The organism is Collinsella intestinalis (genome assembly GCF_902501455.1).
Lineage (GTDB): Bacteria > Actinomycetota > Coriobacteriia > Coriobacteriales > Coriobacteriaceae > Collinsella > Collinsella intestinalis.
The window spans coordinates 288358-345478 of sequence record NZ_CABWIC010000011.1; the positions used below are offsets into that span (position 1 = coordinate 288358).

Below are 57121 nucleotides of genomic sequence, written 5' to 3' on the forward strand. Positions count from 1 at the left end.
CATCCCGAACGGCACCACCCGTGGCCTCGCCGCTCACACCGTTGTGGTTTCCAACGAGGAGGCCGAGAACTTCGACCTCGCCATCGATACCGAGACCGCTGAGCCCGGCTCCCTCGGCATGACCGCTGAGGACGGCACCGCCCTCAAGGCTGCTGACGCCGACGGCAACGCTGTCGACTGCGGTATCGTCGACCTGGGCAACGGCATGAGCTCCGTCACCTACGCTGAGGTTACCGAGACCCCAGTTTCCTTCTCCGTTGCTTCTACGCTCGACACCGTTATGCCTAAGCTCGTTCCTCTGGCGCTCGTCATGCTGCTTTACTTCCTGTTCGCCAAGAAGAACTTCACCCCCATCAAGGGTATCGTTCTGATGCTGGTCATCGGCATCCTTGGCGCCCTGCCGCTCAACGAGTGGCTCGGCCTCACCTGGTGGACTGGTCTCTGGTAATTCCAGCCGACTGATGAGGTGACATCTCCCCCAGATGCGCCTGTAAACCCGGCGTGGGCTTTGCTCTCACGCCGGGTTTTTTTCTAATCATTCCCATCGATTGCAATCGTCTCGTTGAGCGCATTGCGTTCGAATTGACGATTCCCCTTTTGTATCGGAGGCGGTTCTCATGGTGGCAACGGCTCGCAAACAGCCTTTGTATGACCAGCTCGTGGATATTCTTGCCGACAAAATCGAGCATGAGTATCACGCTGGCGACATGATCTCCTCCGAGCGTGAGCTCTCCGAGCGCTATGGTCTGTCCCGCACGACGGTCCGTCTCGCCCTTCAGGAGCTCGAGCGCCTTGGCCTGATCGTTCGCCAGCACGGGCGTGGCACATTCGTGGCCGATCGCTCCGCCCAGACCACTAACCTCATGCAGTCTTACAGTTTTACCGAGCAGATGCGCGAGTTGGGCCGCGATCCGATGACCACCATCCTCGAATTCTGCGATGTCGAGGCTGATAAGAACCTTGCCGAGCATATGGGCGTCCGCCTTGGCGAGAAGCTCTTCAAGCTCAAGCGCCTTCGCTCCGCCGACGGCATGCCGATGATGGTCGAGCGTTCCTACCTTCCCGTTCGCAAGTTCCTGTCCCTCAAGCGCCCCCAGCTTGAGTGCAAGCCGCTCTATGACGTGATTGAGAAGGACTACCACGAAAAGATAAGCGTTGCGGAGGAGGAGTTCTTCGCGAGCATCGCCCGTCCTGCCGATGCCTACCTCTTGGGCATCTCCGAGGGCTCTCCCGTGCTCGATCTGGTTCGAACCACCTATAACAGCTCGAACGAGATCGTCGAGTATACGTTGTCGGTCGCCCGTGCCGACCAGTTCAAGTACAGAGTCCAGCACCGTCGCAGCGAGTAGTTCATGCGTGGGCAGTTGAGGGGATTGCGGGGGAGTGAGAACCGACTCTTTCCCCGGCAGGGTCCTCAACTGCTCAGGCAGGTAATCGTCAATTGTGTCCAACACGTGAAGTCGAGAACTACTGGTTATAACCAGATAACCAACTTATAATGAAAGCCCTTGTAAAACCACAAGTTAAAAAGGAGTGGTATTAATGTTCGAGATGACGACTGACCAGCTCAACGAGATTGGTGGTTTCAACACCACCACTGAGATCAAGCAGCAGCCCGAGCTGTGGCTTGACACCCTGAACATCTACAAGGAGAACCTCGAGGCCATCGAGTCCTTCCTGGCCGAGGCTCGCGCCATGGGCGAGGGTCGCCTCTCCGTCGTGTTCACCGGTGCCGGCACCTCCGACTACGTCGGCGACACCTGCGCTCCCTACCTGCGTCACGCTGGCGACACCAAGCTGTATGACTTCAAGCCCATCGCGACCACCGACATCGTGTCCGCTCCTCGCGATTTCCTGAACCCCGACGAGCCCACCGTGGTTGTCTCCTTTGCCCGTTCCGGCAACAGCCCTGAGTCTCTGGCCGCCGTTCAGGTTGCCAAGACCTTCGTGAAGAACGTCAAGTTCATCAACATCACCTGCGCTCCCGAGGGCAAGCTCGCCGTCGAGTCCGAGGGCGACGCCGATCAGCTCACGCTGCTCATCCCGCGCGCCAATGACAAGGGCTTCGCCATGACCGGCTCCTACAGCTGCATGACCCTGCTCTCCACCCTCATCTTCGACACCGCTTCCCTCGAGCAGAAGACCGCTTGGGTCGAGGCTGCCGCTAAGCTGGGCGAGGACGTCGTCGCTCGCGAGTCCGAGATCGCCGAGTTCCTCTCCGGTGACTTCAACCGCGTGACCTACCTGGGTTCCGGCTCCTTCGTGGGCCTGGCTCAGGAGGCTCAGCTCAAGATCCTCGAGCTTGCTCACGGCCTCGTTGCCACCTCTTGGGACTCCTGCATGGGTTACCGCCACGGGCCGAAGTCCTTCGTCGACGACAAGACCATCGTGTTCGTGTACATGAACAACGACGAGTACACCCGTCAGTACGACCTCGACATCCTGAACGAGATCAACGGCGACCAGATCGCCGCCAAGACCATCGCCATCCAGCAGGACGGCGCCATCAAGTTTGACGGCACCTCCTTCACCTTCGCCGGCGAGGCTCTGCCTGAGGGCTACCTGGCCCTGCCGTTCGTCATGGTCGCGCAGGTCATCTCCCTGCTCAACTCCGTGCGTGTGGGCAACACCCCGGACACCCCGTCCCCGTCCGGCACCGTGAACCGCGTCGTCAAGGGCGTGACCATCCACCCCTTCGAGGCCTAATAGCTCTCGGAATTTCGAATTGAAGGCGCCCGCCCGGTCTGCAAGGACGGGCGGGCGCTTTTCTTGCTGCTCGTTCGTTGCTTTCTGGGTACAAGCCCAGTGCGTGCATCAATATCGTGTTAGGAGAACACATGAGCACTTATGCAATCAAGGCCGATGCCTTCTATCTGCCCACTCGCGTTGCCCGTGGCGGCTACCTCATGGTCGAGGATGGCGTTTTCGGCGAGTATGTGACCGAGGCCCCCGACTGCGAGATTCGCGACTACTCCGGTCACGAGATCGCTCCTGGCTACGTCGACACCCATATCCACGGTTTCGATAACCACGACATCATGGACTGCGAGTCCGAGAGCGTCGCCATCGTGTCCCGTGGCATCCTGCGCAACGGCGTGACCAGCTACCTGCCCACCACGCTCACCGCGAGCACCGAGCAGCTTGAGAAGGCCTGCGCTTCCGTTGCCGAGTACGTTGAGGCCGGCGACGAGACGCCGCACGCCCGTATTCAGGGCATCTTCCTCGAGGGCCCCTTCTTCACCGAGAAGTACAAGGGCGCCCAGAACCCGGCTTACCTCTCCGCCCCCACCATGGAGAAGCTGAACGCCTGGCAGACCGCCGCGCATGGCCTCGTCAAGAAAATCGCCGTCGCCCCTGAGTACGATGGTGCCGTCGAGTTCACCGCCGAGGCCGTCAAGTCCGGCGTCGTCGTGGCCCTCGGTCACTCCGCCGCCACCTGCGAGCAGGCTCAGGCCTGCCTGGACGCGGGCGCCAAGGTCTTCGTCCACACTTATAACGGCATGAGCGGCCTGCATCACCGCGAGCCCGGCATGGTGGGCGCCGCCCTTTCCAGCCAGGATAAGTCCTTCTCCGAGCTCATCTGCGACGGCCATCACGTCAACCCCATCTCCGCGGGTATCGTGATGCACGCCAAGGGCCATGAGCATGTCGCGCTCATCACCGACTGCATGTGCGCCGGTGGCATGCCCGATGGCGACTACTTCCTGGGCGAGCTGCCCGTTGTCGTTGCCGGCGGCACCGCCCGCCTGAAGGACGGCGGCTCTCTGGCCGGCTCCATCCTCAACATGAAGGACGCCGTCAAGAACGTCTACGAGTGGGGCATCGCCACGAAGGCCGAGGCCGTCTACATGGCCACCCAGGCTCCCGCCGAGGCCAACGACATCGCCGACGAGTGCGGTTCCATCCGCCCCGGCCGCAATGCCGACTTCGTGGTCCTCACCGGCGACCTGACCCTCGTCGAGACGTATCTTGGCGGTGAGAGCGTCTACAAGGCGTAAACTACACGTGAGGACACCCTAGACGCGTATGTCTTGAGAAGCGCCACCTCGTTTTGGGGTGGCGCCTTTCGTATGGGTGGGTCCGGTCGATCGATCAGGAGGTCAAGGTACATGGATATGAAAACCGTCGGCATGGTCATGGTGGCTGCGGCATTCGTGTTCACGGTCTACATTGAGGTAAAAAAGCGGACGACCGTCGGAAAACTCGAGACCTACCTCGCCAAGGGCGATTTTGAAAGCTATCTCAAGCTGGTCGACCGCCCGCTTACGAGCATCCTGTATCCAAAGTACAACGTGCTTTTCCTGCGTTTAAACGCGACGATGGCGTTGAGTGACGCTGAGCAGACTGAGCGGACCATCGAGCAGATGGCCAAGCTCAAGATGAGCGATGAGCAACGTCTCGCACTGGCGGTGAAGGCGTTCAACTTCTATGTGGACGTCGAGGACAAACGCAAGGCCAAGGAGGCGCTCAAGTACATCGAGAAGCACGGCGGTAAAGAGGCGGCCGGTGTGAACAGGCGCACGTACGATATCTTCCTCAAGAAATCGAGCGCCTATATTTCAGAGATGGAGCATGCGCTTGAGAAGGCGACTCCGTCCGACGAGGTCATGCTTTGCCAGTTGCTTGCCGTGCAATATGAGAACAAGGGCGATCACGAGAAGGCGGCTGCATACCGTGAGCGCGTCGAGCGCGTCATGGATGCGACGCTTGGCAAGAACGCGGGCGCGCCCGAATAGCGCTTGCGCGGTCGCTCGATGGGCGCCGGGCCTTTAGATTGCTTGCGCCAGCGCTGCCCCAAATCGCCATGATGCACGTTCCGATCAGCGAGAATCAAGCGCCGGAGTGGTGCGGAGCGGTAGAATGGGGAGGCGTGGTGAAAGCCATTTACCGCCGCTCTGCAGGCGGACGAGGGTCTGTGCCGGTGGATACCGGTAGAAACCAATGCGCCCCCTGCGGCAGCGGTGCTGGCAGGGGGCGCGTGCGTTTAATGATGGTTGTTTGAGACTAACGGATGCCGCGTTGCCTACAAACGGCGGGTCTGGGCGACGCGTTTGAACCAGTACGCGCTGGCCTTGGGCGTGCGTTGCTGGGTTTCAAAGTCAACGTAGAAGAAGCCGTAGCGCTTGTTATAGCCGTTGGTCCAGCTGAACTGGTCCTGCAGGCTCCACATAAAGTAGCCGCCAACGTCGACACCGCATTCGATGGCCTTGAGGATCCAGCGCAGGTGGTCTTCGACGTATGCGATGCGCTCGGAATCGTCCACGGTGCCATCGACAAGCTGGTCCTTGCGACCCATGCCGTTTTCGGTGATAAACAGCTGCTTGTAATTGGGATAGCGCAGCGAAATATCCATCATAAGGTCGAACAGGCCCTTGGGATAGATGATCCAATCCCAGTCCGTGGTGGGAACGCCGGGACGTACGGCGCGCTCGCCCACGCCCGCCACGCGCCAGCGACCGGTGCCCTTGTCGCCTGTGCCGTTGTGATGAAGGTCGGTCTCACCGTCGAACGCCTTGAGAAAACGGCTTTGGTAATAGTTGATGCCCAGGCAGTCGTTGAGCTGCGCGGCGCGGCGCATAATCGAGAGGTCATCGTCCAAAAACTCGACTGAGCCGTTGCTCGCCTGGCAGAGGTGCTCGATGATCTGGAGCGTATCGGGCGCATAGTCGCCGCGGAAGGTGGCGTCGAGCAGCAGGCGGTTTTGCAAAACGTCGTCGTTTTTAGCTGCCTGGATGTCGCCGGGGCAGGCGGGGTCATAGGGGTACTTGTATTCCAGTGCGTGGATGACGCCGATCGTTCCGGGATAGCCGCCCTGCTTGTAAGCCAAGACGGCGCGGGCGTGGGCGAGCATCATGTTGTGCTGGGCCTGCAGACACTCGTGCAGGCAGCCCTTCTTGCCCTGCGGCCAGGTGCCCTCGACGTAGCGGTTGAGCGTGGCCGCTGCGATCTCGTTGAACGTGAACCAGCGGGTCACCTCAGGGTATTCGTCAAAGCAGAAGCGGGCATACGCCTCAAAAGCGTCGATGGTGTCGCGGTTGAGAAAGTCACCGTTGGCGTAGATCGCGGCGGGGGAGTCGAAGTGGTGCAGGGTCACGTATGGCTCGACTCCGTGGGCGCGGCAGCTGGCAAAAAGGTTGTGGTAGAAGGCGACGCCCTCGGGGTTGGACTCGCCCACGCCGCCATTGGGAAAGATGCGGCTCCAGGCGATCGACACGCGGATGCCGTTCATGCCAAAGCGCTCGCACAGCTCGAGGTCGCTATCGTAGCGGTTGTAGAAGTCGCAGGCGGGCTCGGGCGAGAAGCGGCCTTGCTGGGCGAGGTAGTCGTCCCATGCGACCTTGCCCTTTCCATGGGATTGGCAAGCGCCTTCTACCTGGTAGGCGGCGGTGGCGCCACCAAAAACAAAGTTGTCGGGAAAGCGCTGGAAGGTATCGGCGGGGGAGATGTGGTTCATGGCGAATCCAATCTTGCTAGGAGGGGTTGGAAGCGGTCCGGGAGAAGGCGGTAGAGCGTGCTGCCCCCGGACCGCGGAAATGGGGGCTCTGTTCTTGCGCGCCGCTGCACGCGCAGGAATCTAGATGCCCAGTTGCTGGGCTACAAATGCCAGCGATGCCTCGCCGTCGCGGGTGAGGTCGATGTACTGCTTGCCGCGGGTGACGCAGCAAGCGACGCCCATGCGCTCGCCGTCGGCCTTGAGGTCGTCGAAGTAGGACGCTGCCTGGGGCGCCAGGATAACAAGGTCAAAGTCCGGCATGATGTCCAGATGGCTGCCGTAGGCATCTGCTGCGGTCTCAAGGTCGATGCCGTGCTCGCGGGCGGCCTTGGCCAGCGCGTTGGCGAGCAGGCCGGAGGTTCCGCCTCCCTGGCACAGGACAAGAACACGACGGCCGTTGAGCGCTGCATAGGGGTTGCCCGCCACGTCGGTGGTGTTGGACGAGGCGCTGGCGGCTGCGTCATCAGATCCAGCGGAGGTGGCATTACCCGCAGATTCTTCGTCCACAGACTGGCCAGCGGCGCGCTTTTTCTCTGCTGCCATGCTCGCGGCGGCCTGGGCGACGGCACCGGTGGCGACGCTTGCCGTATCCGCCTTGCCCTGGAACGCCGCGTTCATGGCTGCTTGCTTCTGGGCGGCGCGCTGTGCGACCTCAGCCTGATCGGCCTCAGCCTCTTCGGCGCACTTCTCGCGGTCGTATACCTTGAAGAAGGGGAAATAGATGAGGAAATCGACAATCAGCAGGGCGGGGATGAGCAGGAACGCAAGGGGCTGAAGTCCCAGACCCATGGCGATGCCCACGGGCGCGGGGGTGGTCCAGGGAAGGCTGAACATGAAGCCGTTCATACCCAAGACGTCGATGAAGAACTTGGTGATCCAGATATTGGCAATGGGTGCGAAGATGAAGGGGATGAAGAAGATGGGGTTCAAGACCATGGGGGCGCCGAAGAGGAACGGCTCGTTGACGCCAAAGCAAACCGGCACGGCTGAGGCACGGCCCACGGCGCGCATCTCTTTGGACTTGGCGAGGAAGGCGAACATGAAGCAGATCACCAACGTGGCGCCGGTGCCGCCCATGGCGACGACGAAATCCTGAAGCGGTTTGGTGAGGACGGCGGTTGCGTGCTCGCCGGCCTGGTACATGGCCATGTTGAGCTCGAGGTTGGAGATGAGGGCGGCGGAGATTGCGGGCTCGACGATGGAGGGGCCGTGGACGCCCACAAACCAGAAGAGCGACATGGCGCCGTAGATGATGGCGAGGCCAACATAGCCGTCTGCCGCGGAGAAGAGCGGCTGGAACACCTGGATAACGCCTTGGGCGAAGCAGAAGCCAAAGATGTTGCGGAATGCAAAGTCAAAGCCCCAGAAGAAGACCAGGCAGACGCCAAAGGGGATGATGTCCTTGAAGGTCTGGGAGATATTGGGCGGCACCTGTTCGGGCATCTTGATGGTGATGTTGCGTTTGATAAAGAACTTGTAGATGATGCCGGTGGCGAACGCGCAGATAAAAGCGGTTAGCAGGCCCTTGGATCCCATGTAGCCGTTGGCGAGGCCGGAGATGGAGACGCCGTTATCCGTGAAGCTGATGGCGTCGCTGGAGAGCAGCAGAAAACCGATGAGCGATGCAATCATGACCGAGATGAAGTTGATCTGGTTGTTCTTGGGCAGGTCGCGATTCTGCGCATCGCAGAAGTGCTTGGCCGTGGTGGCCGCTGCGCAGATGCCGACGATGCCCATGGAGTAGTTGTAGGCCTTCATGAGAACGTCGTTGATCTCTGCCGGCCAGTAGAAGCCCCAGACATTGGGGACGGCGCTGACCAAAAGAAAGATGCTGGAGACGATGATGATGGGCATGACGGAGATGAAGCCGTCGCGAATTGCCTTGAGGTACTTGTTGCGAGCGATGGCGTTGAAGAAAGGCTTGCCTTTCTCGATGAGCGCTATGAGCTTTTCCATGGACCCTCCGTTTGCATGGGTTTGCTTTTGCAGCCACTAAACGTGCTGGTAGAGATGGCTGCCAGGGTGAGCTTGCGCTGCTTACGAGTATGTTCTGCCCGGATGTTACTCGTTATGAGCACGTGCCCATTTCTACAATGAGCACGTTAACATGAGTTGATGGCGGTGCAAGGGGCGTTGGGGGTAAAGGGATGCGAGCGGTCGATTATTGGCGGCAAGCGGCGGGATAGATGCAGGCAGAGGTGCGCGGAGAAGGTGATAGCCTTCGTCCAATGCGCACGTGCTCTTCAGCTTGCACTCAGTTGATGCTACATTTACCAGAACAGCAGTTTGAACAGCAATTCGAGCATCAATCTGAGAGCATGCGCAATGCGAGGGGAGCCGTTGGATGGAGCGGGATAACAAGATGGCGGCGGCAGATTCCGCAGTCCACAAGCCTGGTAGGGCGGTGTCCATGGCAGACGTCGCCAAGCTTGCCGGCGTTTCCCGACAGACGGTGTCGCGCGTGGTCAACGGGCAGGCGTGCGTGGTCGAGGAGACTCGAAGGCGCGTTATGGATGCCATGGACCAGCTTGGCTTTTACCCCAGCTTTGCCGGCAGGTCGCTGCGCGGCGGCAAGTACGGCTGCATCGGCCTGTGCATGTTCGATATCACCCATACGGGTAACGTCGCTACGCTGGAGGGGCTTATGTCCGCCGCCCGCGAGTACGGTTACGCCGTCACCTTGATCGAGTTTGATGAGAGCGAGTCCGTGCGCCTGCGGGACACCGTGCGTCGCCTGGCGGAGCTCCCCGTGGACGGCATGGTGTTCAACACCAACAGGACCATCGAGGATTTTGACGAGTTCGAGCCGCTCAACGGCCTGCCCACCATCATCATCTCCATGAAGGAACACCCGCGTTGCACCACTATCGACTCCGATCAATACGGGTGTTCGCAGCTTGTGGTCGACCACCTTCGCTCGCGCGGCCATACGCAGATCAGGCACCTGGCCGGTCCCAAAGACTCGATCACGGCGGATTTCAGGACGCGCGGTTGGCGAGACTCGCTGGAGCGCGCGGGGCTCGAAGTCGTTGAGCCCCTACACGGGGATTGGACTGCGGACAGTGGCTACGAGCTTGGCGAGAAGCTCGTCCAAGACGCTGAGATGACAGCCCTCTACGCGGCCAACGATCAAATGGCCATGGGTGCCATCATGGCGCTGCGCGCCCATGGCAGGCGTGTGCCGGAAGACGTGAGCGTTATAGGCGTGGACGATTCCATGCAGGGCATGGTGCCCCACAATGACCTGACCACTGTGCGCTTCGACATGCGCGAGCGTGGCCGAAAGACGTTCGACTACTTCTTCTCCCAGCTATCGAGAGAATCTAAGGTCGAGGCGGTGCGTCTGCCGGGCGAGCTGGTCGAGCGCGGCACCGTGGCTGATCGCATATAGATGAAGAGGGGGTCGCTCGGAAAGCGGCCCCCTCATTAGTTGGGTTGTCTCAAAAGCTTGATGGCGCCTTGCGCTAGGCGAGCCTGGCTTCAAGTTGGGCGATGCGCTGGTAGGCATCGATGGTGAACTTGGTCTGCTTCTCAAGCAGCATGGTGGTCATCAGGGTGTCCTGGGCATGAGCCATGATAAAGGTGACGTCCATTTCGCTGCCTCCAGCTTCCTGGGAGAGAAGCCTGGTCTGGACGTCGTGGGCGTCGATGAGAGCTTGCTTTGCAGATTCGTGAAGGGCTCGCGCCCCATCGATGTCGCCTTGGCTTGCCTTTTCGCATGCGGCGATTAGGTCGGTCTGGGCGTCGCCAGCGTAGGCGACAATCTCAAAGCCGATCATCGAGATCTCTTCTTTTGATGCCATGGTTCCTCCCATTGTATGGGCACGTGCTCATTTTGATGGGCAAACGTGCAAGCTGTTGGAATATCCGGGCAGGTCGAACAATACCATCTCAACAAAATCAAACAAGATGACACGTGATATTTACAGCGTGAGTGGCATAAAAACTGCCGTAAACGGTCTTGTACGGCAGTTTACGTGGGAAATCGTTTATATTTTTACAAAGTTTGAAAAAGTTCTTGCATGTTGAAAAATGTTTAACTATGTTGGAACCTGTGAAAGGAGGACGTGGTGATCAAAGCTGAACGACAAGATAGGCTCATGCGCCTTATCGAGAGCCAGGGCACCGTTTCCGTCAAGGAGATCGTGGACGCCCTTGGTGTGTCGGACATGACTGTTCGCCGCGATTTGGAGGAACTGGCGGGCGCCGGCGAGGTGATTCGCGTCCACGGGGGAGCCCGTAGCGCGTCTTCGCAGCACCGTTCGATGATCCGCCACGAGTACAGCCATATCGAGAAGCGCGCCCGCCATGCGAGCGAGAAGATCGATATAGCGCGTACGGCAGCGGGCCTGGTCGAGGAGGATTCGACTATCTTCTTGGGCACGGGAACCACTATCGAGCAGATGGTTCCGCTATTGCCCTCGTGTAACCTGCGCATCATCACCAACTCGCAGTCCATCTTCACCCTGCTGGAGCCCAACGAGACCTATGAGCTCTGCCTCATCGGCGGAAAGTACCGCAGGCGCACCACCGCGTTTGTGGGCCCCGTGGCGGAGGACGCCATCTCGACTCTGGGCATAGACGTCGCCTTTATAGGCGCCAACGGCATCTGCTTTGACGCGGTCTCCACCTCCAATATGGACGAGGGGCGCATCCAACAGCTCGCGTTCGACCAGGCGGATACCAGGTATCTTGTGGCGGATTCAAGCAAGATCGGCCAGCGGGACTTCTACACGTTCTACAGGCTTTCAAACATCGACGCGCTCATCTGCGAAGGTTCGATTGCGGACGAGAAGCGCCAGCAGGTCGAGGAATTCACCAAGGTGATCTGCTAGCTTCTTTGTGGACGGCGTCGGTGTCTGGGCAAGGTAACCAAGCGCGCATATCGGGTGCGCGCACGTAAAGGAGGACAGCATGAGAGTTGTCATCGGTTCTGACGCGGCAGGCATGCCGCTCAAGGAGCTCATCAAGGAGACGATGATCGAGGACGGCCACGAGGTGGTCGACCTTTCCGTCGAGCCCGCCGCGGACTTTGTCGATTCCGCCTGCGCCGTCGCCGCCGACCTGATGGAGAACGAGGGCTCGCAGGGCCTCTGCTTCGACGCGTACGGCGTGGGTAGCTACATGGCCGCGACCCGCGTCAAGGGCATGGTCGCCGCCAACATCTCCGATGAGCGCAGCGCTTACATGACGCGCGAGCACAACAACTCCCGCATCGTCTGCCTGGGTTCCGCCGTGGTGGGCTCCGAGGTCGCCAAGAAGATCGCCCGCGAGTTCCTCAAGGCCGATTACGCCGCCGGCCGTCACCAGGTGCGCGTCGACATGCTCAACAAGATGGCCTAGGGGGAACGAATCATGACCAAGAAGATCATTGCGCTCGGCTGCGACCACATCGTCACCGACGAGAAGACGTACCTGCACGACCGCCTGGAGGAGGCCGGCTACGAGGTCCTCGACTGCGGCACCTACAGCCACACCCGCACCCACTACCCGATCTACGGCAAGGCCGTTGGCGAGGCCGTGGCCTCCGGCAAGGCCGACCTCGGCGTTGTCCTCTGCGGCACTGGCATCGGCATCACCAACTCCGTCAACAAGGTGCCCGGCGCGCGCTGCGCCCTGGTCCGCGACATGACGAGCGCCCTCTACGCCCGCCGCGAGCTCAACGCCAACGTGGTCGGCTTCGGCGGCAAGATCACCGGCGAGTTCCTCATGGCCGACATCATGCTCGCGTTCCTCGAGGCCGAGTACGAGCCGACCCCCGAGCGCGACGCCCTCGTGGCCAAGATCGACGCCGTGAACAAGGCCGACGCCGAGGCCCAGGCCGACCCGCACTTCTTCGACGAGTTCATCGAGAAGTGGGACCGCGGCGAGTACCACGACTAGCCGATCACCCGAAGAGGGCGGCGCGACCGGGCGTTTCCCGGAAGCCCGTCCCCGGCGAAAGACCCCCGAAAGCCCGCGCCTCCACAGGGGCGCGGGCTTTTCTTTGGTTTCCTTTATTCGAGCCGCGGCGGCCCGCCCGCGCCGCGGCGAAACCCTGATATCGCTTCCGAGCGGTACAATCAAGACACGCTTCATGCACGCATGTAATCCCTTGTTTTCGCATGTCGTAGTGCGGAGAGGAGAAGGCGATGGCCGAATTCGTATTGGACAACGGCACCCTGCGCGTGGGCTTCACCACCGCCGGCGGCTCCTTCACTTCCCTGGTCTCCCAGGGGCGTGAATATCTCTGGCAGGGAGACCCTGCCGTGTGGAGCGGTCAGGCTCCCGTGTGCTTCCCCATCTGCGGCGGTCTGCGTGAGGACGTTGCCCAGACCCGCTCGGGCAAGCAGATCAAGCTGGGCCGTCACGGTTTTGCCCGCAAGCAGGAGTGGGAGCTCGCCGAGCAGGGCGAGGACTCCATCGCGTTCAAGCTCGCGAGCGCCGCGCATCCCGAGCTGCTCGAGCAGTTCCCGTTCCCGTTCACGTTGGTCGCCCGCTATGCGCTTGACGGCGCAAAACTGCAGGTGAGCTACGAGGTTACCAACGAGGGCGACGAGGACATGCCGTTCTTCATCGGCGGCCACCCCGGTTTCGCCTGCCCGCTCGACGAGGGTGAGGGCTACTCCGACTACGAGCTGCGCTTCGATGCCGACGAGGCCGCGACCCTGTGCACCGCCGTCCCGTCCACCGGCCTCATCGACGTGGAGAACAGGAGCGCCAACCCGATGATCGGCCGCACGCTGCCGCTCACCCACGAGCTCTTCGACTTCGCCGAGACGATCTTCGACGTTCTCAACAGCCGTACGGTCGACCTTGTGAAGAAGGGGGAGGAGAAGGGCCTTCGTGTGTCTTTCCCGGACTTCCCCTACCTCATCATCTGGAGCAAGCCCGAGGGCGATTTTGTCGCCATCGAGCCGTGGGGCGGTCTGTCCACCTGCTCCGACGAGGGCGACGTCTTCGAGGAGAAGCGCGGCTGCCTGACCGCGAAGCCCGGCGAGACCGTCGTCCGCACCTTCTCGATCGAGATTCTCTAGCGCCTTCGGTTCTGTCCGGCACGACGATGCGGACGTCGTGCCGCCCGAGGCCTCACCGTGTTGTACCGGACTCAGACATCGGGTCCGAGAATAGGAGGAACCATGATCCTGACCGTCACCATGAATCCCGCCATCGATACGGCGTATCAGCTGGACAAGCTGATCATCGACGACGTGAACCGCGTCGTCCCGAAGAAGACCGCAGGTGGTAAGGGTCTGAACGTGAGCCGCGTCCTGTGCCAGCTGGGCGACGACGTCGTCGCCACGGGCCTGCTCGGCGGCCACATGGGCGCCTACATGGGCTCCCTCATGGACGCCGACGGCATCAACCACGACTTCACGCCCATCGCCGGCGAGACCCGCATCTGCCTGAACATCCTGCACGAGGGCAACCAGACCGAGCTGCTCGAGAGCGGCCCCGAGATTTCCGCCGAGGAGCTCGCCGCCTTCTCCGCCAAGTTCGCCGAGCTCGTCGCCAAGGCCGATTGCGTGACCATCTCCGGTTCCCTGCCCAAGGGCGTCCCCGCGGATTTCTACGCCGGCATGGTCGCCGAGGCCGCCAAGCACAACGTTCCCGTGCTGCTCGACACCTCCGGTGCATCGCTCGACGCCGCCCTCGAGGCCGAGGTCAAGCCCACGCTCGTGAAGCCCAACCTCACCGAGATCAACGCCCTGCTCGGCACCAGCTACACGCCCGAGCAGGTCGCCGACCTGGCCGCCGCACTCAAGGCCGACGAGCGCTTCGCCGGTATTCCGTGGGTCGTCGTGTCCATGGGCGCCGCCGGCTCCTTTGCCTTCCACGGCGATAAGATCTACCGCGCCGTGACTCCGCCGATCCCGGCCGTGAACGCCACCGGCTCCGGTGACTCCACCATCGCCGGCTTCGCGCATGCCATCGCCGCCGGCGCCGACGATGTGACCGTGCTCAAGACGGCCAACACCTGCGGCAAGCTCAACGCCATGGATCCGCAGACCGGCCACCTGGTCATCGAGCGCTGGGACGAGGTCTACAACGCCGTTGAGGTCACCGAGCTCTAGGCGGCTTTCCCGGGTACCCGATCTTGCTGTTCAATCGCTGGGCGCCGCACGCAAGGCGTGTGCCCTCCTCTTTCACGGGAACCTCGGGCGCCTGGAAAACCCGCTACTGTTCAGTGGTGACTATAAGCTGAGGACGCTTGGCGTCGTTCGGCAGTTTGGCGAGGGCATCCGAGAGGGTGCCCTCGTCGTCTTTATCGATGACGATGTGGTCGACCGCGTGGATGGGGGCGAAACAATACGTTCCGCGGGAGGTGAGTTTGCTGGCGTCCATGAGGGCGACGGAATGGCTCGCGGCGCTCATCGCGGCCTGTTTGATCTCCGCCATTTGGGGGAAGTCGGTCACAAAGCCGCGTCCTGCGACGAATGCGCCCGGGCAGATCACCGCGAGGTCGGCGTGAATGGTGGCGATGGCCGCCATGGTGAGCGGCCCAAAGAGGTACCGGTGGCCCTTGCGGAGCTCGCCGCCGAGCATGATGACATCGACCGAGGGGAGGCTCTCGTCGATGTAGTCGGCGATGGTGATGTCGGCGGTGATGACCGTGATCCCCGTGCGCATGTCCAGCATGCGTACGAACTCGAGGGCCGTGGTGCCGGAATCGACGAACACGGTGTCGCCATCGCGCACCAGCTCAAGGGCGGCACGTGCGATGGACTGCTTGGCATCGACATTCACGTTGACACGCTGATCTTGGACCGAAACGGTCAGGGTCTTGTGCAGTGAGACAGCCCCGCCGTGCGTGCGCCTGAGTTTGCCTGCAGCTGCGAGTGCATCAAGGTCGCCGCGGGCCGTGACGGTCGAGACGCCGAAAGCCTGTGCGATGTCGGCGACTTGCACGGACGCGCTGCGCTCGAGCATATCCATGATGGCCGTGCGACGCTCCTCGGCGAACGTGCGGGATGTGGGTGCGGACATGGAAGCCTCCTCGCCAATCGTGTGCAAAATGTGATGAGTTCATTTTGCATTATTTTCTTTTTGAGAAACAAAAAGAGTTTGTTTCTCTTTCGTTTTATCACGAACGCAAATATGACGAAATGCGCGAGGATGGGCGAATCTTTCGTTTCTCTTCTGATGGGCGTGTGCGGACGCGCTGGCCATGCGTGAATAGCGCAGCACGTGAACTGCCGCTTTTGTACAATGGATGCAGCAATTACGTCGGTATCGGTGCCGGCGGTATGGCAGGTGCCCACGGGTGTACCGGGGCCGAGAAGGGAGCGATCGCTCATGCTCGTAACCACCAAGGAGATGCTGCTCGACGCGCAGAAGAACCACTACGCCGTCGGCGCCTTCAACGTCGAGAACCTCGAGTTCGTCATGGCCGTCCTGGCCGCCGCGGAGGAGACCAAGTCCCCCGTCATCATGCAGACCACCTCTGGCACCATCAAGAAGACCGGCCTCGATTATTTCTACGGCATGGTCAAGGCCGCCGCTGAGCGCGCTTCCGTGCCCGTGGCCCTGCACCTCGATCATGGCGACGGCTATGATCGCTGCATGAAGGCCCTTCGCACTGGCTACACCTCCGTCATGATCGACGGCTCCCACGAGTCCTTCGAGGACAACATCGCCCTGACCAAGTCCGTTGCCGACGCCGGCGCCTGCATGGGCGTGCCGGTCGAGGCTGAGCTCGGCAAGGTTGGCGGCAAGGAGGACGACGTCGAGGTCGAGGGCGAGTCCCCCTACACCGACCCGGTCGAGGCCAAGGAGTTCGTCGAGCGCACCGGCTGCACCTCTCTCGCCATCGGCGTGGGCACCGCCCACGGCGTGTACACCGAGGAGCCCCACATCGACCAGGACGTCGTGAAGGCCATCCGTGCCGCCGTCGACGTGCCGCTGGTCCTGCACGGCACCTCCGGTGTGCCGGACGAGCAGGTCGCCGAGGCCGTCAAGAACGGCATCTGCAAGGTGAACTACGCCACCGAGCTGCGTCAGGCCTACACCAAGGGCTACATGGCCTACATGGCTGAGAACCCCAACAACTTCGACCCCAAGAACCCGGGTCAGGCTGGTATGGCCGAGATCATCAAGATCGTCAAGATCCGTATGGAGAACCTCGGCTCCTGCGGTCGCGCCTAATTCGCGCTAACAACTTGCTCCCATCGGAAGGGCCGGCGTGGTTTCCATGCCGGCCCTTCTGTATGGGCGCGCCTTACCGGTCGCGTATGACGGTCGGACGCGGGGGCGACGCCTGGGATAAGATAGACGAAAACGATTTGAGAGGGGATGGCCATGAGCGGAGACGTGAGGGTTAGGCTGGCACGTATCGAGGATGCCGAGGAGCTGGCTGCCATATACGAACCGTACGTACGTGAGACGGCGATCACCTTCGAGTACGTCCCGCCCACGCCCGCGGAGTTTGCCGAGCGCATGCGCAAGACCATGGAGTTCTTCCCCTATCTGGTTGCCGAGCTCGACGGGCGCCTGGTTGGGTACGCCTACGCGGGAACCTTCAAGGGCAGGCCCGCCTACGATTGGGCGGTCGAGACCTCGATTTACGTGGCGCAGGGTCATGCGGGCGAGGGGATCGGCCGCGCGCTGCACGATGCCCTGGAGCGGGCGCTCGCCGCGCAGGGCGTTCTCAACATGTACGCCTGCATCGCCGTCCCGGATGGTGAGGATGACGAAACGCTTACCCGCAACAGCCAGCATTTCCACGAGCATATGGGATACCGCTTGGTGGGGGAGTTTTACCAATGCGGGTTCAAGGGCGGCCGTTGGTACAACATGATTTGGATGGAAAAGATACTCGGTGAGCACCGTACGGACCAACCTCCGGTGACGCCATTTCCCGAGACCTCCGTCACATGCGTGGAGCGCTGAGCCAAGGTCTGCTTCTCGCCGCAGGGCGCCAGCGCGAACGATGGCCCGTCGTTTTCGCAAATATCGAGCCAGCGCTTTAGCGTGGTGCGTTGAGCTGCAGGTAAAGCGTATGGTAATGTTTATCAAGTCGGGGGGCCGACGCTAGAACTATGTGATGCCGAGTGGCGCCTATGAGGTGCGGACACCACGCTCGGGTGCGCGGGGAAGCCGGGATGACCAGCATCGATCGCGAGCGTGGGGATGACATCACCACCGTCAAAACCATAGAGGACGTGCGTGCGATGAAGCGCGCGCATAAGGGTGGCACCTGGAAATACGCCTGTGCCTGCAGGTCCGGCGTGCGTTATGAGGGAGAAAGCGAGGCGTGGGCTCAATTGAAGACCGTGATTGGGGAACAGGTGGCAAAGACCACCGCCGGTATCGAAGAAAACGATCCGTTCGCAAGCAAGGACGCCGTACCCGTCCCGCCTGAGGACCGCGCTCCGGGGAAGCTTCGAGGCGCCGGCGCCCGCTCGCCGCTGTTTTGGAAGTTCATGCTCGTCGCGATGGCGCTCATCTGGGGCTACTCCTTCCTGACCATGAAGACCGTGCTGGATACGGTCCCCACGTTCATGTTGCTCGCCTGTCGCTTTCTGCTGTCGGCGGTCATCATGTTCATCATCTTCCGCAAGCGCATCAAGGCGCACTTCAACCGCGAGTACCTTGGGTTCGGCGTGCTCATGGGTTGCGTTATCTGGTCGGCCTATGCCGCGCAGACGCTCGGCCTGGTCGACACCACCCCGGGCAAGAACGCGTTCCTCACCGGAACCTACTGCATCCTGGTGCCCTTCATCGCGCTCATTCTGTTCAAGGAGCGCGTCACCAAGTGGCATATCGCCTCTGCGCTGCTGTGCCTGGTGGGCGTGGGCTTCGTCGCGCTCGACAACTTCAGCATTCAGATGGGCGATCTCATGACGCTCGTGGGCGCCGTGTTCTTCGCCGTGGACATGGCGGTTGTGGGCCATATCGGCCGCACGCGCGACGTCAGCGTCCTGACCTCGTGGATGTTCCTGTTCGTGGGCCTGTTCTCGCTTGCGGCGACCACCGCCTTCGAGCCCCGCGTCCCCGCCGAGCAGTGGACGCCCGAGATTGTCGGCCAGCTCGTGTTCCTCGCCGTGGTGTGCACCACCATCGGCCTGCTGCTGCAGAATCAGGCGCTCTCGCACGTGCCGCCGGCGACTGGCTCGCTGCTGCTCTCGCTCGAGAGCCCCTCGGGCGTGCTGTTCTCCGTCCTCATGGCGGGTGAAGTGCTCACCGGCAAGCTGATCTTCGGTTTTGTGCTGATCTTCCTGTCGATCGTGCTGTCCGAGACGCACTTCAGCTTCCTGCGAAAGTGGTTCCCCAAGAAGTAGATGAGAAAAGGCGCCCGCCTCCGGGCGCCTTTCTTTTGTATTGCGAGAGTCGAAGCGGTCGCGCTCAGTTGTTTTTACAGTCCTCGGACAAACCCCAGCAGCTCATTGACATGCTCGGGGCGGCATGCCCAGCTCGTCACGAAGCGCAGCAGGATGCGGTCGCGACCCGCGGGATCCACAGCGGGCGTTACCTCGGCACCGCATGCCTCGACGATGCGGACGGCGTCGTCGGAGTCAAACCAGAAGAACTGCTGGTTGCCGTTGGTGCGCACGTGCGGCTCGAACCCTGCGTTCTCAAGGCCGCGGGCGAGTATGCAAGCGCATTCGTTCGCACTTGCAGCGTGCACGAAATAGGGGAGCGACCCGTCCTCGCCGCGCGTGAACGCAGCGGTGTACTGCACGCCCATGAGGCGCCCCTTGGCGGTCATGTGTCCGCCGCGTTTGGTGAGGTAGGGGATGCGGTCGATGGCGCGTTGTCCGCGCTTGGAGCGCGGGCTCACCACGAGCGCCTCGCCAAAGAGCATGCCGGCCTTGGTGCCGCCCAGCGTGAACGCGTCGGCGCGTGCGGCCAAGTGCTCGAGGGTGAGGTCGCCGCCGGGCGCGGCGAGTGCGCTGGCCATGCGGGCGCCGTCGACGTACACGGCGAGATCGAGCTTCTCGGCCACATCGCACAGCGCGTCGAATTCGGCGCGTGTATACACGTGACCGAGCTCGGAGGTGTTGGAGAAGTAGAGCATGGCCGGGCGCGTGCAGTGGCAGCCGCCGGCGATCGAGGCGTGGTACACGCGCTCAACCTCGGCGGGGGTCAGCACGCCCAGGGTGTCGTTCGTGGCGAGGATGCGTCGGCCGCAGGCCTCGATCGCGCCGGTCTCATGCGCGGTGGGGTGCGCATCGGCGGCGAGGATCGGGCCCTCGAAGTCCTCGGTGAAGGCGGAGATGCACACGGCGTTGGCGGCGGTGCCACCGGGAATGAACTGCACGAAGGCATCGGGCTGGCCGCACGCCTCGCGGATGAGCTCGGCGGCGTGCTCGCAGTGCGAATCGGTGCCGTACCCGGGTGCCTGTTCGTCGTTGGTGCTGATGAGCGCCTCGAGCATTTCCGGTGCGGCGCCCTCGGAGTAATCGTTGCGGAACTGGTGCATGTCCTGCCCCTTCATGCGTGCGGGAGTTGAGCGTAAGACGGCGCGCGGGTCGCGGCGAGGTTCGGCGACGCACTTTGCCAAAACGAAGTATAACGCGTGGAAAATGTCGGGGCACATCCTTATCTGCCCCTATAATGGAGAGATTGACGATGTACCGCCCGGCGGATGCCAGGGGATATGCGAAGGAGACGCCACATGCAGGCACAGCGAGCAGAGGGCACCAAGGACCTCATTGGGCGCGATATGCGCGCTTGGCAGAAGATGCAGGAGGTCGCGGCCGAGGTGTTCGGGCCGTTTGGGTTCGAGCCCATCGAGACCCCGGCGATCGAGCAGCTCGACGTGTTCGTGCATGGCATCGGCCAGTCCACCGACGTGGTCCGCAAGGAGATGTTCCGCGTCTTTTCCGGCGCTAATTTCGAGCGCGTCCTCGCGGAGGGCACCGATGCGAAGCTCAAGGCCAAGCAGCGTCTCGCCCTGCGACCCGAGGGAACCGCGGGTGTTGTCCGCGCCGTGGTGGAGAACAACCTGGTCCCGCAGGGCTCCGCTCCGTTCAAGGCGTGGTACGCTGAGGCGATGTTCCGCGGTGAGCGTCCCCAGAAGGGGCGTTTGCGCCAGTTCCACCAGGTGGGCATCGAGTGGCTGGGCGCGCCCGACCCCGCGGCCGACGCCGAGTGCATCATCATGCTCATGCGCTTCTACGAGCGTCTTGGATTCGACCTCTCCCAGCTTCGCCTGCTGATCAACTCCATGGGCGACCCGGCGTGCCGCCCCGCATATCGCGAGGCCGTGCGCCAGTTCATCCTCGATCATGAGGATGAGATGTGCGACGAGTGCCGCGAGCGCGCGGAGCTCAACCCGCTGCGCGCCTTCGACTGCAAGAACCCGCATTGCCACGAGATCATGCAGAGCGCCCCGCTCATGCCTGATTCCCTGTGCGACGAGTGCCGCGAGCACTATGCAAAGGTCAAGCAGTACCTGGACGCGGCGGGTATCGCCTACGTCGAGGACCCCACGCTCGTTCGCGGCCTCGACTACTACACCCGCACCGTCTTCGAGGTCGAGGCCCCGGGCGCGGGCGTTGGCTCCATCGGCGGCGGTGGCCGTTACGACGGTCTGGTTGAGCTCGAGGGCGGCAAGCCCACGCCGGGCGTCGGCTTTGCGGTCGGCTTCGAGCGCGCCGTGCTCGCCCTCGAGGCGTTCGGCAGGGAGATGGATTGCGACGCCGATCGCTGCGTGTTCGTCGCCAACGCCGGTGCCGATCTGAGGGACGAGGTCTTCGCGCTTGCGCTCGAGCTTCGTGGCCGCGGGGTCCGCACCGAGTGCGATTACCAGGGCAAGTCCCTCAAGGCCCAGTTCAAGCTCGCCGATAAGCTCAACGCCTCGCACATCGTGATCATCGGCGGCGACGAGTTGGCTGCCGGCAAGGTCAAGCTGCGCAATATGGCCACGCATGAGGAGAGCCTGATCGAGCGTGCCAGCGCCGCCGAGGTCATCGCGGGGCTGTAGCGCGAAAGTCGAATCGCATGGTTGCGGCGGGGCGAGTGCCCCGCCGTTTTTTGGCGCGAGTACGCCCACCCGTCGGGACATACACGCCGTCTGCCGATTATTTGTTGAAAAGCGGGAGAGGAACTCTATCAGACTAAAGTAGGTGGTAGGTGATGCGTCGCCCGCATATAATAGTGCGGTCGCACGGGGCCCTGGGAGTGGGAGCATCCGTGCCTACATCTAAGGAGGTAGCGTGGCAGAGAATACGTCTGCAGAGCAGCGGCTCGGAGACTTCATCACCGGTGACATGGTCACCGACGTGATGTCCGGTACCCGCCGCATCGACCTGACCGACCTGGCGGCCGCCGTCGAAGTCCTGTCCGATATCGACATCCCCGCCGAGCTCCGCGACAACCTCGCGCTGTTCCTGCGTCTCGAGCGTCGTGTCTTGCGTGAGTATGACGCAAAGGTGCTCGACGTCTTCGACGAGCTCATGATGAACGTGATCCGCGCCAACGCCGGCGACCCCGGCGCCGAGGCCGATGGCGAGGCCGTGGACGCGCAGGGCATGCCCGCGAGCGACACGCCCTCCGCATGCGCCTTCCGCGACGCCGTGGCGCTCATCGACGCCCTGCCCGTGGACCAGGCGCAGGTCATCGTCCGCGCGTTCACCGCGTTCTTCCACCTCGCCAACCTGTCCGAGGAGAACTATCGCGTGGCCCAGCTGCGCGAGCGCGAGCGCAATGTGTCCACCGAGGATGCGGTCGACCCCGCGAATGCCCTCACCGTGGCGTTCCACCAGCTCAACGAGGAGGTCGGCGGCGCCAAGGCCACCGAGCTGCTCTCCCGCCTGGAGTTCCACCCGGTCTTTACCGCGCATCCCACCGAGGCGCGCCGCAAGGCCGTCGAGGGCAAGATTCGCCGCATCGCCCGTCTGCTTGAGGAGCGCCCCTACATGGGCGGCTCCGACCTGGTGGAGAACGAGCGCCATATGCTGCAGGAGATCGACGCTCTCGTGCGCACGAGCCCCATCGCTCTCAAGAAGCCCACGCCCGTCGAGGAAGCCGACACCATCATCGACATCTTCGACAGCACGCTGTTCGACACCATTCCCGTGATCTACCGTCGCTTCGACGACTGGGTCCTGGGCGAGGTCGCGGGTACGGTTCCGCCCGTGTGCCCGGCGTTCTTCCACCCCGGCAGCTGGATCGGTTCCGACCGCGACGGCAACCCCAACGTCACCGCCAAGGTGAGCCGTCAGGTGGCTGCCAAGTACGCCACCCACATGATTTCCAAGCTCGCGGACAAGTGCCGTCGCGTGGGACGCAACCTCACCCTTGAGGCCGCGTATACGCAGCCCTCGGATGAGCTGCTCAACCTGTGGAGCCACCAGGTTGAGATGAGCGAGGTGCTCACCGAGCGCGCCCGCGAGATATCCAACTCCGAGCCGCATCGCGCCGTGATGCTCGTGATGGCCGCCCGCCTGGACGCCACGGTGACGCGCAACGCCGACACCATGTACCGCACCGCCGAGGAGTTCCTCGAGAACCTGCGCGTGGTCCAGCGCTCGCTGGCCGCCGCGGGTGCCCGCCGCGCCGCGTACGGCCCGGTTCAGACCCTCATCTGGCAGGTCGAGACCTTCGGCTTCCATATGGTGGAAATGGAGTTCCGTCAGCACTCCGTGGTCCACAGCCGCGCGCTCGCTGACATCCGCGAGCACGGTATTCACGGCGAGCTCGCCCCCATGACGCGCGAGGTGCTCGACACGTTCCGTGCCATCGGGTCCATCCAGAAGCGCTTTGGCCAGAAGATGGCCCGTCGCTACATCATTTCGTTTACCAAGAGCGCGAGCCACGTGGCCGATGTCTATGAGCTCGCGAACCTGGCGTTCGCGCACGCCGAGGACGTCCCGACCCTCGACGTGATCCCGCTGTTCGAGCAGCTCGAGGACCTCGAGGGCTGCGTCGACGTGCTCGAGGAGATGCTCGCTATCCCCGCGGTGCAAAATCGCCTTGCCGAGTCCGGTCGCCGCATGGAGATCATGCTCGGATATTCCGACTCCTCCAAGGACGCCGGCCCTACTACCGCCACGCTCGCCCTGCACTCCGCCGAGGAGCGCATCGTCGCGTGGGCCGAGAAGCACGATATCGACCTGGTGCTCATGCATGGCCGCGGCGGCGCTGTCGGCCGCGGCGGCGGTCCCGCCAACCGCGCGGTGCTCGCCCAGCCCGCCGGCTCGGTCAACTGCTTCTTCAAGGTCACGGAGCAGGGCGAGGTAATCTTTGCCCGCTATGGCAATCCTGCGCTGGCGCAGCGCCATGTTGAGTCCGTTGCCGCGGCGACCCTGCTCAACTCCGCGCCTTCCGTGGAGCGTACGAACACCGAGATGACCGCGCGCTATGCCGAGATGGCCGCCGCGCTGAACGAGGCCAGCCACGAGCGCTACCTCGACCTGCTGAACACCGAGGAGTTCACGCCGTGGTTCTCGTGTGTGACGCCGCTCACCGAGGTCGGCCTGCTGCCCATCGGCAGCCGTCCGGCCAAGCGAGGCCTGGGCGCCAAGTCCCTCGATGACCTGCGCACGATCCCGTGGGTGTTCTCCTGGAGCCAGGCCCGCATCAACTTGGCTGCGTGGTACGGTCTGGGCACCGCCTGCGAGAAGCTGGGCGACCTGGAGCTCTTGCAGCGCGCCTACCGCGAGTGGCCGCTGTTCAACACGTTCATCGACAACATCGAGATGTCGATCGCCAAGACGGACAGTCGCATCGCCAAGATGTATCTTGCGCTCGGCGATCGCGCCGACCTTGCCGACAAGGTCTTTGACGAGATGATGCTCACGCGTTCCTGGGTGCTGCGCATCGTGGGCGACGCGTGGCCGCTGGAGCACCGTCGCGTGCTCGGTCAGGCCGTGCGCGTGCGCAACCCGTTCGTGGACGCGCTGTCGCTCGCGCAGGTTCGCGCGCTGCGCGAGGTCCGTGCCAACCAGGACGAGCTGTCCGAGGAGGCCAAGGCCGAGTTCATGAGCCTGGTTCTGGAGACCGTCACCGGCGTCTCTGCCGGCCTGCAGAACACCGGGTAAGGTCTGCTGCCTTCGCAGGTGCGCGTTGGCTTCGCGGGTGCGTTGCCCTCACAGGTGCACGTGCTTCACATTGCCTATGGAATTATGCCGTTCAGGGGTCCTGAGCGGCATTTTTTCATAGGCAAAATCCAGGGAGGCAAAGGAAAAGCCGAGTGCTGCATAGGTAAAGCCATGGCGACCAAAGTCGAGGGCCTCTAGCTGTGGGCGAGTTCGTGCCGAGTTCGGGTTGCGAACCTGTTAAGACAACGTGAGCCGAACGCTCTTCCACGCTAAAGTGCCCGGCTTTCCGCTATCCTAGTGAGTTATCGCGCTGCGGGTGCCGAGTTTCGGCGTGCGCGCGATATGCCGAGCCGCGCTGTCTACGCGCCCCGGCAGTCTGTACACCAGTCGCCCGCTTACGGCACGGGGCGGCACAGATCACGAGGAGGGCTTATGGCCGAAACGCCTGCCACCAACCCCGCCAACATGCACTGCATGCACACCCACACTTGCGGCGAGCTTCGCGCCGCCAACATCGGCGAGGAGGTCACCCTCACCGGTTGGGTGAGCCGCCGCCGCGATCATGGCGGCCTGATCTTCTGCGACCTGCGCGACCGCGAGGGCATCACGCAGATCAACTTCGACCCCGAGCACTCCGATGGCGATGCTTTCAAGATCGCCGAAACCATGCGTCCCGAGTGGCCCATCCGCGTTCACGGTGTCGTGCGCGACCGCGGTCACGACGCGGTGAACCCCAGGCTCGCAACCGGCGAGATCGAGGTCCTCGTCGACCACGCCACCGTGCTCAACCGCTCCAAGACCCCGCCGTTCCAGATCGAGGACGGCATCGAGACTGCCGAGGACACGCGCCTGCGCTACCGCTACCTGGACCTCCGCCGTCCGGAGATGGCCGCCCGCCTGCGCCTGCGCTCCGATTTCACCTTTGCCATCCGCTCCGCGCTGCACGACCGCGCCTTTACCGAGGTCGAGACGCCGGCCCTGTTCAAGTCCACGCCCGAAGGCGCGCGCGACTTCGTGGTGCCGAGCCGCCTGCAGCCCGGCAGCTTCTACGCCCTGCCGCAGTCCCCGCAGCTGCTTAAGCAGCTGCTCATGGTCGGCGGCGTCGAGCGCTACTACCAGGTTGCCAAGTGCTTCCGTGATGAGGATCTGCGCGCCGACCGCCAGCCCGAGTTCACCCAGGTCGACATCGAGATGAGCTTTGTCGAGCAGGACGACGTCATGGCTCAGCTCGAGGATGTGCTGTCCGACGCCTTCGCCCGTGTGGGCGTGGAGATGCCCACGCCGCTGCGTCGCCTGTCCTACTGGGACGCCATGGACACCTACGGCTCCGATAAGCCCGACACCCGTTACGGCATGGAGCTCGTCGACCTGACCGACATGTTCGCCAACTCCGCGTTCAAGGTGTTCGCAAGCGCTGCGACTACCGAGGGCCACGTGGTCAAGGCCATCAACGCCAAGGGCGCCGGCGCTTGGCCCCGCGCTCAGATCGACAAGCTCGCCAAGGTCGCCGCAACCTTCGGCGCCAAGGGCCTCGCCTGGATCGCCTTCCGCGAGGACGGCTCCGTGAACAGCCCGATCGTGAAGTTCTTCACCGACGAGGAGATGGCCGAGCTGCGTCGTCGCTGCGACGTCGAGCCCGGTGACCTCGTCATGTTCGCCGCCGGTCCCCGCTTGGAGGCCAACGGCATCCTCGGCGGTATGCGTTCGCACATGGCCGACGCGCTCAACGTTCCGCGCGAGGGCCACGAGTTCCTCTGGGTCGTGAACTTCCCGCTGTTCCATTGGGATGAGGAGGGCCAGCGCTACGAGGCTGAGCACCAGCCCTTCACCCTGCCGCACGTCGACGAGCTGCACCTGCTCGACGAGGATCCGCTCAAGATGGGTTCCTGCACCTACGACTTCGTCATGGACGGCTTTGAGGCCGGCGGTGGCGGCATGCGCATCCACGATGCCGAGCTGCAGCTCAAGATGCTCGAGTTCATGGGCTTTTCCGAGGAGCGCGCCCGCGCCCAGTTCGGCTTCCTCATGGAGGCCCTCGAGTTCGGCGCTCCGCCCATGGGCGGCTTCGCGCTCGGCCTCGACCGCGTGTGCATGCTGCTGGCCGGCACCGACTCCATCCGCGACGTCATGGCGTTCCCCAAGACGAGCAGCGGCTCCGACCTCATGTCCGCCGCGCCGTCCGAGGTGAGCATGGCTCAGCTCAAGGAAGTCGGCCTGCGCCTGGAGTAGCTCGTCTGATGGGTACTCGTTCCCGTCTCGCTCTCATCATCATTGTGATCAGCGCCGTTCGGTCTATCCGGGCGGCGCTTTTCGTGTGCAGACGCTCGCTGTTGGACATGCTTATACACGTCGACCGGGCGCTTACCCCGTCCTGAGATCGGAGCGGTACCTTCAGGTTGGTGAATTGGCCCGCGCCGGTGGCGACTCCCCGCGCGGCCGCCGGCTAAGGGTTCAGCTTGCGCAGCGTGTCATCGACGAGTGCGCCGAGCATTCCCTGCGTGCCGGGTTCGAGGGTGAGGATGTCTGTCTGCCACGATTCCGGCGTGAGCGAGATTCCCAGGCCGTCGCCACCGAGAACTTCGACGCCCAGGATGCCCAAGAGCGCCTCGAGTTGCTTGCGCATGCCCGCTGCGGCGCTCTTGCCCGCGGCGCCGCAGATCACCGCGTGTTTGCCGCGGATTGCGGAAGGGCTCGTCCGGTCGTGCTCATCGGTGGGACGAGAGAGCCAGTCCAGGAGATTCTTCAGTCCACCGGGGATCTGATAGTTGTATTCGGGCGAGCAGAACCAAAGGACGTCGGCTTGCGTTACCGCGTCGCGTGCGCGCTGGACCGCCTCGGGCGTCGGCCATTCGATGTCTTGGTTCATGAGGGGCACATCGTGCCAATCGAGTTCTTCGACCTCAGCGCGATTGCCGATAATGCGCTCGATTTCGCGGGCGAGTTGGCGGTTGAACGATTGCTCGCGAAGCGAGCCGACGATCATGAGGATGCGGGGCATATGCGCTCCTTTCGACGGGGTATTGCATATCATTCCCTTAGGGAGGGTGGCCAGACGTTCATTTGGTTGCCAATGGGAAATCTCTGAAATTATCCAGCGTCGCGCCCGCCTCGCGTCAGCGCGGAGTACAACCACGGATGCTTCCCTCGTATCGGTCCCATCTTGTTCTATACTCACTGTCGTACCAACGGGGAGCTGGCGGAGGCCGGCTGAGAGGAAGCCCGTGGGGAGCACGAGGCGCTTGTCCGGCGGTCTTATCCGTCACAATCGCTTCGGACCGGCCATCGCGCCGCATCGCCCCGCACCGCTTCGACCCGCAACCTGATCCGGGTAATGCCGGCGTAGGGATCGAGCAGCCTTGTTCCAAACCGACGTGGCGCTTGCTTAGAAGCGTTTGCCATGAACGAGCGGACGGGCCCCTACGGAAAACGAGGGGCCCGCTTTTAGTGGCCTCGGAAAGGAAGCTCATGGAAGCAAGCGTCGCAATTCAGGTCCTGCCCCAGCGCGTCGGCGGCAACGACGAGGTCTGCCGCATCGTCGACGAGGCGATCGCCTACATTCAAACCAAATTCCCCGACGCCTATGTAGGGCCGTTTGAGACCACCATCCAGGGCGAGTACGACTTGTGCATGGAGGTCGTGGCGGGCGTGAACCGCATCTGCGTCGAGGCCGGTGCACCCGAGGTGGCAACGTACGTCAAGATTTTCTTCGCCCCTGAGGAGGGCGTCCTCACCACCGAGGAGAAGATCTCCAAGTATCACGAGAACGATGCGTAACATTTCCGCTTCTTCGCGTGTCATGTCGCGACTCGTCGCCCCGCTGACGATCCTTGCGCTGCTGGCGATCTGGCAGCTGGTGTGTTCGGTCGGTCTCGTGCCCCCGTTCATGCTGCCGAGTCCGATTCGCGTGGTGCAGGCGCTCGTAGGGGATTGGCCTCTGCTCATCGGACATGCTGCGACCTCGCTTGCCGAGGCCGGGCTGGGCCTTGCCGCCGGCGTCGCCCTCGGCTTCATCGCGGCGCTCGCCATGGACCGCTTTGACCTGCTTTACCGCGCGTTCTATCCCATCGTCGTGCTTACGCAGACCATCCCGACCGTCGCTATCGCGCCGCTTTTGGTGCTGTGGTTCGGCTACGGGATGCTTCCCAAGGTGGTGCTCATCGTGGTGGCGACGTTCTTTCCCATCACGGTGGGGATGCTCGAGGGCTTGCGTTCCATCGACCCCGACGAGATTGACCTCATGCGCGCCATGGGCGCCACGCGCCTGCAGATTCTGCGTCACGTGAAGCTGCCCGCTGCGATGCCGCAGTTCTTTTCCGGGCTCAAGATCTCTGCCGCTTACGCGATTGTGGGCGCTGTGATCGCGGAATGGCTCGGCGGGTTTTCGGGTCTTGGTGTGTACATGACGCGCGTGCGCAAGGCGTATTCGTTCGACAAGATGTTCGCGGTGATCTTTTTGATCTCGGGCTTGAGCCTCGTGCTCATGTGGGCGGTTGATGCCGTTCGTCGCATCGCCATGCCCTGGGAACGCCGGAGCGACTCCGAGCGATAGCCGTGTCGCATATCCGAGTACCTGCAGGCGGGGCCTGCGGATTGTATGCAGGTTGGACCTGTGGGCTGTCTACAGGCTGCGGCCTGGGGATTTTAAACAAGGTTCGGGGGCGTTGCCCCCAGTTGAAAAAGGAGATATCCATGCATAAGAACACGATGGCCGCCATGATGACTGGTCGCATGCTGTCTCGCCGTTCGCTGTTGAGCGCTGGTGCTGCAGGCGCCGGGCTGATCGGTGCCGCGGCGCTCAGCGGCTGCGGCGGTGCCGAAAAGCCTGCCGGATCCGCCGCATCTGGCGATACCAAGCTGCGCAAGGTCACCTTCGCCCTGGATTGGACTCCCAACACGAACCACACCGGCGTATATGTCGCAGCCGAGCGTGGTTACTATAAGGAGGCCGGTCTCGAGGTCGAAATCGTCCAGGCCCCCGAGAACGGCGCCGACGCCCTGGTCGCCGCCGGTGACGCCGAGTTTGGCGTGACCTTCCAGGACACCATGGCCTCCTACGTTTCCGGCTCCGACTCGATGCCCGTGACCGCTATCGCCGCGATCATCCAGCACAACACCTCCGGCATCATCAGCATGAAGGACAAGGGCATCACGAGCCCCGCCGAGATGGCCGGCCACACCTACGCGACGTGGGAGCTGCCCATCGAGCAGGGTATGATCGAGCATTGCGTCAAGGCAGACGGCGGCGACTTCTCCAAGGTCGAGATGATTCCCTCTACCGTTACCGACGAGGTGACTGCGCTTTCCACCGATCAGGTCGACTCCATCTGGATCTACTGGGCATGGGCGGGCGAGAAGTGCAAGCTCGCGGGCCTCGATACCAACTACTTCGCCTTTGCCGATATCGACCCCGTCTTTGACTTCTACACGCCGGTCATCATCGCTAACAACGGCGTGATCGAGGACGACGCCGAAATGGTCCAGGCCTTTATGGACGCCACTCGTCGCGGGTACGAGGATTGCATCGCCGACCCGAAGGGCGCAGCCGAGATTCTGCTTAAGGCGGCGCCCGAGCTCGAGGAGGAGCTCGTGGTGGCGAGCCAGACCTACCTCGCCGAGCAGTACCAGGCGGATGCCGAGACTTGGGGTGAGATCGACCAGAAGCGTTGGGACGCCTTCTACGAGTGGGTGAGCGACCAGGGCTTTGCCGATCCGATCGAGCCCGGCGCGGGCATGACCGATAAGTTCCAGGGCTAATCGAGGCATTAAGTAACCAGTCAGGGTGTCAGAAAATATAAGTGTACGTTTTGGGGAAGGTTTTGCGGCGTTTTGCGCGTTGTCGGAATTGCGTGGCAGCAAAACCCCAGTTGGCGAAAGACGGTTTGGGTCCATGCCGCGAGAAAGAAGGGGAAACTATCCCCAAAACGTACACTTTGTTCGGGAAGGTGCTCATCGCGATGGCACGGCTTGAGATACAGGGTATTTCACAGGGGTTCGGCGAGGTCGACGTGCTTCGTGACGTGACGCTCGATGTCGAGTCCGGCGAGATCGCCTGTCTGCTCGGTCCCTCCGGGTGCGGCAAGACCACGTTGTTCCATGTGATCTCGGGCCTCGCATCGCCGCGCGCCGGCCGCGTGCTGTTGGATGGCGAGGATATTACCGGTCGCCCCGGCCACTTGTCGTACATGCTGCAAAAAGACCTGCTCTTGCAGCATAAGCGCATCATCGACAACGTGTCGATGCCTCTGGTGCTGCGCGGTGTGCCGGTTGAGGAGGCCCGTTCACGTGCAGCCGAGCTCTTTGGGGTCTTCGGTTTGGAGGGCACCGAGCGCCGCTGGCCAAGTGAGCTTTCGGGTGGCATGCGCCAGCGTGCCGCGTTGCTGCGAAGCTACCTGTTTTCACAGGAGTTCATGCTGCTCGATGAACCGTTCTCGGCACTCGATGCCTTTACCAAGGCGGACATGCACACGTGGTTCCTCGATGTCGTAGAGCGCATGGGCACCACGGCGCTCGTGGTAACCCACGACATCGACGAGGCGCTCACGCTTGCCGACGAAGTGTTCGTCATGCGCGGAAACCCGCAGGCGGGCGAGCCGACGAGCATTGTTGGTTCGGTGCACATCGACTGCCCTCGCTCTGAGCGCAAGGCGTATGCGTTGACCGAGGGATTCCTTGAGAGCAAGCGTCGCCTTCTGTCCCTTCTGGGCTAGGGCGTTGTCCTTTCGGAGCGAGTGAGAGAAAAGCGGCTCCCCATTTAGGTCTCGGAGCAAGCGGGAGGAAGCTCCCATCTGTGCTTTCGGGGCAAGCGCGTGGGAAGCGGCCTCCTATCTGAACCGGGTGGGAGGCCGCTTCTGTATCGTGAAAAATGTAGCGCATGGCAAACTTCTCAGACATAATGTGCCCGCACTGTGCTAGTTTACATAGGTGAACATTTCACAGGAGGTGCTTTGTCATGCAGAAACTTGGTTCGGCTATGCCGCTGTCGCTGTTCCGCGCGGGCGAGACTGTCACGGTCTGCCGAGTGCGCGGCAACGAGGACATGAAACGCCATCTGCAGGAGATCGGCTTTGTCGACGGTGCCGAGGTGCACGTTGTCTCCTCCTCGGCGTCCAACGTCATCGTGCTCGTAAAGGGCGCGCGGTTCGGCTTGGATTCCAAGGTCGCGCAGCACATCATGGCCGCCTAGGCAAAGCTGCGCACCCGCTCGTCGCCCGCTGAGGTGCGGTGTCGGCACACTGGGTTGTGTCGGCATGGTCCGCGCGCGGGTCGGGGCGTGAGGACGCATGGGATGTTCTTTGATCTGCAGAAAGGGGGAAGCATGAAATCGCTGGCAGATGTGAAGGTGGGGGAGAGCGCCACCATCGTCAAACTCCATGGTGAAGGTGCGCTGCGTCGTCACCTCATGGATCTGGGCCTTATCAAGGGCACGCCGTTCAAGGTCGTGAAGGTCGCTCCGCTGGGTGACCCGGTCGAGATCACCGTACGCGGCTATGAGTTGTCCATCCGCAAGGAGGAGGCCGCCATCGTTGAGGTTGCCTAAGGCGCCGCAACGGGCATATTTCTACAGGTAGAGTTAGCCGAATCTAACATATATGAGATGCCAGGTGGCATTTCAATAGCGGCCCGACTCAGCAACGAGCACGTTTCAAAGCCAAGAGAAAAGAAGGATCGCATGGCGAATCCAATACTGCACATCGCGCTTGCCGGTAACCCCAATTGCGGCAAGACCACGCTGTTCAACCTGATCACCGGTGCCAACGGTTATGTGGGCAACTGGCCCGGCGTCACGGTCGAGAAGAAGGAGGCACCCCTGTCGCGCGACAAGGGCGTGCTCATCACGGACCTGCCCGGAATCTATTCGCTGTCTCCCTACAGCCCCGAGGAGCGCGTGAGCCGCGACTACCTCATGGGCGGCGAGCCCGACGTCGTGATCCAGGTGCTCGACGCCACCAATCTGGAGCGCAACCTCTATCTCGCGCTGCAGGTCATCGAGACAGGCCTGCCCGTGGTGGTGGCGCTCAACATGGCTGATCTGGTTGAGAAGAGTGGCGACAAGATCGATATCGCCGCGCTCGAGAAGAGCCTGGGTTGTCCGGTCGTGATGATCTCGGCGCTCAAGAACGAGGGCGTCGATGGGCTCATCGCGGCGGCGCGCAAGGCCACCGGGCGAGTCAAGGGGGGCGCGGCAAAGACCGTCGCCGCCGCAGACGCCGCGGGTCCGCATCATGCGTTCGACCGTTCGATCGAAGATGTGCTCGACCAGGTCGAGGACCTGATTCCGGCTTCCGTCGACCCTGTTCGCCGTCGCTACTTCGCCGTTAAGCTCTTCGAGCGCGATGCCGAGGCGACCGCCGAGCTCAACCTTTCGCGCGAGGCCGCATCTCGCGTGGAGGAGCTCGTCTCCGCGTGCGAGCGCGATTGCGACGACGACGCCGAGTCGATCATCACCGGTGAGCGTTACGGCCTCATCGCGCACATCGTCGACGGTTGCCTGCACCGGGCCCCCGCTCGCATGAGCACCTCCGAGAAGATCGACCGCATCGTGACCAATCGCTGGCTCGGCCTGCCGATCTTCGCCGCCATCATGTTCGCCGTGTACTACCTCGCCATTTCGACCTTCGGCACCGCCATGACCGACTGGGTGAACGACAACCTCTTTGGCGAGGGCTGGGAGTTCTTCGGCAACGCCATGCCGTCCGTCCCCGCGCTTTTTGAGGGCTGGCTCACCGCCGCCGGCGCGTCCGATATGGTCATCTCCCTGGTGTGCGACGGCATCGTCGCCGGCGTGGGTGCCGTCCTCGGGTTCATCCCGCAGATGTTCGTGCTGTTCGTGCTGCTGTCCTTCCTCGAGGACTGCGGCTACATGGCGCGCGTGGCGTTCGTCATGGACCGCGTCTTCCGTCGCTTTGGCCTGTCGGGCAAGTCGTTCATTCCCATGCTCGTATCCACGGGTTGCGGCGTTCCCGGCGTACTCGCCACCAAGACGATTGAGAACGAGAAGGATCGCCGCATGACGGTCATGACCACCACGTTCATTCCCTGTGGCGCCAAGCTCCCGGTCATTGCGCTCGTCATGGGCGCGCTGATCGGCGATGCCGAGGCAAGCTGGATCGCCCCGCTGTTCTACTTCCTCGGTGTGTTCGCGGTCATCGTCTCGGGCATCATGCTCAAGAAGACCCGCCTGTTCGCAGGCCGTCCCACGCCGTTCGTGATGGAGCTTCCCGCTTACCACATGCCGTCTCTGCGCAGCTGGTCGCTGCATGTGTGGGAGCGCGTGGGCGCTTACATCAAGAAGGCGTTCACCATTATCTTCGCCTCGACCATCGTCGTGTGGTTCCTGTCCAGCTTTGGCGTGTTCGAGGGCTCCTTCGGCTACCTTCCGTCTATGGAGGGCACGCCTTCGGAGTTTACCGACTACTCGCTGCTCGCGACTGTCGCCGGTGCCGTGAGCTGGATGTTTGCGCCGTTGGGCTTTGATTCCTGGCAGGCAACGGCGATGTCCGTCACGGGTCTGGTCGCCAAGGAGAACGTCATGTCCACCGCGGCTTCGCTGCTGCATCTGGTGGACGCCACAGAGACCGATCCGAGCCTGTGGGCCGCGTTCGCGGCGCTGTTCCCCAGCGCGGGCGCCATCGCCGCGTTCGGCGCCTTCAACCTGTTGTGCGCGCCGTGCTTTGCGGCCATGGGCACCATTCGAGCCCAGATGAACTCGGGCAAGTGGACGGCCATCGCGCTGGCCTACGAGTGCGGCTTCGCTTGGGTGGTCGGCCTCATGATCAACCAGTTCTACCTGGCCGCCCAGGGCGTGTTCAGCGTGTGGACCATCGTTGCGGCGGCGTTCGCGATCGCGATCGTCTTCCAGCTACTGCGCCCCATGCCGAGCTATGCGTGGGATGATGGGGCAGCAGATTCCGCCGCTCAGCCCGCGATGGGGAGCTAGGCGCGTCGAGCGTCGAGGTCCCGATGTCATTCAGTCGACTTTTGGTAACATCGAATCGAGGTTCGGGAGTAGCGAGGCATTTTACGAGGGGCGCATCTCGTGTTTTGCCGCGCTCGCCGGGGAATATGATCGCGTTGGCGAGAATGAAGTTGCCAAAAGTCGACAATCTGATTCCATGAACTCAACGCGTAAAGGAAATAATACATAATGGGACCCATAGATTTCATAATTCTGAGTATTATTGCAATTGCATTTGTTCTCGTGGTTGTTCGCGTGCGTAAAAAGGGCACGTGCGGTGATTGCGCGAGCGCCGGGTCATGCGGTGGATCATGCGCGAGCTGTGCGACTTCCAAACGCTCGTCGTGCCCGGCCTGCGAGGGCGCCGATTCCATCGCCGACCGCCTTTCCAAGAACATCTCGGTTGGGAGGCGGTGAGCCTCGGGCCCTCTTGCATCGGGAATACCGGTTCGAGCGCGCCATGAACGACGGAGCGTATGCGCTCGGGCCCTCTTGCATCGGGAGTGCCGTTTCTCCGTGTCATAAGCACAACTCTCGAAAGCCCCCGCTCATCGCGGGGGCTTTTTCGCGTCCATGCGCAATTTCGCGCCTGTCCCCGATTGGCGCCTGGGGGCGGGTTGGTGGGGCGTGGTAACCTGAAAACACGTGTCTGCCGTCCAGCAGAAAGGAGGCGCAGCGTCATGATCGCCCGCGCCGACCAATCTCTCAAGTACCTGCGCCTGCTCTCGGAGCATTTTCCCACGCAGCAATCGGTGTTCACCGAGATCATCAACTTGCAGGCAATCCTCAACCTGCCCAAGGGCACCGAGCATTTCATGAGCGACCTGCACGGTGAATACGAGGCGTTCCTGCATATCCTCAACAACTGCTCGGGCGTGGTGCGCGAGCACGTGGACGATATCTTCGGCGACGAGCTCTCCGAGGAGGAAAAGGGCGACCTGTGCACCCTCATCTACTACCCGCATGAGAAGCTCGTGCTCGCGCATCTGCAACACATCGCGACGCCGAGCTGGTACAAGGTCATGCTCGAGCGTCTGCTGGTGGTGGCGCGTTCCCTGTCCAGCCGTTACACGCGCTCCAAGGTCCGCAAGGCCATCCCACGCGATTACGCCTACATCATCGACGAGCTGCTGCACACGCATCCCGATGAGAACAACTACCGCGTGCGCTATCACGAGCGCATCATTGCGTCGATCCTGGAGACCGATGCGGGCGAGGACTTTATCTGCTCGCTGTCCGATCTCATCAAGCGGCTGGTCATCGACCATCTGCATCTGGTGGGCGATATCTTCGACCGCGGCGGCGGGGCGTCCAAGATCATGGACCGCCTGATGGAGTACCACTCGCTGGATATCCAGTGGGGCAATCATGACCTGTTGTGGATGGGCGCGGCTGCCGGTCAGTCTGCGTGCATCATCACGGTTTTGCGCAACAACTTGCGCTACGGCAATTTCGAGATCTTGGAGAACGACTACGGCATCTCCCTGCGCGAGCTTGTGGCGTTTGCCGAGCGCACCTACGAGCCGGTTCCCGATGGCGCGACCGGTTTGGCTGCCAAGCTCACGCCGTTGGCGAAGGCCGTGAACGTCTTGCTGTTCAAGCTCGAGGGGCAGATCATCATGCGCCACGGGAGCTTCGACATGCACGACCGGTTGCTGCTCGAGCGCATCGACGTCGAGGCGGGGACCGTCGAACTGTACGACGGCGCGGTATACGAGCTTGCCACGCGCGATTTCCCTACGCTCGACCCGGAGCATCCCTATGAGCTCACGCCCGAGGAGGCGCGGATCGTCGAGAAGCTCGTGGCGGAGTTCACGAGCGCTGACCACCTGCGTCGCCATATCGAGTTCCTCTACAGCCACGGTTCCATGTACCTGGTGCGCAATCACAACCTGCTGTTCCACGGTTGCGTCCCGCTGAACGAGGACGGCACGTTCTCGAGCATGAACTGCCTGGGCACCTGGCGCAGCGGCCGCGATTACCTCGACTTCTGCGATGAGATCGCGCGTCGTGCCTGGCGTGAGCGCGACGAGGATTCGCTCGACTGGATGTGGTACCTCTGGATCGGCATGAAGTCCCCGGCGAGCGGCCGTTTGGTCAAGACCTTCGAGCGCTCCTACATTGACGACCCGGATTGCTGGGTCGAGCCCATGGACCCCTATTTCGAGCTGACCAAGGACGAGGCGACGTGCGATGCCATCATGGCGGAGTTCGGCGTGTCCGCGGGTTCGGGGCATATCGTGAACGGACACACGCCCGTGCACACCGCCGAGGGCGAACAGCCCATTCGCGCGAACGGGCGCCTGCTCGTGATCGACGGCGGCTTTTGCAGCGCGTATCACCCCAAGACGGGAATCGCTGGCTACACCCTCATCTCGAGCTCGCGCGGGTGCCGTCTCAAGGCGCACCAGGCGTTCGAGAGCGTCGAAGCCGTGCTCACGCGCAATGCCGATATCGTGAGCGAGACCGACCGCTTCGATGTGGCCGAGCGCCGCCGCATGGTGAGCGACACCGATACGGGTGTGCAGATTCGCGAGCAGATCAGCGATTTGCGGGCCCTGCTCGAGGCCTACCGTACCGGCACCCTCGACGAGCGTCCCTAGCGTGCCAATTGGGGACAGGTACAGATTGAGACATTTCGGCCCATGGAGGGCGGGCGGCGCGACTCGTGCTTGACCGCGGTGAATGTCCCAATTTGCACCTGTCCCCAAATGAGGCGTAACCGCGTTGAAACATACGTGTGCGACTATGGGAAGTCGCAGCAACCGTGCTTTGTGAAAGGTCTGGCAATGGATCAGCAGCAGTACATAGACTTTGTCCTGCGCACCGTCGAGGAGCGCGACATCCGCTTCATCCGCCTGTGGTTCACCGATGTGCTCGGCCGCCTCAAGAGCTTCGCCATCAGCCCGGAGGACCTCGAGGTCGCGTTTGAGGAGGGCATCGGCTTCGACGGCTCGGCCATTGAGGGCTTCACCACGCCCGACGAGGCGGACATGCTGGCTTTCCCCGATCCCTCGACCTTTCAGATCCTGCCCTGGCGTCCCACGCGCGACGGCGCGGCCCGCATCTTCTGCGATGCGTGCACCCCTGATCGCCAGCGGTTTGCCGGCGATTCCCGAGAGTGCCTGCGGCGCATGTTCTATCGCGCCGAGAAGCTCGGCTACATCATGAACGTCGGTGCCGAACTGGAGTTTTACTACTTCCCCGACGAGCATACCCCCGAGCCGTTGGACGCCGTGGGTTATTTCGACCTCTCGCCGTCCGACTCCGCTCGCGACCTGCGCCGCTCCACGGTGCTCATGCTCGAGAAGATGAGCATCCCCATCGAGTACACCTTCCACAGCTCCGGACACTCGCAGCACGGTATCTCGATGCGCCATGCCGAAGCCCTCACCATGTCCGATGCGATCATGACGGCCAAGCACGTGATCAGCACATGCGCCTACGAGGCCGGTATCCATGCCAGCTTCATGCCCAAGCCCATCGCCAAGGGCTCGTCCTCGGCGATGTTTTTGCACCAGTCGCTATTCGACCGCGAGGGCAACAACGTGTTCTGGGGCGACGATTCGCAAAACCACCTGTCGTCGATCGCCAAGAGCTACATGGCCGGCATCCTCGCCCATGCGTCCGAGATCAGCGCCATCACCAACCCAACAGTGAACTCCTACAAGCGCCTGGCCGCCGGTGCGGGCAACGGCCCGCGCTTTGCCACGTGGGGCATGCGCAACCGCGCTGCCATGATCCGCGTGCCCATCTACAAGCCCGGCAAGCAGGCAGCGGCCCGCATCGAGCTCCGCAGCCCCGACCCGATGGCAAACCCGTATCTGGTGAATACGGTGACGCTTGCTGCTGGCCTGGACGGTATCAAGCGTGGGCTCGAGTTGCCCGAGGAGGCAACCTCCGAGCTGCTGCGCTTGCCGGAGTCCGAGTTGCGCGCCCGCGGCATCGAGCCCCTGCCGAGCAATCTCGACGAGGCACTTGATGTGTTCGAGAGCTCCGACTTCATGAAGGACGCCCTGGGTGAGCATATCCACTCGTTCTTCCTCAAGAAGAAGCGCGCGGAATGGGAGCGTTTCAACTCGACGGTCACCGAGTGGGAGCTCAGGCACTACCTGGCCAATTCGTAGCCGTCCCGTGCGATTCGAGGCGCACGTCGTTTTGATAAGATGACGTCTACGGAGGTGAGCTCATGGCGGAAAAGACAGTGCTGTTCATGGCCCGCACTACGCGGCTGCATGATTTCATCAGGACGCTCTCGACGTCTCTCGGCGTCGAGGTGCACGTTGCCACGCCCGATTCGCCTGCAGCGGCGCACGACTTCGACCTGTTGGTTCTCGACGCCGACGGCGTTCGCCCCGATCGTGTGGACGCCATGGCCAAGTGGCTCGAGTCGCGCGGTGGAGCGCCCATGCTGCTGGTCGTCGATGAGGAAGATATCGCCGAGATGCGCCTTCCCTCCCGGGTCCGCTCCGATTTCATCTGCTCGGGCGCGGGAGATGCCGAGCTTGAGGTCCGCGCACGCCAGCTTTTGGGCGAGTGCGAGGCCGTTCCGGTCGATGAGGTGCTCACCGTGGATAATCTCACTATCAACCTTGCCACCTACCAGGTGTCGCTCGATGGCGAGCCTGTCGACCTCACACTCATGGAGTATTCGCTGCTGAGCTTTTTGGCCACGCACCCTAATCGCGCGTACAGTCGAGAGGTCCTGCTGCATCGCGTATGGGGTTTCGAGTACTGCGGCGGCACCCGTACCGTGGACGTTCACATCCGCCGTATCCGCAGCAAGGTCGGTCCCCTCATCGCCGCGCATATCACCACCGTCCGCGGCGTTGGCTACCTCTTCAAGGAGTAGCCTCAGCCGGTGTTGCGTCTCAATTGGTGCCAGGTACAAATTGCGCCGCGGTGTCGATTATCGTTCCAAGTGGAGGGGCGGGCGCGAATCATACCAGCGCAAATCGCGGCGTCTCACGCAGCGCTGCGAAGCGATTGCGCCCCAGAACAAGACGCTTGAGAAATCCTTAACGCGACTTACAACTTGATTAAGCTCCGTCGCTCGTGCTGAGCGGAGCTGCGCTTTTGGGGTACAACGTTGGAGAATTAAGACGTTGAAAGGACCGTTCATGAGTGAAGAAAAGACCCCTCAGCGCCCCGAGGGCCTTGGATCGGAGCAACGCCCGTCCTCGCAGCCGCGTCTCGAGGTCGAGCCCACGCCCGTCGAGCCCGCAGGTGCTGCGTCCGGCAATGCAAGCGCCCATACCACGGCGCGCATCCCCGTCGATCCCGGCAACCCCACCGCCGCTGGCTCCACCCGCCAGGTCCCACCGGTGGATTACTCGTATTCCCAGGGTCAGCACTCCGCGGGTCAGAGCGCGCAAGCCCACGCGTCCACGCATACCGAGACTCGCACCGTGGTCAAGACCAAGAGCAAGAAGCTCCCCATCTTCCTGGCGTCCTTCGCCGGCCTGGTGGTCGGTGCGGTGCTGGTCATCGCTCTCGTCATGTCCGGCGCGTTCCGTATCACCGATTCGAACGTCGAGACTGCCGGCACCTCCGGCACCCCGCAGAAGATCGACATCAACCCCGAGGACACCACGCTGTCCGAGGCCGTGGCGGCAAAGGCGCTGCCCTCCGTCGTGTCCATCACCGCCCAGGGCGAGGATGAGAACTCCGGTGGTATCGGCAGTGGCGTGATTTTGGACACAGACGGCAATATCCTCACGAACCATCACGTCGTCCAGGGTGCGACCGCGCTCGTGGTGAACACCGATGACGGCAACAGCTACGAGGCGGAGCTCGTCGGCGCGGACGAGTCCAGCGACCTGGCGGTCATTCGCCTCAAGGATCCCAAGAGCGCCAAGCTCACCCCCATCGAGGTCGGCGATTCCGACGACATCGCGGTGGGCGAGTGGGTCATGGCCATTGGCAGTCCCTTCGGCAACGAGCAGTCCGTGTCCACGGGTATCGTCTCCGCGCTCTACCGTTCCACCGCCCTGCAGAGCGCGAGCGGTACGTCCATCTACGCGAACATGATCCAGACCGATGCGGCCATCAACCCCGGTAACTCCGGCGGTGCGCTCGTCAACGATGAGGGGCATCTCATCGGCATCAACTCAGTCATCGAGTCCTATTCTGGCTCCAGCTCAGGCGTTGGCTTTGCGATCCCGGTGAACTACGCCATCAACATCGCCAACCAGATCATCGATGGCGAGACCCCGGTCCATCCGTATCTGGGCGTCTCCCTGGTGAGCGTGAACGCCTACAACGCCCGCACGAATGAGCTGGCGGTCGATAGCGGCGCATATGTGGCGGAGGTCACCGCCGACGGCCCGGCTGCCCAGGCGGGTATCCAGAAGGGCGACATCGTCACCGCCGTCGACGGCGAGGGCATCGCCTCGGCGGACGGCCTAATCATCGCCTTGCGTGAGCATGAGGTGGGTGACGAGGTGACCTTGACGGTCGTGCGCGGCAAGGATGAAACCGAGGTCAAGGTGACGCTTGGGTCGGATGAGGCCCTGCAGGCCGAGCAGGAGGACACGTCCGACGGCCCCGGTGCCGGAACCGGCATGAGCCGCGAGGAGTTCTTCCGCTATCTCGAGGAGTACATGGGCGGCGCGCTGCGCTAACGCCCTGCCCCGACGCAATTGGGGACAGGTACAAATTGCAACATTTTGGGCGGGTGCCGAGGAGGCGCCCGCCTTTTCTTTACCGGATGAGCTTCCAGGGTTGCGTGCCAAGTCGGTCGGCGATCTTCTCGAGGGTGGAGAGCTTGAGGTTGCTGTTGCCACTTTCGATGAGGTCGAGCAGCACGCGGCTTATACCGAGCTGCAAGGCAAAATCGACCTTGGACAATCCCGAGGCCTCGCGGATGGCGATGAGATTCTCGCCCAGGTTCTGTCGCGCGTTCGCATTCATGGTTCGAGCATGAGCGCGTCGACGCGATAAAATGTAAAGCGCACTTTACATCTGGGGCATTACCCATAGCGATTCCAAGAAAACTCAGCGCGAGGGTGAGGTATCGGTGTGATGGGGGATAAGTAGGAAAACTACGTTGAGCGGAGGTGCAGCCATGTCGAAGGCAAAAGAGCGGGCGTTCGAGGTCGTTCGTGGAGGGCGGTTCCTACCCACGCCGTCGGTGCTGGCCTTTGGCATGGATGAAGACCTGCTGTCTGATCGCGAGCTGGGCGCTCTGCGCTGGGTGCGCGATGCGGGCTATGCGATCGCGATGTTCGCACATGAGCCTGCTGAGCCCTTGCGTGCGCAGCTTGCCGAACACGGAATCCCTGCGGCTGTCCTTGCGGACGACGAGGGTCCCGCGAGCGAACCCGATGCCCCGTTCACGGAGGCTGCGGCCCGTGCCGAGGCCCTTGCGCGCTTTTGCGCGCAGCGCGGCGCGACGTTGGAGCAAGCGGTGGTGATCGCCGTCACGCCGAGGGATTGCGAGGCCATGATGAGCGCAGGTAGGGCCCTTGCTCTTCACGGTGCGGGAATCGATGCCTCAGTGGCGGCGGAGCAGACGTTTTTCGACCGCGCCATGAGCGGCCTCGTGCATGCGCTGAACGCGGCCGTGGCGATGCGCGTGTAGGTAGGTCGCGGCTCCGTGCCGCCGTCGTGTTACTCCGCGCGGTCGGGCACCTCAATTTAGGGACAGTCCCTAAATTGAGGTGCCCGTTTTAGGTTTGGCGGCCCCTTCGCCTGGGCGCAATTGGTTCGCGAATTTTTCAAGTCCTTTCACGACAGGGCGCGTTCGCGCCGAAGAGTCGTGAAGGGAGACTTCAATGACACTCTTGCAAGAACAAAGGCTGTTTCGGAGATGGGGGGCAGCCTTTAGGGTTCGATTCACTGTCTCTGATGGGTCGAGGAGGGCCCGTGTCGCCATTCCTCAGTTTACCCGTGTGGGATGCAACCCCTCGTTCCGCCTTGCTGTTCAACGGTTGAACAGGCTTGATGGAATGACCGAGAGGGGGTTTCATGGGTCACGGTGAGGCAAATGGCGGCTGGCGGGTCTCGCAGGTCGAGAGCCTGCTCAATATGTCCAGGCGCGATATCACGAGATCGTGCTATGCGGATCTCAAGCGCGGTGGGGCGGGCATCTTGCAGCCGGCCGACGGCACATGGGGCCGCCGTAATTACAGCATAGAGGACATCGCATGGTTGTACCTGGTCAAGCTTCAGCATGACCAGGGCTACAGCCTGCCCGAGATCGCAAAAAGGATGGATACGTCGGCCGGTGTCGGCGCGCTGTGCGAGCATCTGGACGCCGTGGCGGATCGCGCCGCCGAGGCTTATGAGGAGGCGTTCGAAAGGCGGGAGCGTGCGCGCGTGTTGCGTTGTGCGTTGGAGGTGCGCCCATGTGAGGTTCACGACGCACTCGAGTGCTATTTGCGGAACCGCATCGGTGACGAGACGCTTGAAATCTGGCGAAGCGTGCTGCGGCAGCTTATGCCGCCCTTTCTTGCGGACGGTTATACCCCCCAGTTCGACGCCGAAGAGGCCGATCGCATACGACGGATTCTCGATGAACCCGGAATGGACTTGGCAATCGAGTTATGGGCGGGGCCAGGTGCGTTCGAGCGTCTGCGCGAAGCCGCCATCGCCTGGTAAGAAGATATCGAATACACCTGATAGAGAGGAATGCTGGCATGACTAACGAGAACGGACTGTTGGCAAAGCTAATGCGCGGAAAGACGTTCGCGATCCGCAAGAGCGTCGTGTTCGCCTTGATTGGGGGCATCCTGATTGGATCGGGCAGCGTATTGTTTTTCCAGTGGTACAACCCCAGAGACGTTCCGAAGTCATCTGCGTTTGACGCCTCGCTGATCATGAATCGAATCGTCGATCGAAATGAGATGGTGGCGGCGTCCCAGGACTACACGATCGTCGAAAAGGCGGGGGACCGAAACAAGCTGTTCGATCTCATCGAGATCCCCTTTACGCAGAATAGTTTTTGGTATCGCTACTCGGGAGTTATCGAAGCGACGGTCGATCTGAGCGCAGCCCGATGGAACACGAAAGGCGAGACGGCGATTACGGTCGTTCTGCCTGAGCCCACAACGCAAAACATTCCCGACATGAATGTTTCCGGGGTGCTTGAGGAGCGCAACAACATCCTAAACCCCATCCATGTTGAAGACGTCGACGCCTTTCAGCGCGATTGCATCGCGAAGAGCGACCAGCAGGCTAAGGAGGGCGGACTGCTGGAGCAGGCGAAGGAGAATGCCCGGGTAAATCTACAAGACATGTTCGATATCGCCTGTGGCAAAGATGTGTGCAAGGTCGAGGTCGAGTGGGTCGATCAAGAGGATGGGTTGAAGGGTGAGTAAGAGGACTCTGCTGGCAATTGTGGCGATAATGGCACTCGCTTTGATTGCCTTTGCAATATTCAACATGACGGTTTTGTCGTGGGGATAGAAAGGATTCAGATGATGTTTAAAAGCAAAATGCTGCTTGTAGTTGCGGGATGTTTGATGTTGACGGGCCTGACGGGGTGTCAGACGCAAAAGGATGCGGGACCAGATTACGCGGACGACGAGGCGATGGAGATAATCGCGGAGTCAGTGATGGCGCGCGCCGACCTCGTCGATAAATACGAGGAGGAGGGTGTCGATACGGTATCGATGAAGTCCCTCCAAAGCTATATAGATGCCGAGCGTGAGCATGTGAACAAGCTGAAAACCCGCGTGTTCGAGGACAGCGAGATGCAGGAGAACGTTCTCGCCTACATAAACACTCTCGACGATGCCGATAAGGCTCTGGAGAATAATCCCGTTGCAAGCGCGGAATTTCACAAAGAGTGGAATTCCATCTACGATAAGCGCTCGATGTTGTTGAAGGAATTCGTCGATGAGTACGGTCTGAAGGTCGATGAGAAGTACCAGGAGGCGTTTGACGAGATCATCGCCAACGGTGCTGCGGCAACCAAGAAGAGCCAGGTCGACGAAGCAATCGAGGGGCTCATGGCGTCGGTTGTTTTTGAGAAGCAAAACGACGGTTACGGCCTCATCACGTACGTGGCCGTTGTTGAGAACACCACCGGTGTCGACTTTGAGAACGTCGGTATGACCTTGGGCCTGTACGATGCCGACGGCGTCCGTGCGGAGGATGCCTACGTTGGGACCGCTTCGTGGAAGTCGGGAGAGAAGGTCAGGTTCGAGACGATATCCAGTGTCGATGCGGCAGAGACGCGGATCTCGATTGACTACTACGACGTGGTGGATTAAACCGAGCTGGGAATACGAGCGGAGAGGGGTGGCTGTTTTAGCCGCCCTTCTCCGTTCAGGTGGTTCTATGCATCGTTGGCGGGACGGCAATGTTGATTAGCTCATCGATGCCCAATAATGAATGAAGTGACGGGCAGTCCGAGGGAAGGTTTTTGTTATGCCTGAGGTTGAGAACAAGATCGAAGACGAAGAGAAGAGTGCGGTGGATATTGCGACGGCGGCAAACGTGGCGATCGAGATCGCGATGATCGCTGTAGATTTTATTCCAGGCGGAAAAGCGGTGAAGCTCGTTTCAGGTGTTAAAAAATACGCTCCTGTTGCGAAGCGAATGGTTGGAAAATTGCCCGACGTGGCGCCGATCGCCAAGCAGGCTGCAGATGCGCTGCAGGACAAGGCACCGGATGCAATAGCCGTAGGAGCAGATAAAGTGAAGGGGGCGATGAAGAGCGCTGCCGACGCCGCCGCCGACCGAGGCCGCGCAGTCGGTGACTCCGTGAAGGAGAGTGTCGAGGCTCGCGAACGCGAAAAAGCACGCAAGGCGGCTCGCCGTGCCCTGCTGGATGGCGCTGGCAATCAAATGCCCGTCGTGCAGTTCCTGCAGAACTGGGAGATCCAGAACGGGGCAGCTGTTCAGCCCGGCGATGGGTACATGGGGTTCAGCGGCTGTTATGTGATCGCAACGTATGCCCACCCGGTCAAGAAGGGCGACTTCAGCAAATTCCGAGATCTATACGTTGGCAAGTCGGAGAACGTCGGGGATAGCATCTTCAAAGATCTTACCGGCAGGGGAAACGTGGATGTGTACGCCGATGTGAAATACAAGCAGTGCGTCTACATCTTGGTGTATCCGTGCCTGCCCGAAAAGATCGATGAGCTTGAGGCGTCGCTGGTTACTGCGCTCGATGCGGACCGATCCTACAACAGGGGCGCAAGCGCTGCGATTGCGTAAGACCATGCGTCAGTATTGATGCTATTAGATGACCCTGGCCGTGTTTGCGGTCAGGGCCATCTGACATTTAGACGAAGCTCTTACCATTCGTCCACGCGGTCGTGGTTGATGGGGCGGTAGAACAGGCGCTGCAGTTCGTCGGCATCGCGCGTCTGTCCGAGAGCCCACATGGTCTTGGCCACGAGCGCCTCGGTGGTCATGTCGCCGCCCTTGAGGATTCCAGGATGCTCGGCATATGCGCGGCCGACCTCATATACGCCCAGGTCCAGTCCTTCCTCGGGCACCTGCGTGGTCATGACCACGGTGCGGCCGGAATCGACCCAGTCAAAGATAGCCTCCTGATAGGAAGCGCCGTCGGCACCCCGCTCGGGCACGCCGCCCATACCGAAGGTCTCGAGGATCACGGCGTCGTAATCGGGCTTGAGCAGACGGAAGATGTCGGGCGTGAGACCGGGCGTGAGCTTGAGGGCGCACACACGGCTGTTGAGTTCGGTGTAGAAACGGGGCTCGTCGAGAGCGCCGTCGGCAGCGCGCGCGGCACCGTCCCCGGCGCAATCGCACTCGGCCGGGCCGGCGGACACGGCGGCCGACCCGCTGCAGATGACCTTGTCCTGGCGCAGGTAAGCCAACACGGGGTAGTTGATGCTGTTGAACGCGTTGAAGCTCATGGTGCGCTGCTTGCGGGCGCGCGTGCCGGCGATTGCATACCCGCCAAACACGATGGACACGTCGCGCGAGCGGTCGGACACGGCATACACGAGGCTTTGGTACAGGTTGATCTTCGCATCGGTGAAGGGGTTGCCCATGGGCTGTTGGGAGCCGGTGAGCACGATGGGCTTGGGGCTGTCCTGAATGAGGTAGGAGAGCGCCGCCGCGGTGTAGGACATGGTGTCGGTGCCGTGCAGGATCACAAAGCCATCGTGCGCGTCGTAGTTCTCGCGGATGACCTCGGCGATGCGAAGCCAGTCGGCGGGGCGCATATTGGTGCTGTCGATGTTCATGGGCTGCACGATGTCGAGTTCGCACAGGCCTTCGATCTCGGGCACGCTGCGAGCGAGCTCCTCGCCGGTGAGAGCGGGGGAGAGACCGTTGCCGTCCTCGGCGGAGGCGATGGTGCCGCCGGTGGCGATCAAGAGGATGTGCTTCATGCGGGCTCCTTTGCTCTGCAGTCCCTGCGGTTGCCTCGTCTCATAGCTTGCGGCCTTTTGTGGGCATGGCCGGTGCGCGGCGAGGCGCCCTTATGGGGGGCGGCCAGCGCGCTTCGAGGCGCCATCGAGATATTGTAGGCCAAAAAACCCTGTAGGATTTCTGCGTATGCGCAGCTCGGCGAGTATGATGTACCAATTGGCTGACACGTGTTGCCGCTGCGGTGCAGCGGCATGGTTGGGAGGGTTCATGACCCAGAACGCATCCGAGCAGACCCAGCAGAAGGTGCTGGTTTTCGACTTCGGCGCGCAGTATGCGCAGCTCATTGCCCGTCGCGTGCGCGACCTGCATGTATATTCTGAGATCGTCCCGTGCGACATCACGGCCGACGAGGTGCGTGAGATGGCGCCCTCCGCGCTGATTCTCTCCGGCGGCCCCGCGTCCGTGTACGCCGAGGATGCCCCGACGGTTGATCCTGCCATCTACGAGCTGGGCCTGCCCATCCTGGGATTTTGCTACGGCCACCAGGTGACCGCCGTGACGCTCGGCGGCGAGGTGGGCCACTCCGAGATCGGCGAGTACGGCCCCGCCACCATCGAGCGCGACCGCGAGAGCGCGCTGTTCAACGCCACGCCGCTCGAGCAGACCGTGTGGATGAGCCACCGCGATGCCGTCTCGCGCGTGCCCGAGGGTTTTGCCGTGACGGCCAGCACCTCCGTGTGCCCGGTCGCCGCTATGGAGAACGCCGAGCGTCGTATCTACACCACGCAGTTCCATCCCGAGGTGAAGCACACCGAGTACGGCCAGCAGCTGCTCAAGAACTTCCTGTTCGACATCTGCGGCCTCGAGGCAGCGTGGACCATGGACAACCTGGTCGAGACCATGACGGACGAGTTCCGTGCGGCCGTGGGCGAGGACCGCGTGATCCTGGCGCTTTCCGGCGGTGTGGATTCCTCCGTGGTGGCGGCCCTCGGCGCTCGTGCCGTGGGACGCCAGATGACCTGCGTATTCATCAACCACGGGCTGCTCCGCAAGGGCGAACCCGAGCAGGTGGAGGAGGTCTTCACCAAGCAGTTTGACGTCGACTTCGTGCACGTGCACGCCGAGGAGCGCTACGCCGCGCTGCTCGACGGCGTGACCGACCCCGAGGAGAAGCGCCGCATCATCGGCACGCAGTTCTGGAACGAGTTCTTCGCCGTGGCCAAGGAACTCGAGCAAGATGGCCGCCCGGTGAAGTACCTGGCTCAGGGCACCATCTACCCCGACATCATCGAGAGCGGCGCGCGCAAGACCGGTGGCAAGACGGCCACTATCAAGAGTCACCACAACCTCATCCCGTTCCCCGAGGGCGTGCACTTCGACCTCATCGAGCCGTTGGATCACTTCTTCAAGGACGAGGTCCGCGAACTGGGTCTGGCGCTGGGTCTGCCCGAGCATATCGTGTACCGCCAGCCGTTCCCGGGTCCTGGCCTGGCCATCCGCATCATCGGCGCGGTGAGCCCCGAGAAGCTCGAGATCTTGAAGAACGCCGACGCCATCGTGCGCGAGGAGCTGGATGCGTACAATGCGCGCCTGTTCGAGCAGACCGGCGAGCGCAATTCCGAGCACTCCTGCTGGCAGTACTTCTGCGTGCTGCCCGACATCAAGTCCGTGGGTGTGATGGGCGACGAGCGTACCTACGCGCGCCCCGTGATCCTGCGCGCCGTGGAGTCCAGCGACGCTATGACCGCCGACTGGGCGCGCCTGCCTTACGAGGTGCTCGCGCGCATCTCCGGCCGCATCGTGGCTGAAGTCCCCGGCATTAACCGCGTGGCGTACGATATCACGAGCAAACCGCCGGCGACCATTGAGTGGGAATAACGGGAACTGGCTTCTGAACTCGCGTTTTGGTGCTGCGAGTACCGCCTGATACTGTTTCGGCATCGCCACAGGACAAAGCCGCCAGCGAAATAGTGGGAATAACAGCCCTCGAACCCTCTGGTTCGAGGGCTTTCTTTTTGCATTTCTAGCTCAGGAGGACGATATGTCAAAAGTGAGGGGAATAGAGCGATTTGCCGATGCCATGAGCGACTGTAAAGGCGGTTACGTCCTTATTGGTGGAGGGCGTTGTATGCCCTAAAAGACTTCTCAATCAAGTGGTTGGGAAGTCTCTTAGAACACACAACCTAAAACCGAAAAAAGGAGCGAAAGTTATGAGAAAACGCGTAATATCAGTATTTAACAGAAACTACTATATAGGAGCTTTTGTATGGAAATGAACGGAGGATTTCTTGTCACCAAAATAAAGCAGCTTGGAGACCGGATTTTCGAGAAGATTCTCAGTGAAAAGAATATTGATGCGTTTAATGGAGCCCAGGGACGCATTCTTTATGTGCTGTGGCAGGAGGATGGCATCTCAATCAGGTCGCTCTCGACTAAATGCGGATTAGCGATAACGTCTCTTACTACGATGCTGCAAAGAATGGAAAATCAAGGGCTGATAAGCCGTGTCCAGTCTGAAACGGACAAAAGGAAAACACTCCTGTTTCTGACTGAGAAAGCACATGCCTTAAAGGGCGAGTACGATTCTGTGTCTGATGAGATGGGCAGCATTTACTACAAAGGTTTTTCAGAGGAAGACATTATTCGGTTTGAGGAATGCCTCGACCGCATCAGAAAGAATCTTGAGGAGTGGCGGAAGCCATGAGTATTTGTATCAAAGATCAGATTCAGAACATGAATATCGTCATTGGCTGCACAGTGGGATGTACATATTGCTATGCTCGCAACAACGTGAAACGCTGGCATATGATTGATGACTTCGCTGACCCTCAATTCTTTCCGCGTAAGCTCAAGATGATGGAAAAGAAACGTCCGCAGAACTTTCTTCTTACCGGGATGAGCGATCTCTCCGGATGGAAGCCGGAATGGAGAGACGAGGTATTTGCAAAGATCCGTGAAAATCCGCAGCATCAGTTCCTGTTCCTTACCAAGCGACCTGATTTGCTAGATTTTGATACCGATCTCGAAAACGCATGGTTTGGCATTACGGTGACGAGGAAAGCAGAACTGTGGCGTATCGACGCCCTTCGGAAAAACGTCAGAGCAAAACATTACCATGTCACCTTTGAGCCGTTATTCGACGATCCCGGCACAGTTGACCTTTCCGGAATCAACTGGATCGTTGTCGGCACCATGACCGGAGCTCAGAGCAGGAAGATTCATACGGAGCCGGAATGGGCATGGTCTCTGGCGGACCAGGCGCATAAGCTCGGCATTCCGGTGTTTATGAAGGAAGACCTTGTCCCTGCCATAGGGGATGAAAATATGATTCAGGAAATGCCGGAAGAATTTAATAAAGTATTAGAGGTACAGAGATCATGGCAGAAGTAATCGATGGAATCCTCATTCGTGAGGTGGAAGCAAAGAACATCATGACCAAGTCTAGTCTGCCGGTAGGCGGCTACTCGGTCAATCCCTATGTGGGCTGCACACATGCCTGCAAGTATTGCTATGCTTCTTTTATGAAGCGCTTTACCGGACACACGGAAGAATGGGGCACATTCCTTGATGTGAAGCATTGGCCCGAAATTAAAAATCCGAAGAAATATGCCGGACAGCGGGTGGTTATCGGTTCTGTGACGGATGGCTACAATCCACAGGAGGAGCAATTTAGGAATACCAGAAAACTTCTGGAGCAGCTGATCGGCAGTGACGCAGATATTCTGATCTGCACAAAGTCCGATCTTGTGGTGCGGGATATTGATCTGCTGAAAAAGCTTGGACGAGTAACCGTTTCATGGTCGATCAACACACTGGATGAAAATTTCAAGAACGATATGGACTCTGCTTCGAGCATTGAGCGGCGTATCGCTGCTATGAAGCAGATATATGAAGCAGGTATCCGTACAGTCTGTTTCGTATCCCCGGTATTTCCCGGTATCACGGACTTTGAAGCCATTTTTGAGCGGGTAAAGGATCAGTGCGATCTGTTCTGGCTCGAAAATCTCAATCTTCGGGGCGGTTTCAAGAAGACGATGATGGATTATATCGCCGAAAAACATCCTGATCTTGCACCACTTTACGATGAGATCTATAACAAGCATAACCGCAGCTACTTTGAAGCACTTGAAGTAAAAGCTGAGGAAATGGCTAAGAAGTATGATTGCCCCTTTGCGGATAATGAAATGCCTTATGGAAGATCCCCGCAGGGACATCCGGTGATCGTGGATTATTTCTATCATGAGGAGATCCGAGGAACAGAAAATACCGGAAAAAGAAATCGCTAACTTATCGTTCATCATATTGTGCCAATGCATATCAGAGAAATGTGCGCTTATCAAAGACGGCAGATTCGATGACAAACGGACAACTGGCAGGAACGGCGACTTTACAAGCTGCAGATCAAGGCTACGTTCAAATTTGCAAACGAAGCCGCCTGCTACGATTCTCTCAGTCATCGCTCCTGCGTATCCCGTCTGACCCGCGGGAACGCAAGACGATAAAGCCGCTGGCTACGATTCACTGCGCTAAACAGTGTTAAAGAGGGAAATCGGCCGTTTTGGCATCCATTTCGGGCGGCTTTGAGTCTCAAAACCCGCTTGTTTTTGTCCCCGGGACAAAAATGAAACTTCGGGCTCGCGGTTTCGAAATAGTTCGCGGATTTGTCCCAAACGCCTACGCGAAGTCATGCGGCGGGATTCGGCGGCAAGACGGTCGAAGCCGACGACCAAGCTGGAGTCAACTGGAATGACACAACAGTAAACGAGCGTGAAAGGGTGGGAGTAGAAAATTCCTTAGTTATGGGGGTATAAATTTGAATCCCTTTAGGATAAACCCCCATGACTATATGAATTGACCTGCTGACTCCAATGAAGATTGGAGGGTAGCGGCCAGGGGCGACGGCCCAGCGAGTGTTATTTTGCGAGCTATGCGCATTGAAAGCGACCTTTCGTGGTATAAACTACTTGCCGGAAGCCGCGGCTTTCAGAGTACGGCTTACGTGTACGTTTAACCTCCGTGGGCGACGGGGTGCCGCAAGGCGTAGAATATCGCCCACCTGTAGGGGCCTGCAGCGATGCGGGCCCCGCTTCGTATGAAGGGGGCGTAACCGATGAAGATCGTGTCCATCTCCCAGGACTTCTTCGACCTCGTCGAGGGCGACCGCGAGTTCATGCTTAAGCACAATCGCCCCTGCATCGTGGTGGTGAGGCTGCGTTTCCGCGCGAAGCGCAGGGACTTCGCCGTACCGCTGCGTTCCAACATCGCCCCTAACGTGCCCAAAGACCAGTACTTTGCGTTGCCACCCCGCCCCACGACGCGCCCCGGCTGCCGCCACGGCATCCACTACATCAAGATGTTCCCCATAACCAAGTCCTACCAGCGCCGCTTCAGGACCGAGGGCTCGGCCTACTACGAGACGCTCCAGCGCATCATCGACGGCAACACCAAGCGCATTGTCTCCGAGTGCCAGGCATACCTCGACCGCTACGAGCGCGAGGGAAGGCCTCGCTTTGCCGTCGACATCGACCGCATCGTGGGGCTGCTGGAGGGCGAGAAGTAGGGCACCTCGGCTCAGTTTCGAGCCATGTGGAGTCGCTCCGCATTTTTAAACGCCGCGCGCTCCAAATACCCGAGAAGCAGGCCATGAGGTGCGGCGGAGCACTCGTGCCCAGCGCGCAGCCATCTCCATCGGCGTCTACGGTGCGCTACAACATCACGGGCAAACCGCCTAACAAGCCGAGCATCCTGATCGTTCCGTCTATGAGCTACGTTGCCGTGCGGGGCAAGGGACCGTCGATGACGACTTCGACGGGTTCATCAGGCGCGGCGGGCTCGCTGGGTCCTACGATTACGATGACATCTCGGAGTCGTACGGCTACATCTGCGACGTCTACAAGACCATCCTCACGCGTGACCTTGTTCAAAAGTTCTCGCTGCCTGATTCTACCGTGCTGGAGAGGTTGGCCGAGTACATGATGGACAATTCCGGCAACCTCAATTCGCCCAACAACATCGCCAATGTGCCCGACGCTAACAGGGTTCCCACCAACCACGTCACCGTCGGGCGCTACATCTCCTATCTCCGCGACGCCTTCGTCTTCTATGAGGCGAAGCGCTACGACATCAAGGGGAAGAAGTGCCTGAGCACGCGGGCGAAGCATTACGTATGCGACTCGGGTATGCGCTATGCGGTCCTGGGAACGCGCGACATGGACTGGGGGCATGTACGAGAACGCGGCCTTCCTGGAGCTGATGAGGCGAGGCTACGAGACCTACGTCGGGAAGCTGTACCAAAAAGAGGTCGACTTCGTTGCGAAGAGGGGATCGGAGCTCGTCTACATCCAGGTAAGTGACGACATCAGCTCCGATTCGACGCTCGAGAGGGAGCTCGCGCCTGCATGGGAGGCGCCGTCGTCATATAGGCGGCCGAAAGGATAGTCGTCAAAGGAGGGTCCTGGGTACATCGCCCAGGACCCTCCTTGTTTAGCATTTACGGAACGGCAATTGCACGTGGAGGTGGCTCGTGCTGAGTGCGTCGCACGCCCCGCGTCGCCCCTAGTCGAACAGGCTTGGCATGTCGTCGTCCTTCATGAGGGCGCCGGCGGAGGGCAGACTCTGGGCGGTGAACTTCTCGGCGGAGACGCCGGCGCCCAGCACCTCCTCGGCCGTGCTCACGGTGGTGATGGCGCGACCCTTCTTGGCGGTGAACGCCTGGATGCCCTGTGTGTTGGTTGTCGTCTTAGTCTTGAGCAGCGACGTGTTGAAGTTCATCAGGCGGTAGTCGCTCGAGACCAGCGCGATGTCGCGGTTCTCCTTGAGCACCTGCGCATATAGCAGCTTAGACCCGCCGTAGATGGCGTTCTTGAGGCGCTTGCGGTTGGTCTTAGTGACGTAGCCGGCGAGCGCGACGCGCACCGCGCGCCCGTTCTCAAAGACGAACAGCACGTCGGCCTTGTAATCCTCCGGGTCGATGACCCAGATCACGCTCTCGTCGGGATCCATCTCGAGGTCCGTCGCCAGGTACGAACCCAACTGCGCGGACTTGGTGTCCTCAAACGCCGCGACCTTGCATTTGTACACCTGGCTCTTGTTGGTGAAGACCAGCAGCTCGTGCGTGTTGGCGGACGGAAACTCGATGAAGGGCTCATCGCCGTCTTTGTATTTGAGCTCCGCAGCCTTGCGCAGAACGCGGTCCGTCATCTTCTTGAGGTAGCCCTCGCGTGAGAGCATGATGGTGACCGGGTACTCCTCGACCTCGGGCTCCAGGCTCACCTCGATGACGTCGGACGGCTCGATCCTGCCCGTGCGGCGCGGCATGACGTACTTCTTGTTGACTGCAGCCAGCTCGTCGCGGATGACCTTTTTGATGTTGTCCTCGCTCGAGAGGATCTCCTCGAGCTCGGCGATCTCGGCCTCGAGCTTGGCGATGTCCTTGGTGCGGTTGAGGATGTATTCCTCGTTGATGTTGCGCAGCTTGAGCTCGGCCACGAACTCCGCCTGGGTCTCGTCGATGTCAAACCCGCGCATCAGGTTGGGGACGACCTCGGCCTCGAGCTTGGTGCCGCGGATGATGGCGATGGCCTTGTCGATATCGAGCAGGATGGCCTCCAGGCCGTGCAGCAGGTGGAGGCGCTCGGACTTCTTGCCCAAATCGAAGCTCACGCGGCGGCGTGTGGACTGGATGCGCCACGCAACCCACTCATGCAGGATCTGGCGCACGCCCATGACGCGGGGATAGCCGTCCACCAGGACGTTGAAGTTGCACGAGAACGAGTCCTGCAGCGTGGTGGTGCGATAGAGCTTTGCCATGAGCTTCTCGGGGTCCACGCCGCGCTTGAGGTCGATGGCGATGCGCAGGCCGGAGAGGTCGGTCTCGTCGCGGATGTCGGCGATCTCGCGCACCTTGCCCTCCTTGGAGAGCTTGATGATGCGGTCGATGATGATGTCGGTCTTAGTGGTGTAGGGGATCTCGTAGACCTCGATGATGCGCTCTTCGGGGACCCAGCGCCACCGCGATCGGATTTGGAAGCTGCCCAGGCCCGTCTCGATGATGCGCTCCATCTCCTCGCGGCGGTAGATGATCTCGCCGCCGGTGGAGAAATCGGGCATGGGCATGTACTCGAGCAGGTCGCAGCTGGGGTCCTCGAGGAAGTGCATGGTGGCACAGCAGACCTCGTTGAGGTTGAAGCCGCAGATGTCGGAGGCCATGGCCACGCCGATGCCCTTGTTGGCCGACACCAGGATGTTGGGGAACGTGGTGGGCAGCAGGCGCGGCTCCTTCATGGCGCCGTCGTAGCTGTCCACGAAGTCGACCGGGTCCTTGTCGATGTCCTTGAAGATCTCGGCGCAGATGGGGGAGAGCTTGGCCTCGGTGTAACGCGAGGCGGCGTAGGTCAGGTCGCCCGAGTAATACTTGCCAAAGTTGCCCTTGGACTCCACGAACGGCGCGAGCAGCGCCTCGTTGCCCGTGGCGAGGCGGACCATCGTCTCGTAGATGGCGGCGTCGCCGTGCGGGTTGAGCTTCATGGTCTGACCCACGATGTTGGCGCTCTTCTGGCGCTCGCCCTTGAGCAGGCCCATCTTGTACATGGTGTAGAGCAGCTTGCGGTGCGAGGGTTTGAAGCCGTCGATCTCGGGGAACGCGCGTGAGACGTTGGTGCTCATGGCGTAGGGCATGTAGTTGGTTTCGAGCGTCTCCGTGATGGGCTGCGCCGTGACCTCCGAATGCAGGCCGATGACGTTGTCGGTGTTGACCTGCTTCTTCTTGTTAGGGGTGTTGGTTTTCTTCTTAGCCACGATTTCCTCTTGATGCTTCCTTTAGGGCCGTTGTGCTGTAGCGCGTGCGGGGCCGCCGGATGGCGGGCGCGGGGCTTGTCGCGGGTTGACGCCGCTCGCCCTGGCCGCTCGCCCTTACTGCAGGTCCAGCTGGTCGAGATATTCCTTGCCGTGCTCGGCGATATGGCGCTTGCGGCCGGCCTCGTCGTTGCCCAGCAGCAGGTTGAACATGGACTCCATCTTGGCCACGTCCTCGGGCTCCACCTTGATCAGGCGGCGCGTCTCGGGGTTCATGGTGGTGAGCCACATCATGTCCGGGTCGTTCTCACCGAGACCCTTGGAGCGGTTGATGGAGCACTTCTGGTCGCCGATCTCGGTCAGGATGGCGTTCTTCTCGAGCTCGGTGTAGGCGAAGTAGGTCTTCTCTTTGCAGTTAATCTCATACAGCGGCGACTCGGCGATGTACACGTAGCCCTCGTCGATGAGCGTGGGGACCAGGCGGTAGAGCATCGTCAGGATGAGCGTGCGGATGTGGTAGCCGTCCACGTCGGCGTCCGTACAGATGATGACCTTGCTCCAGTTGAGGTTGTCCAGGTCGAAGGCGCCCAGGTTCTTGATGCGCTTGTCCTTGATCTCCACGCCGCAGCCCAGCACGCGCATGAGGTCCATGATGATGTCGGACTTGAAGATGCGCGGGTAGTCCTCCTTCAGGCAGTTGAGGATCTTGCCGCGGACGGGCATGACGCCCTGGAACTCGGCATCGCGCGAGGTGCGGATGGCGCCCGCCGCCGAGTCGCCCTCTACGATGTAGACCTCGCGGCGGGTCTTGTCCTTGGAGCGGCAGTCGATGAACTTCTGCACGCGGTTGGCCATATCGGTCTTTTGCTGCAGGTTGGTCTTGATGCTCTGGCGGGTCTTCTCGGCGTTCTCGCGCGAGCGCTTGTTGATGAGCACCTGCTCCATGATCTTGTTGGCGGCGTCTTTGTTCTCAATCAGGTAGGTCGCCAGGCGCTCCTTGAAGAATGCCGTCATGGCCTGCTGGATGAAGCGGTTGTTGATGGCCTTCTTGGTTTGGTTCTCGTACGACGTCTGGGTGGAGAAGCAGTTGGTCACCAGCACCAGGCAGTTCTGGACGTCCTGCCATTTGATGGAGCTCTCGTTTTTGTTGTACTTGCCCTGTTGCTTGATGTAGGCGTCGATCGCGCTGGTCAGCGCGCTGCGGGCCGCCTTTTCGGGCGAGCCGCCGTTCTCGAGCCACGAAGAGTTGTGGTAGTACTCCTGCATCTGGAAGGTGCGGGAGAAGCACAGGCAGGCCGTGATTTTGACGTTGTAGTCGGGCAGGTCCTCACGGTCGCGGCCGCGGCGGTCCGCCTCGATGAAGAAGGGCTCGGTGAGGTAGTCGGCGCCTACCTTTTCGAGCACGTAGTCCTCGATGCCCTTGGGATAGCAGAAGTCCTCTTCGGTGAACTCGCCGTCGTCGCCCTCGATGCGCAGGCGGAAGGTCACGTTGGCGTTGACCACGGCCTGGCGGCGCATGGTCTCGCGGTACCACTCGTGGGGGATGCTGATCGAGGTGAAGACCTCCAGGTCCGGGCGCCACTTGATGGTGGTGCCGGTGCGGTCCTCGTCTGAAGGCTC

Annotated in this window: 49 protein-coding genes and 1 pseudogene (2 of these 50 running past the window's edge); 40 read left to right on the forward strand and 10 right to left on the reverse strand. The window is 61.4% G+C overall.

Annotated elements, in window-relative coordinates; genetic code table 11:
* From AOBCEHNH_RS06230 to AOBCEHNH_RS06250, 5 genes are all read left to right on the forward strand, one after another.
* Positions 1-448 carry the final stretch of a PTS system mannose/fructose/sorbose family transporter subunit IID gene (locus tag AOBCEHNH_RS06230; protein ID WP_152063592.1) on the forward strand. Its footprint begins 647 nt before the window's first position, so the window shows 448 of its 1095 coding nt (coding positions 648-1095); its start codon lies off the left edge, out of view; it ends in the stop codon at positions 446-448.
* A gap of 169 nt (positions 449-617) precedes the next feature.
* Positions 618-1349, forward strand: coding sequence for a GntR family transcriptional regulator (locus AOBCEHNH_RS06235; RefSeq protein WP_006723250.1), 732 nt, complete (start codon positions 618-620; stop codon positions 1347-1349).
* A 193-nt stretch (positions 1350-1542) separates the two neighbouring features.
* Positions 1543-2706: an SIS domain-containing protein gene (locus AOBCEHNH_RS06240; protein WP_006723249.1), complete on the forward strand. Its 1164-nt coding sequence runs from the start codon at positions 1543-1545 to the stop codon at positions 2704-2706.
* 131 nt (positions 2707-2837) lie between these two features.
* Positions 2838-3998 (forward strand): N-acetylglucosamine-6-phosphate deacetylase, encoded by a 1161-nt coding sequence (gene nagA / locus AOBCEHNH_RS06245; RefSeq protein WP_152063593.1) that lies wholly within the window; start codon positions 2838-2840, stop codon positions 3996-3998.
* 111 nt (positions 3999-4109) lie between these two features.
* Entirely contained in the window at positions 4110-4736 is a 627-nt protein-coding gene (locus AOBCEHNH_RS06250) for a BRCT domain-containing protein (protein ID WP_152063594.1), read from the forward strand.
* 287 nt (positions 4737-5023) lie between these two features.
* On the opposite strand, the gene lacG is transcribed toward AOBCEHNH_RS06250, so the two are convergent.
* Both lacG and AOBCEHNH_RS06260 read right to left on the reverse strand, forming a co-directional pair.
* Positions 5024-6454, reverse strand: coding sequence for a 6-phospho-beta-galactosidase (gene lacG / locus AOBCEHNH_RS06255; RefSeq protein ID WP_152063595.1), 1431 nt, complete (start codon positions 6452-6454; stop codon positions 5024-5026).
* A 120-nt stretch (positions 6455-6574) separates the two neighbouring features.
* Positions 6575-8449: a lactose/cellobiose PTS transporter subunit IIB gene (locus tag AOBCEHNH_RS06260; protein ID WP_152063596.1), complete on the reverse strand. Its 1875-nt coding sequence runs from the start codon at positions 8447-8449 to the stop codon at positions 6575-6577.
* A 388-nt stretch (positions 8450-8837) separates the two neighbouring features.
* Here AOBCEHNH_RS06260 and AOBCEHNH_RS06265 point away from each other — a divergent pair, with 388 nt between their 5' ends.
* Positions 8838-9884: a LacI family DNA-binding transcriptional regulator gene (locus AOBCEHNH_RS06265; protein ID WP_152063597.1), complete on the forward strand. Its 1047-nt coding sequence runs from the start codon at positions 8838-8840 to the stop codon at positions 9882-9884.
* Between the two features lie 73 nt (positions 9885-9957).
* On the opposite strand, the gene AOBCEHNH_RS06270 is transcribed toward AOBCEHNH_RS06265, so the two are convergent.
* A complete protein-coding gene (locus AOBCEHNH_RS06270; RefSeq protein ID WP_152063598.1) occupies positions 9958-10296 on the reverse strand; it encodes a PTS lactose/cellobiose transporter subunit IIA in 339 nt (112 codons plus the stop codon).
* A 267-nt stretch (positions 10297-10563) separates the two neighbouring features.
* Here AOBCEHNH_RS06270 and AOBCEHNH_RS06275 point away from each other — a divergent pair, with 267 nt between their 5' ends.
* From AOBCEHNH_RS06275 to AOBCEHNH_RS06295, 5 genes are all read left to right on the forward strand, one after another.
* The gene (locus AOBCEHNH_RS06275; RefSeq protein ID WP_226803325.1) at positions 10564-11328 is read left to right on the forward strand and encodes a DeoR/GlpR family DNA-binding transcription regulator; all 765 of its coding nucleotides are present in this window, start codon (positions 10564-10566) and stop codon (positions 11326-11328) included.
* 79 nt (positions 11329-11407) lie between these two features.
* Positions 11408-11836 carry a galactose-6-phosphate isomerase subunit LacA gene (gene lacA / locus AOBCEHNH_RS06280; RefSeq protein ID WP_152063599.1) on the forward strand — a complete coding sequence of 143 codons (429 nt, stop codon included), beginning with the start codon at positions 11408-11410 and terminating at the stop codon, positions 11834-11836.
* 12 nt (positions 11837-11848) lie between these two features.
* On the forward strand, positions 11849-12376 hold the full coding sequence (lacB, locus tag AOBCEHNH_RS06285) for a galactose-6-phosphate isomerase subunit LacB (protein WP_152063600.1): 528 nt from the start codon (positions 11849-11851) through the stop codon (positions 12374-12376).
* Positions 12377-12624: 248 nt separating this feature from the next.
* Positions 12625-13509, forward strand: a complete 885-nt coding sequence (locus AOBCEHNH_RS06290; RefSeq protein ID WP_152063601.1) for an aldose 1-epimerase family protein — start codon at positions 12625-12627, stop codon at positions 13507-13509.
* A gap of 102 nt (positions 13510-13611) precedes the next feature.
* Positions 13612-14547, forward strand: a complete 936-nt coding sequence (locus AOBCEHNH_RS06295; protein WP_152063602.1) for a hexose kinase — start codon at positions 13612-13614, stop codon at positions 14545-14547.
* A gap of 103 nt (positions 14548-14650) precedes the next feature.
* On the opposite strand, the gene AOBCEHNH_RS06300 is transcribed toward AOBCEHNH_RS06295, so the two are convergent.
* Positions 14651-15460, reverse strand: a complete 810-nt coding sequence (locus AOBCEHNH_RS06300; RefSeq protein ID WP_152063603.1) for a DeoR/GlpR family DNA-binding transcription regulator — start codon at positions 15458-15460, stop codon at positions 14651-14653.
* Positions 15461-15769: 309 nt separating this feature from the next.
* Here AOBCEHNH_RS06300 and AOBCEHNH_RS06305 point away from each other — a divergent pair, with 309 nt between their 5' ends.
* The 3 genes from AOBCEHNH_RS06305 (at position 15770) to AOBCEHNH_RS06315 (ending at position 18753) form a co-directional block, all read left to right on the forward strand.
* Positions 15770-16618, forward strand: a complete 849-nt coding sequence (locus AOBCEHNH_RS06305; protein ID WP_152063604.1) for a class II fructose-bisphosphate aldolase — start codon at positions 15770-15772, stop codon at positions 16616-16618.
* Positions 16619-16771: 153 nt separating this feature from the next.
* A complete protein-coding gene (locus tag AOBCEHNH_RS06310; protein WP_226803326.1) occupies positions 16772-17362 on the forward strand; it encodes a GNAT family N-acetyltransferase in 591 nt (196 codons plus the stop codon).
* A 212-nt stretch (positions 17363-17574) separates the two neighbouring features.
* Positions 17575-18753, forward strand: a complete 1179-nt coding sequence (locus AOBCEHNH_RS06315) for a DMT family transporter (RefSeq protein ID WP_193221204.1) — start codon at positions 17575-17577, stop codon at positions 18751-18753.
* Positions 18754-18827: 74 nt separating this feature from the next.
* Here the strand turns inward: AOBCEHNH_RS06315 and AOBCEHNH_RS06320 are convergent, their stop codons facing one another.
* Positions 18828-19895: a threonine aldolase family protein gene (locus tag AOBCEHNH_RS06320; protein ID WP_152063606.1), complete on the reverse strand. Its 1068-nt coding sequence runs from the start codon at positions 19893-19895 to the stop codon at positions 18828-18830.
* A 195-nt stretch (positions 19896-20090) separates the two neighbouring features.
* On the opposite strand from AOBCEHNH_RS06320, the gene hisS reads away from it, so the two are divergent.
* The 3 genes from hisS (at position 20091) to aspS (ending at position 26688) form a co-directional block, all read left to right on the forward strand.
* Complete coding sequence (gene hisS / locus AOBCEHNH_RS06325; protein ID WP_152063607.1) at positions 20091-21401, forward strand: histidine--tRNA ligase; 1311 nt, start codon at positions 20091-20093, stop codon at positions 21399-21401.
* A 232-nt stretch (positions 21402-21633) separates the two neighbouring features.
* Positions 21634-24459 (forward strand): phosphoenolpyruvate carboxylase, encoded by a 2826-nt coding sequence (locus AOBCEHNH_RS06330; protein ID WP_152063608.1) that lies wholly within the window; start codon positions 21634-21636, stop codon positions 24457-24459.
* A 432-nt stretch (positions 24460-24891) separates the two neighbouring features.
* Positions 24892-26688, forward strand: a complete 1797-nt coding sequence (gene aspS, locus AOBCEHNH_RS06335) for an aspartate--tRNA ligase (protein WP_152063609.1) — start codon at positions 24892-24894, stop codon at positions 26686-26688.
* Positions 26689-26902: 214 nt separating this feature from the next.
* Here the strand turns inward: aspS and AOBCEHNH_RS06340 are convergent, their stop codons facing one another.
* Entirely contained in the window at positions 26903-27457 is a 555-nt protein-coding gene (locus AOBCEHNH_RS06340; RefSeq protein ID WP_152063610.1) for an NADPH-dependent FMN reductase, read from the reverse strand.
* Positions 27458-27924: 467 nt separating this feature from the next.
* On the opposite strand from AOBCEHNH_RS06340, the gene AOBCEHNH_RS06345 reads away from it, so the two are divergent.
* From AOBCEHNH_RS06345 to AOBCEHNH_RS06395, 11 genes are all read left to right on the forward strand, one after another.
* On the forward strand, positions 27925-28233 hold the full coding sequence (locus AOBCEHNH_RS06345; protein ID WP_118102498.1) for a thiamine-binding protein: 309 nt from the start codon (positions 27925-27927) through the stop codon (positions 28231-28233).
* The gene (locus AOBCEHNH_RS06350) at positions 28226-29008 is read left to right on the forward strand and encodes an ABC transporter permease (protein WP_152063611.1); all 783 of its coding nucleotides are present in this window, start codon (positions 28226-28228) and stop codon (positions 29006-29008) included. Before AOBCEHNH_RS06345 ends, AOBCEHNH_RS06350 begins: the two co-directional genes overlap by 8 nt.
* 140 nt (positions 29009-29148) lie before the next feature.
* Positions 29149-30213: an ABC transporter substrate-binding protein gene (locus tag AOBCEHNH_RS06355; RefSeq protein WP_226803327.1), complete on the forward strand. Its 1065-nt coding sequence runs from the start codon at positions 29149-29151 to the stop codon at positions 30211-30213.
* Between the two features lie 200 nt (positions 30214-30413).
* Positions 30414-31166, forward strand: a complete 753-nt coding sequence (locus AOBCEHNH_RS06360; protein ID WP_152063612.1) for an ABC transporter ATP-binding protein — start codon at positions 30414-30416, stop codon at positions 31164-31166.
* Between the two features lie 242 nt (positions 31167-31408).
* On the forward strand, positions 31409-31642 hold the full coding sequence (locus AOBCEHNH_RS06365; protein WP_006723213.1) for a FeoA family protein: 234 nt from the start codon (positions 31409-31411) through the stop codon (positions 31640-31642).
* Between the two features lie 132 nt (positions 31643-31774).
* Positions 31775-31996, forward strand: a complete 222-nt coding sequence (locus AOBCEHNH_RS06370; protein WP_118102501.1) for a FeoA family protein — start codon at positions 31775-31777, stop codon at positions 31994-31996.
* A 132-nt stretch (positions 31997-32128) separates the two neighbouring features.
* A complete protein-coding gene (feoB, locus tag AOBCEHNH_RS06375; RefSeq protein WP_152063613.1) occupies positions 32129-34396 on the forward strand; it encodes a ferrous iron transport protein B in 2268 nt (755 codons plus the stop codon).
* Between the two features lie 698 nt (positions 34397-35094).
* A complete protein-coding gene (locus AOBCEHNH_RS06380) occupies positions 35095-37017 on the forward strand; it encodes a fructose-1,6-bisphosphatase (protein WP_152063614.1) in 1923 nt (640 codons plus the stop codon).
* Between the two features lie 186 nt (positions 37018-37203).
* Positions 37204-38541, forward strand: coding sequence for a glutamine synthetase family protein (locus AOBCEHNH_RS06385; RefSeq protein WP_152063615.1), 1338 nt, complete (start codon positions 37204-37206; stop codon positions 38539-38541).
* Between the two features lie 62 nt (positions 38542-38603).
* On the forward strand, positions 38604-39266 hold the full coding sequence (locus AOBCEHNH_RS06390) for a response regulator transcription factor (RefSeq protein ID WP_006723207.1): 663 nt from the start codon (positions 38604-38606) through the stop codon (positions 39264-39266).
* A 268-nt stretch (positions 39267-39534) separates the two neighbouring features.
* Positions 39535-41037 carry a S1C family serine protease gene (locus AOBCEHNH_RS06395; RefSeq protein ID WP_152063616.1) on the forward strand — a complete coding sequence of 501 codons (1503 nt, stop codon included), beginning with the start codon at positions 39535-39537 and terminating at the stop codon, positions 41035-41037.
* A 79-nt stretch (positions 41038-41116) separates the two neighbouring features.
* Here the strand turns inward: AOBCEHNH_RS06395 and AOBCEHNH_RS06400 are convergent, their stop codons facing one another.
* Positions 41117-41326, reverse strand: coding sequence for a helix-turn-helix domain-containing protein (locus tag AOBCEHNH_RS06400; protein ID WP_006723205.1), 210 nt, complete (start codon positions 41324-41326; stop codon positions 41117-41119).
* Between the two features lie 154 nt (positions 41327-41480).
* Here AOBCEHNH_RS06400 and AOBCEHNH_RS06405 point away from each other — a divergent pair, with 154 nt between their 5' ends.
* The 5 genes from AOBCEHNH_RS06405 to AOBCEHNH_RS06425 all read left to right on the forward strand — a co-directional run bounded on the left by AOBCEHNH_RS06405 (position 41481) and on the right by AOBCEHNH_RS06425 (position 45580).
* A complete protein-coding gene (locus tag AOBCEHNH_RS06405) occupies positions 41481-41996 on the forward strand; it encodes a hypothetical protein (protein ID WP_152063617.1) in 516 nt (171 codons plus the stop codon).
* 386 nt (positions 41997-42382) lie between these two features.
* Entirely contained in the window at positions 42383-43015 is a 633-nt protein-coding gene (locus AOBCEHNH_RS06410; protein ID WP_152063618.1) for a MerR family transcriptional regulator, read from the forward strand.
* 38 nt (positions 43016-43053) lie between these two features.
* Positions 43054-43734 carry a DUF4230 domain-containing protein gene (locus AOBCEHNH_RS06415; protein WP_193221205.1) on the forward strand — a complete coding sequence of 227 codons (681 nt, stop codon included), beginning with the start codon at positions 43054-43056 and terminating at the stop codon, positions 43732-43734.
* Between the two features lie 237 nt (positions 43735-43971).
* A complete protein-coding gene (locus AOBCEHNH_RS06420) occupies positions 43972-44631 on the forward strand; it encodes an FxLYD domain-containing protein (protein ID WP_226803328.1) in 660 nt (219 codons plus the stop codon).
* 157 nt (positions 44632-44788) lie between these two features.
* Complete coding sequence (locus tag AOBCEHNH_RS06425) at positions 44789-45580, forward strand: hypothetical protein (RefSeq protein ID WP_118271966.1); 792 nt, start codon at positions 44789-44791, stop codon at positions 45578-45580.
* Positions 45581-45660: 80 nt separating this feature from the next.
* Here the strand turns inward: AOBCEHNH_RS06425 and AOBCEHNH_RS06430 are convergent, their stop codons facing one another.
* On the reverse strand, positions 45661-46728 hold the full coding sequence (locus tag AOBCEHNH_RS06430; RefSeq protein WP_152063621.1) for an asparaginase: 1068 nt from the start codon (positions 46726-46728) through the stop codon (positions 45661-45663).
* A gap of 247 nt (positions 46729-46975) precedes the next feature.
* Here AOBCEHNH_RS06430 and guaA point away from each other — a divergent pair, with 247 nt between their 5' ends.
* From guaA to AOBCEHNH_RS06460, 7 genes and pseudogenes are all read left to right on the forward strand, one after another.
* Complete coding sequence (guaA, locus tag AOBCEHNH_RS06435) at positions 46976-48586, forward strand: glutamine-hydrolyzing GMP synthase (RefSeq protein ID WP_152063622.1); 1611 nt, start codon at positions 46976-46978, stop codon at positions 48584-48586.
* Between the two features lie 388 nt (positions 48587-48974).
* Entirely contained in the window at positions 48975-49412 is a 438-nt protein-coding gene (locus AOBCEHNH_RS06440; protein WP_152063623.1) for a radical SAM mobile pair system MarR family transcriptional regulator, read from the forward strand.
* A complete protein-coding gene (locus AOBCEHNH_RS06445; RefSeq protein WP_226803329.1) occupies positions 49397-50098 on the forward strand; it encodes a radical SAM mobile pair protein A in 702 nt (233 codons plus the stop codon). The genes AOBCEHNH_RS06440 and AOBCEHNH_RS06445 overlap by 16 nt, the downstream gene beginning before the upstream one ends.
* Entirely contained in the window at positions 50086-50994 is a 909-nt protein-coding gene (locus AOBCEHNH_RS06450; RefSeq protein ID WP_152063624.1) for a radical SAM mobile pair protein B, read from the forward strand. Before AOBCEHNH_RS06445 ends, AOBCEHNH_RS06450 begins: the two co-directional genes overlap by 13 nt.
* Positions 50995-51818: 824 nt before the next feature.
* On the forward strand, positions 51819-52268 hold the full coding sequence (locus tag AOBCEHNH_RS06455; protein ID WP_152063625.1) for a hypothetical protein: 450 nt from the start codon (positions 51819-51821) through the stop codon (positions 52266-52268).
* Positions 52269-52518: 250 nt separating this feature from the next.
* Positions 52519-52905: pseudogene (locus AOBCEHNH_RS08190) on the forward strand (DUF8612 domain-containing protein); the annotation flags it as partial.
* A 25-nt stretch (positions 52906-52930) separates the two neighbouring features.
* Complete coding sequence (locus AOBCEHNH_RS06460; RefSeq protein ID WP_193221206.1) at positions 52931-53146, forward strand: ATP-binding protein; 216 nt, start codon at positions 52931-52933, stop codon at positions 53144-53146.
* 117 nt (positions 53147-53263) lie between these two features.
* Here AOBCEHNH_RS06460 and AOBCEHNH_RS06465 read toward each other — a convergent pair whose 3' ends face one another.
* Both AOBCEHNH_RS06465 and AOBCEHNH_RS06470 read right to left on the reverse strand, forming a co-directional pair.
* On the reverse strand, positions 53264-55504 hold the full coding sequence (locus AOBCEHNH_RS06465) for a DNA gyrase subunit A (RefSeq protein WP_152063626.1): 2241 nt from the start codon (positions 55502-55504) through the stop codon (positions 53264-53266).
* A 114-nt stretch (positions 55505-55618) separates the two neighbouring features.
* Positions 55619-57121, reverse strand: partial view of a DNA gyrase/topoisomerase IV subunit B gene (locus tag AOBCEHNH_RS06470; RefSeq protein WP_152063627.1) — the 3' portion only. The gene runs 495 nt beyond the window's last position; the window shows 1503 of its 1998 coding nt (coding positions 496-1998); its start codon lies off the right edge, out of view; its stop codon occupies positions 55619-55621.

What these genes read in the sequence shown, in the direction of transcription:
- AOBCEHNH_RS06235 (WP_006723250.1), top strand. Translation starts at nt 618, where the DNA reads ATGGTGGCAACGGCTCGCAAACAGCCTTTGTATGACCAGCTCGTGGAT.
- AOBCEHNH_RS06240 (WP_006723249.1), top strand. Translation starts at nt 1,543, where the DNA reads ATGTTCGAGATGACGACTGACCAGCTCAACGAGATTGGTGGTTTCAAC.
- nagA (WP_152063593.1), top strand. Translation starts at nt 2,838, where the DNA reads ATGAGCACTTATGCAATCAAGGCCGATGCCTTCTATCTGCCCACTCGC.
- AOBCEHNH_RS06250 (WP_152063594.1), top strand. Translation starts at nt 4,110, where the DNA reads ATGGATATGAAAACCGTCGGCATGGTCATGGTGGCTGCGGCATTCGTG.
- lacG (WP_152063595.1), bottom strand. Translation starts at nt 6,454, where the DNA reads ATGAACCACATCTCCCCCGCCGATACCTTCCAGCGCTTTCCCGACAAC.
- AOBCEHNH_RS06260 (WP_152063596.1), bottom strand. Translation starts at nt 8,449, where the DNA reads ATGGAAAAGCTCATAGCGCTCATCGAGAAAGGCAAGCCTTTCTTCAAC.
- AOBCEHNH_RS06265 (WP_152063597.1), top strand. Translation starts at nt 8,838, where the DNA reads ATGGAGCGGGATAACAAGATGGCGGCGGCAGATTCCGCAGTCCACAAG.
- AOBCEHNH_RS06270 (WP_152063598.1), bottom strand. Translation starts at nt 10,296, where the DNA reads ATGGCATCAAAAGAAGAGATCTCGATGATCGGCTTTGAGATTGTCGCC.
- lacA (WP_152063599.1), top strand. Translation starts at nt 11,408, where the DNA reads ATGAGAGTTGTCATCGGTTCTGACGCGGCAGGCATGCCGCTCAAGGAG.
- lacB (WP_152063600.1), top strand. Translation starts at nt 11,849, where the DNA reads ATGACCAAGAAGATCATTGCGCTCGGCTGCGACCACATCGTCACCGAC.
- AOBCEHNH_RS06290 (WP_152063601.1), top strand. Translation starts at nt 12,625, where the DNA reads ATGGCCGAATTCGTATTGGACAACGGCACCCTGCGCGTGGGCTTCACC.
- AOBCEHNH_RS06295 (WP_152063602.1), top strand. Translation starts at nt 13,612, where the DNA reads ATGATCCTGACCGTCACCATGAATCCCGCCATCGATACGGCGTATCAG.
- AOBCEHNH_RS06300 (WP_152063603.1), bottom strand. Translation starts at nt 15,460, where the DNA reads ATGTCCGCACCCACATCCCGCACGTTCGCCGAGGAGCGTCGCACGGCC.
- AOBCEHNH_RS06305 (WP_152063604.1), top strand. Translation starts at nt 15,770, where the DNA reads ATGCTCGTAACCACCAAGGAGATGCTGCTCGACGCGCAGAAGAACCAC.
- AOBCEHNH_RS06310 (WP_226803326.1), top strand. Translation starts at nt 16,772, where the DNA reads ATGAGCGGAGACGTGAGGGTTAGGCTGGCACGTATCGAGGATGCCGAG.
- AOBCEHNH_RS06315 (WP_193221204.1), top strand. Translation starts at nt 17,575, where the DNA reads ATGACCAGCATCGATCGCGAGCGTGGGGATGACATCACCACCGTCAAA.
- AOBCEHNH_RS06320 (WP_152063606.1), bottom strand. Translation starts at nt 19,895, where the DNA reads ATGCACCAGTTCCGCAACGATTACTCCGAGGGCGCCGCACCGGAAATG.
- hisS (WP_152063607.1), top strand. Translation starts at nt 20,091, where the DNA reads ATGCAGGCACAGCGAGCAGAGGGCACCAAGGACCTCATTGGGCGCGAT.
- aspS (WP_152063609.1), top strand. Translation starts at nt 24,892, where the DNA reads ATGGCCGAAACGCCTGCCACCAACCCCGCCAACATGCACTGCATGCAC.
- AOBCEHNH_RS06340 (WP_152063610.1), bottom strand. Translation starts at nt 27,457, where the DNA reads ATGCCCCGCATCCTCATGATCGTCGGCTCGCTTCGCGAGCAATCGTTC.
- AOBCEHNH_RS06345 (WP_118102498.1), top strand. Translation starts at nt 27,925, where the DNA reads ATGGAAGCAAGCGTCGCAATTCAGGTCCTGCCCCAGCGCGTCGGCGGC.
- AOBCEHNH_RS06350 (WP_152063611.1), top strand. Translation starts at nt 28,226, where the DNA reads ATGCGTAACATTTCCGCTTCTTCGCGTGTCATGTCGCGACTCGTCGCC.
- AOBCEHNH_RS06355 (WP_226803327.1), top strand. Translation starts at nt 29,149, where the DNA reads ATGCATAAGAACACGATGGCCGCCATGATGACTGGTCGCATGCTGTCT.
- AOBCEHNH_RS06360 (WP_152063612.1), top strand. Translation starts at nt 30,414, where the DNA reads ATGGCACGGCTTGAGATACAGGGTATTTCACAGGGGTTCGGCGAGGTC.
- AOBCEHNH_RS06365 (WP_006723213.1), top strand. Translation starts at nt 31,409, where the DNA reads ATGCAGAAACTTGGTTCGGCTATGCCGCTGTCGCTGTTCCGCGCGGGC.
- AOBCEHNH_RS06370 (WP_118102501.1), top strand. Translation starts at nt 31,775, where the DNA reads ATGAAATCGCTGGCAGATGTGAAGGTGGGGGAGAGCGCCACCATCGTC.
- feoB (WP_152063613.1), top strand. Translation starts at nt 32,129, where the DNA reads ATGGCGAATCCAATACTGCACATCGCGCTTGCCGGTAACCCCAATTGC.
- AOBCEHNH_RS06380 (WP_152063614.1), top strand. Translation starts at nt 35,095, where the DNA reads ATGATCGCCCGCGCCGACCAATCTCTCAAGTACCTGCGCCTGCTCTCG.
- AOBCEHNH_RS06385 (WP_152063615.1), top strand. Translation starts at nt 37,204, where the DNA reads ATGGATCAGCAGCAGTACATAGACTTTGTCCTGCGCACCGTCGAGGAG.
- AOBCEHNH_RS06390 (WP_006723207.1), top strand. Translation starts at nt 38,604, where the DNA reads ATGGCGGAAAAGACAGTGCTGTTCATGGCCCGCACTACGCGGCTGCAT.
- AOBCEHNH_RS06395 (WP_152063616.1), top strand. Translation starts at nt 39,535, where the DNA reads ATGAGTGAAGAAAAGACCCCTCAGCGCCCCGAGGGCCTTGGATCGGAG.
- AOBCEHNH_RS06400 (WP_006723205.1), bottom strand. Translation starts at nt 41,326, where the DNA reads ATGAATGCGAACGCGCGACAGAACCTGGGCGAGAATCTCATCGCCATC.
- AOBCEHNH_RS06405 (WP_152063617.1), top strand. Translation starts at nt 41,481, where the DNA reads ATGTCGAAGGCAAAAGAGCGGGCGTTCGAGGTCGTTCGTGGAGGGCGG.
- AOBCEHNH_RS06410 (WP_152063618.1), top strand. Translation starts at nt 42,383, where the DNA reads ATGGGTCACGGTGAGGCAAATGGCGGCTGGCGGGTCTCGCAGGTCGAG.
- AOBCEHNH_RS06415 (WP_193221205.1), top strand. Translation starts at nt 43,054, where the DNA reads ATGACTAACGAGAACGGACTGTTGGCAAAGCTAATGCGCGGAAAGACG.
- AOBCEHNH_RS06420 (WP_226803328.1), top strand. Translation starts at nt 43,972, where the DNA reads ATGGCGCGCGCCGACCTCGTCGATAAATACGAGGAGGAGGGTGTCGAT.
- AOBCEHNH_RS06425 (WP_118271966.1), top strand. Translation starts at nt 44,789, where the DNA reads ATGCCTGAGGTTGAGAACAAGATCGAAGACGAAGAGAAGAGTGCGGTG.
- AOBCEHNH_RS06430 (WP_152063621.1), bottom strand. Translation starts at nt 46,728, where the DNA reads ATGAAGCACATCCTCTTGATCGCCACCGGCGGCACCATCGCCTCCGCC.
- guaA (WP_152063622.1), top strand. Translation starts at nt 46,976, where the DNA reads ATGACCCAGAACGCATCCGAGCAGACCCAGCAGAAGGTGCTGGTTTTC.
- AOBCEHNH_RS06440 (WP_152063623.1), top strand. Translation starts at nt 48,975, where the DNA reads ATGGAAATGAACGGAGGATTTCTTGTCACCAAAATAAAGCAGCTTGGA.
- AOBCEHNH_RS06450 (WP_152063624.1), top strand. Translation starts at nt 50,086, where the DNA reads ATGGCAGAAGTAATCGATGGAATCCTCATTCGTGAGGTGGAAGCAAAG.
- AOBCEHNH_RS06455 (WP_152063625.1), top strand. Translation starts at nt 51,819, where the DNA reads ATGAAGATCGTGTCCATCTCCCAGGACTTCTTCGACCTCGTCGAGGGC.
- AOBCEHNH_RS06460 (WP_193221206.1), top strand. Translation starts at nt 52,931, where the DNA reads ATGTACGAGAACGCGGCCTTCCTGGAGCTGATGAGGCGAGGCTACGAG.